General features: G+C 32.1%; 51 protein-coding genes and 1 tRNA gene (1 of these 52 running past the window's edge). 13 read left to right on the top strand and 39 right to left on the bottom strand.

Annotation, left to right across the window (positions count from 1 at the left end):
* The 3 genes in view from sbnC to sbnA are tightly spaced (at most 38 nt apart) and all read right to left on the bottom strand, a layout consistent with a single transcriptional unit that may run on beyond the window.
* Positions 1-116 carry the 5' end (the start) of a staphyloferrin B biosynthesis protein SbnC gene (sbnC, locus tag CD116_RS00955; RefSeq protein WP_047548471.1) on the bottom strand. 1,621 nt of this gene lie to the left of the window's left edge, so only the first 116 of its 1,737 coding nucleotides appear in the window; it begins with the start codon at positions 114-116; the stop codon falls past the left edge of the window.
* Positions 117-154: 38 nt separating this feature from the next.
* On the bottom strand, positions 155-1,165 hold the full coding sequence (gene sbnB / locus CD116_RS00950) for an N-[(2S)-2-amino-2-carboxyethyl]-L-glutamate dehydrogenase SbnB (RefSeq protein WP_047424350.1): 1,011 nt from the start codon (positions 1,163-1,165) through the stop codon (positions 155-157).
* Positions 1,162-2,142 carry a 2,3-diaminopropionate biosynthesis protein SbnA gene (gene sbnA, locus CD116_RS00945; RefSeq protein ID WP_047548388.1) on the bottom strand — a complete coding sequence of 327 codons (981 nt, stop codon included), beginning with the start codon at positions 2,140-2,142 and terminating at the stop codon, positions 1,162-1,164. Before sbnA ends, sbnB begins: the two co-directional genes overlap by 4 nt.
* Before the next feature lie 230 nt (positions 2,143-2,372).
* On the opposite strand from sbnA, the gene sirA reads away from it, so the two are divergent.
* The 5 genes from sirA (at position 2,373) to spa (ending at position 8,432) form a co-directional block, all read left to right on the top strand.
* Positions 2,373-3,365: a staphyloferrin B ABC transporter substrate-binding protein SirA gene (sirA, locus tag CD116_RS00940; RefSeq protein WP_047424353.1), complete on the top strand. Its 993-nt coding sequence runs from the start codon at positions 2,373-2,375 to the stop codon at positions 3,363-3,365.
* 15 nt (positions 3,366-3,380) lie between these two features.
* Entirely contained in the window at positions 3,381-4,376 is a 996-nt protein-coding gene (gene sirB / locus CD116_RS00935) for a staphyloferrin B ABC transporter permease subunit SirB (RefSeq protein WP_047548385.1), read from the top strand.
* A complete protein-coding gene (gene sirC, locus CD116_RS00930) occupies positions 4,373-5,371 on the top strand; it encodes a staphyloferrin B ABC transporter permease subunit SirC (RefSeq protein ID WP_047424358.1) in 999 nt (332 codons plus the stop codon). The genes sirB and sirC overlap by 4 nt, the downstream gene beginning before the upstream one ends.
* A 365-nt stretch (positions 5,372-5,736) precedes the next feature.
* Entirely contained in the window at positions 5,737-6,489 is a 753-nt protein-coding gene (gene sarS / locus CD116_RS00925; RefSeq protein WP_047530425.1) for an HTH-type transcriptional regulator SarS, read from the top strand.
* 419 nt (positions 6,490-6,908) lie between these two features.
* On the top strand, positions 6,909-8,432 hold the full coding sequence (gene spa, locus CD116_RS00915; protein WP_103325149.1) for a staphylococcal protein A: 1,524 nt from the start codon (positions 6,909-6,911) through the stop codon (positions 8,430-8,432).
* Positions 8,433-8,735: 303 nt separating this feature from the next.
* On the opposite strand, the gene CD116_RS00910 is transcribed toward spa, so the two are convergent.
* A complete protein-coding gene (locus CD116_RS00910) occupies positions 8,736-10,328 on the bottom strand; it encodes an L-lactate permease (RefSeq protein ID WP_047530420.1) in 1,593 nt (530 codons plus the stop codon).
* 261 nt (positions 10,329-10,589) lie between these two features.
* Positions 10,590-11,063, bottom strand: a complete 474-nt coding sequence (locus tag CD116_RS00905) for a DUF1648 domain-containing protein (protein ID WP_047548379.1) — start codon at positions 11,061-11,063, stop codon at positions 10,590-10,592.
* Between the two features lie 360 nt (positions 11,064-11,423).
* On the opposite strand from CD116_RS00905, the gene CD116_RS00900 reads away from it, so the two are divergent.
* Complete coding sequence (locus CD116_RS00900; protein WP_047548376.1) at positions 11,424-13,199, top strand: oleate hydratase; 1,776 nt, start codon at positions 11,424-11,426, stop codon at positions 13,197-13,199.
* Between the two features lie 324 nt (positions 13,200-13,523).
* Positions 13,524-15,185, top strand: a complete 1,662-nt coding sequence (locus tag CD116_RS00895) for a Na/Pi cotransporter family protein (protein ID WP_078101662.1) — start codon at positions 13,524-13,526, stop codon at positions 15,183-15,185.
* Between the two features lie 390 nt (positions 15,186-15,575).
* Here the strand turns inward: CD116_RS00895 and CD116_RS00890 are convergent, their stop codons facing one another.
* Genes CD116_RS00890 through CD116_RS00880 form a run of 3 tightly spaced genes read right to left on the bottom strand, consistent with a single transcriptional unit; the run spans position 15,576 to position 19,207 of the window.
* Entirely contained in the window at positions 15,576-16,769 is a 1,194-nt protein-coding gene (locus CD116_RS00890) for an NAD(P)/FAD-dependent oxidoreductase (protein ID WP_047548373.1), read from the bottom strand.
* A gap of 15 nt (positions 16,770-16,784) precedes the next feature.
* Complete coding sequence (gene cstB / locus CD116_RS00885) at positions 16,785-18,119, bottom strand: persulfide dioxygenase-sulfurtransferase CstB (protein WP_047530402.1); 1,335 nt, start codon at positions 18,117-18,119, stop codon at positions 16,785-16,787.
* Between the two features lie 29 nt (positions 18,120-18,148).
* Positions 18,149-19,207, bottom strand: coding sequence for a DsrE/DsrF/DrsH-like family protein (locus tag CD116_RS00880; protein WP_047530399.1), 1,059 nt, complete (start codon positions 19,205-19,207; stop codon positions 18,149-18,151).
* Between the two features lie 135 nt (positions 19,208-19,342).
* Here CD116_RS00880 and cstR point away from each other — a divergent pair, with 135 nt between their 5' ends.
* Both cstR and CD116_RS00870 read left to right on the top strand, forming a co-directional pair.
* A complete protein-coding gene (gene cstR, locus CD116_RS00875; RefSeq protein WP_047424377.1) occupies positions 19,343-19,603 on the top strand; it encodes a persulfide-sensing transcriptional repressor CstR in 261 nt (86 codons plus the stop codon).
* Entirely contained in the window at positions 19,600-20,358 is a 759-nt protein-coding gene (locus CD116_RS00870) for a sulfite exporter TauE/SafE family protein (protein ID WP_047548369.1), read from the top strand. Before cstR ends, CD116_RS00870 begins: the two co-directional genes overlap by 4 nt.
* A gap of 338 nt (positions 20,359-20,696) precedes the next feature.
* On the opposite strand, the gene CD116_RS00855 is transcribed toward CD116_RS00870, so the two are convergent.
* The 15 genes from CD116_RS00855 to CD116_RS00785 all read right to left on the bottom strand — a co-directional run bounded on the left by CD116_RS00855 (position 20,697) and on the right by CD116_RS00785 (position 36,858).
* Positions 20,697-21,875, bottom strand: coding sequence for a M20 family metallopeptidase (locus tag CD116_RS00855; RefSeq protein ID WP_047548366.1), 1,179 nt, complete (start codon positions 21,873-21,875; stop codon positions 20,697-20,699).
* A gap of 150 nt (positions 21,876-22,025) precedes the next feature.
* The gene (gene aryK, locus CD116_RS00850) at positions 22,026-24,263 is read right to left on the bottom strand and encodes a transcriptional regulator AryK (RefSeq protein WP_047548363.1); all 2,238 of its coding nucleotides are present in this window, start codon (positions 24,261-24,263) and stop codon (positions 22,026-22,028) included.
* A 252-nt stretch (positions 24,264-24,515) separates the two neighbouring features.
* Positions 24,516-24,827, bottom strand: coding sequence for a hypothetical protein (locus tag CD116_RS00845; RefSeq protein WP_047448589.1), 312 nt, complete (start codon positions 24,825-24,827; stop codon positions 24,516-24,518).
* Between the two features lie 3 nt (positions 24,828-24,830).
* A complete protein-coding gene (locus CD116_RS00840; protein ID WP_047548468.1) occupies positions 24,831-25,157 on the bottom strand; it encodes a hypothetical protein in 327 nt (108 codons plus the stop codon).
* Entirely contained in the window at positions 25,157-26,533 is a 1,377-nt protein-coding gene (locus CD116_RS00835; RefSeq protein WP_047548360.1) for a YqiA/YcfP family alpha/beta fold hydrolase, read from the bottom strand. Before CD116_RS00835 ends, CD116_RS00840 begins: the two co-directional genes overlap by 1 nt.
* Positions 26,534-26,535: 2 nt before the next feature.
* Entirely contained in the window at positions 26,536-27,300 is a 765-nt protein-coding gene (locus CD116_RS00830; RefSeq protein WP_047548357.1) for a tandem-type lipoprotein, read from the bottom strand.
* 228 nt (positions 27,301-27,528) lie between these two features.
* Complete coding sequence (locus CD116_RS00825) at positions 27,529-28,299, bottom strand: tandem-type lipoprotein (protein ID WP_047548354.1); 771 nt, start codon at positions 28,297-28,299, stop codon at positions 27,529-27,531.
* 64 nt (positions 28,300-28,363) lie between these two features.
* Entirely contained in the window at positions 28,364-29,134 is a 771-nt protein-coding gene (locus CD116_RS00820; RefSeq protein WP_047548352.1) for a tandem-type lipoprotein, read from the bottom strand.
* 220 nt (positions 29,135-29,354) lie between these two features.
* Positions 29,355-30,341 (bottom strand): phosphatidylinositol-specific phospholipase C, encoded by a 987-nt coding sequence (locus tag CD116_RS00815; protein ID WP_047548349.1) that lies wholly within the window; start codon positions 30,339-30,341, stop codon positions 29,355-29,357.
* A gap of 206 nt (positions 30,342-30,547) precedes the next feature.
* On the bottom strand, positions 30,548-31,030 hold the full coding sequence (locus CD116_RS00810; RefSeq protein ID WP_047548345.1) for a hypothetical protein: 483 nt from the start codon (positions 31,028-31,030) through the stop codon (positions 30,548-30,550).
* A gap of 154 nt (positions 31,031-31,184) precedes the next feature.
* Positions 31,185-31,916, bottom strand: a complete 732-nt coding sequence (locus tag CD116_RS00805; RefSeq protein ID WP_047548342.1) for a methyltransferase domain-containing protein — start codon at positions 31,914-31,916, stop codon at positions 31,185-31,187.
* 33 nt (positions 31,917-31,949) lie between these two features.
* Complete coding sequence (locus CD116_RS00800; RefSeq protein ID WP_047548339.1) at positions 31,950-35,102, bottom strand: DEAD/DEAH box helicase; 3,153 nt, start codon at positions 35,100-35,102, stop codon at positions 31,950-31,952.
* Between the two features lie 267 nt (positions 35,103-35,369).
* Positions 35,370-35,972 (bottom strand): hypothetical protein, encoded by a 603-nt coding sequence (locus tag CD116_RS00795; RefSeq protein WP_047548336.1) that lies wholly within the window; start codon positions 35,970-35,972, stop codon positions 35,370-35,372.
* Between the two features lie 336 nt (positions 35,973-36,308).
* Positions 36,309-36,605, bottom strand: a complete 297-nt coding sequence (locus CD116_RS00790) for a TfoX/Sxy family protein (protein ID WP_047548333.1) — start codon at positions 36,603-36,605, stop codon at positions 36,309-36,311.
* A gap of 49 nt (positions 36,606-36,654) precedes the next feature.
* Positions 36,655-36,858 carry a DUF6007 family protein gene (locus tag CD116_RS00785; RefSeq protein WP_047548330.1) on the bottom strand — a complete coding sequence of 68 codons (204 nt, stop codon included), beginning with the start codon at positions 36,856-36,858 and terminating at the stop codon, positions 36,655-36,657.
* A gap of 313 nt (positions 36,859-37,171) precedes the next feature.
* Between CD116_RS00785 and CD116_RS00780 the strand changes: the two genes are divergently transcribed.
* Positions 37,172-38,158 carry a tRNA dihydrouridine synthase gene (locus CD116_RS00780; protein WP_000662031.1) on the top strand — a complete coding sequence of 329 codons (987 nt, stop codon included), beginning with the start codon at positions 37,172-37,174 and terminating at the stop codon, positions 38,156-38,158.
* 107 nt (positions 38,159-38,265) lie between these two features.
* On the opposite strand, the gene CD116_RS00775 is transcribed toward CD116_RS00780, so the two are convergent.
* Together CD116_RS00775 and CD116_RS00765 are read right to left on the bottom strand one after the other, a co-directional pair.
* Positions 38,266-38,739: a GNAT family N-acetyltransferase gene (locus CD116_RS00775; protein ID WP_047548327.1), complete on the bottom strand. Its 474-nt coding sequence runs from the start codon at positions 38,737-38,739 to the stop codon at positions 38,266-38,268.
* Between the two features lie 61 nt (positions 38,740-38,800).
* The gene (locus CD116_RS00765; RefSeq protein ID WP_000998780.1) at positions 38,801-39,214 is read right to left on the bottom strand and encodes an Lrp/AsnC family transcriptional regulator; all 414 of its coding nucleotides are present in this window, start codon (positions 39,212-39,214) and stop codon (positions 38,801-38,803) included.
* Between the two features lie 100 nt (positions 39,215-39,314).
* Here CD116_RS00765 and CD116_RS00760 point away from each other — a divergent pair, with 100 nt between their 5' ends.
* Positions 39,315-39,722 (top strand): carboxymuconolactone decarboxylase family protein, encoded by a 408-nt coding sequence (locus CD116_RS00760; protein WP_047548324.1) that lies wholly within the window; start codon positions 39,315-39,317, stop codon positions 39,720-39,722.
* A gap of 166 nt (positions 39,723-39,888) precedes the next feature.
* Here CD116_RS00760 and CD116_RS13690 read toward each other — a convergent pair whose 3' ends face one another.
* From CD116_RS13690 to CD116_RS00745, 4 genes are all read right to left on the bottom strand, one after another.
* Positions 39,889-40,047 (bottom strand): hypothetical protein, encoded by a 159-nt coding sequence (locus CD116_RS13690; protein ID WP_000628288.1) that lies wholly within the window; start codon positions 40,045-40,047, stop codon positions 39,889-39,891.
* Positions 40,048-40,478: 431 nt separating this feature from the next.
* The gene (locus CD116_RS00755; RefSeq protein ID WP_000592131.1) at positions 40,479-40,691 is read right to left on the bottom strand and encodes a hypothetical protein; all 213 of its coding nucleotides are present in this window, start codon (positions 40,689-40,691) and stop codon (positions 40,479-40,481) included.
* A gap of 44 nt (positions 40,692-40,735) precedes the next feature.
* Positions 40,736-41,485 carry an adenylate/guanylate cyclase domain-containing protein gene (locus tag CD116_RS00750; RefSeq protein ID WP_047548321.1) on the bottom strand — a complete coding sequence of 250 codons (750 nt, stop codon included), beginning with the start codon at positions 41,483-41,485 and terminating at the stop codon, positions 40,736-40,738.
* Between the two features lie 2 nt (positions 41,486-41,487).
* Positions 41,488-42,054, bottom strand: coding sequence for a Pycsar system effector family protein (locus tag CD116_RS00745; protein ID WP_000429938.1), 567 nt, complete (start codon positions 42,052-42,054; stop codon positions 41,488-41,490).
* A 172-nt stretch (positions 42,055-42,226) separates the two neighbouring features.
* On the opposite strand from CD116_RS00745, the gene CD116_RS14045 reads away from it, so the two are divergent.
* Together CD116_RS14045 and CD116_RS00735 are read left to right on the top strand one after the other, a co-directional pair.
* Positions 42,227-42,349, top strand: coding sequence for a hypothetical protein (locus tag CD116_RS14045; protein ID WP_256123531.1), 123 nt, complete (start codon positions 42,227-42,229; stop codon positions 42,347-42,349).
* A gap of 40 nt (positions 42,350-42,389) precedes the next feature.
* Complete coding sequence (locus CD116_RS00735; RefSeq protein ID WP_000196389.1) at positions 42,390-42,629, top strand: transposase; 240 nt, start codon at positions 42,390-42,392, stop codon at positions 42,627-42,629.
* A gap of 506 nt (positions 42,630-43,135) precedes the next feature.
* Here the strand turns inward: CD116_RS00735 and CD116_RS00725 are convergent.
* The 10 genes from CD116_RS00725 to CD116_RS00680 all read right to left on the bottom strand — a co-directional run bounded on the left by CD116_RS00725 (position 43,136) and on the right by CD116_RS00680 (position 57,607).
* Positions 43,136-45,688, bottom strand: coding sequence for a DEAD/DEAH box helicase family protein (locus CD116_RS00725; protein ID WP_047548316.1), 2,553 nt, complete (start codon positions 45,686-45,688; stop codon positions 43,136-43,138).
* Positions 45,689-45,690: 2 nt separating this feature from the next.
* Positions 45,691-47,550: a DNA methyltransferase gene (locus tag CD116_RS00720; protein ID WP_047548311.1), complete on the bottom strand. Its 1,860-nt coding sequence runs from the start codon at positions 47,548-47,550 to the stop codon at positions 45,691-45,693.
* A gap of 141 nt (positions 47,551-47,691) precedes the next feature.
* A complete protein-coding gene (gene rlmH, locus CD116_RS00715) occupies positions 47,692-48,171 on the bottom strand; it encodes a 23S rRNA (pseudouridine(1915)-N(3))-methyltransferase RlmH (protein WP_000704775.1) in 480 nt (159 codons plus the stop codon).
* A 366-nt stretch (positions 48,172-48,537) separates the two neighbouring features.
* Entirely contained in the window at positions 48,538-50,856 is a 2,319-nt protein-coding gene (adsA, locus tag CD116_RS00710; protein WP_047548308.1) for an LPXTG-anchored adenosine synthase AdsA, read from the bottom strand.
* Between the two features lie 227 nt (positions 50,857-51,083).
* The gene (locus CD116_RS00705; RefSeq protein WP_044033815.1) at positions 51,084-51,884 is read right to left on the bottom strand and encodes an MBL fold metallo-hydrolase; all 801 of its coding nucleotides are present in this window, start codon (positions 51,882-51,884) and stop codon (positions 51,084-51,086) included.
* 386 nt (positions 51,885-52,270) lie between these two features.
* The gene (locus CD116_RS00700) at positions 52,271-53,059 is read right to left on the bottom strand and encodes a two-component system regulatory protein YycI (RefSeq protein ID WP_047530343.1); all 789 of its coding nucleotides are present in this window, start codon (positions 53,057-53,059) and stop codon (positions 52,271-52,273) included.
* Entirely contained in the window at positions 53,060-54,394 is a 1,335-nt protein-coding gene (gene yycH / locus CD116_RS00695) for a two-component system activity regulator YycH (protein WP_047548302.1), read from the bottom strand. It lies immediately after the preceding gene.
* On the bottom strand, positions 54,387-56,213 hold the full coding sequence (walK, locus tag CD116_RS00690) for a cell wall metabolism sensor histidine kinase WalK (protein ID WP_047424425.1): 1,827 nt from the start codon (positions 56,211-56,213) through the stop codon (positions 54,387-54,389). Before walK ends, yycH begins: the two co-directional genes overlap by 8 nt.
* 12 nt (positions 56,214-56,225) lie before the next feature.
* Positions 56,226-56,927: a response regulator YycF gene (gene yycF, locus CD116_RS00685; RefSeq protein WP_000101976.1), complete on the bottom strand. Its 702-nt coding sequence runs from the start codon at positions 56,925-56,927 to the stop codon at positions 56,226-56,228.
* 607 nt (positions 56,928-57,534) lie between these two features.
* A tRNA-Asp gene (locus CD116_RS00680) sits at positions 57,535-57,607 on the bottom strand.
* Positions 57,608-57,671: the final 64 nt, after the last annotated feature.

Genomic DNA, 57,671 nt, shown 5'->3' with positions numbered 1-57,671 from the left:
AATATCCTTTGTCCATGTTCCTTAGTAATCTCACTATTCGATACAATGCCAGCTATATCTTCAAATAATAGTGCATCAACTAAATCTCTTAATATTATCGTTTGTGCTGTATTCATTGCTTTATGAGTATGCAATATTTAGACACCTCGCATTCTTAATATAGGCTTAGTGTTGTACCAATATTTTGTTGCTGTGCTTGTTGATAAATAAAATAAGCACTAGCAATATCTTCAATGGCCATGCCCATTGGATTAAGTAATATGATTTCATCGTCATTTTCACGACCAGGAATTTCACCTGTAACAAGCTGTCCAAGTTCAGCATGTAGTGCTTCTTTGCTAAATTTCCCTTCTAATACGAGTTGATTAATTGTTTTCTTTTCACGATTACATTGTGACCAGTCATCCACCACGACTTTGTCAGCTTTAATAAATACTTCTTTATGCACATCCATAATAGAAATGTTGCTAATAAATGCACCTTTTTGTATCCAATCATATTCAATATATGGTTGATCTGTAACCGTGCATGTAATGACAACTTCACCATTTGACACAGCTTCTTTAGCTGTTTCAGCTGCAATAAATTTAATTTCTGGGCGCTGTTGTTGCCATCTATCAACAAAGCGTGCACATGCTTCAGGAAATTGATCATATACAAAGACGCGTTCAATATGATTAAATTGTTCTAACATACTTTGTAATTGCTTGTCTCCGATTAATCCACAACCAATAATTGTTAGATCTTTAAATCCATTTTTAGCTAAATGTTTAGCTGCAATCACCGAAACTGCTGCAGTACGCATACTACTAATTAAACTCGCTTCCATAACTGCAATTGGATAATTCGTTTCTGGATCATTCAAAATAATGACACCACTTGCACGCTCCATATTTCGTTTCGATGGATTATCGTGCTTACTACCTATCCACTTAATACCTGAAATTGCGTGTTCACCACCGATATGACTTGGCATTGCAATAATTCTATCTGCTATATGTCCATTTTCAGGATCCTGTCTTAAATATGGTTTAAGCGGTTGTACAAAATCATTATGTGCGTGCGCAGTTAATGCTTCTGTCAACGCGTTCACATAAACTTGTGAATGATTACCTCCCGCTTGTTCAATATCTGATCTATTTAAATACAACATCTCTCTATTCATTCTGATTTAACTCCTTGTCTTGATTTCATTTTTTCTAACCATGTATCTGAATACACTAAATCTAAGTAACGATCGCCTCGATCTGGTAAAATCGTGACAATTGTTGCACCTTCTTCAATTGACGTGATCAACTGCTCAATTGCTGCAATAATTGAACCTGTTGAACCGCCGGCAAATATGCCTTCATAAGCAATTAATTTACGGCAACCTAGTGCAGATTGATAATCATCTACATGAATGACTTGATTAATCTCTGATCTATTCAAAATTTCTGGTACGCGACTTGCACCAATACCAGGTAACTCTCGGTTAATAGGTTTGTCACCAAAAATGACTGACCCTTTAGCATCCACAGCAACAATCTGTGCATTTGGATGTACTTCTTTAATTTTTCTACTCATACCCATAATGCTACCTGTCGTGCTTACTGGCGCGACAAAATAGTCTATAGGCTGGTTAATTGTTTCTACTATTTCAGTTCCAGCACCATGATAATGAGCTTGCCAATTCAACTCATTTGCATATTGATTAATCCAATATGCATCTTTAATAGAAGTTAATAGTTCTTGAACCTTAGCAATACGAGTCATTAAATAACCACCATGCTCATCAGGTTCTTCAACCATTTCTACATTGGCTCCGTAACTTTTAATAATTTTCAAATTTGTTGGCGATATTTTAGGATCAACAACACAAGTGAGTTTTAATCCTTTAATTTTAGCTATCATCGCTAAAGCAATACCTAAATTTCCAGAGGTACTTTCAATTAAATGCGTATTCTCAGTTATACGACCAGATTCAATACCATGTTCAATAATGTACTTGGCTGGTCGATCTTTCATACTGCCTCCTGGATTCATATACTCTAACTTTGCAAACACTTGGTGTTTTGGAAATAGTTGATGAAGTTGAACCATGGGTGTCTGCCCTACAGAATCTAATAATGAATCGTGACATGCTTGACTTCGTTCAATCAAAAGCGCTTCCTCCTCAAATTTAAAATTCTATAATATTGTGTGTCACCTAAATGATAATGATTATCACTATCAAGTAATTAGGATTATATTTTTTATGCATTTATATGTCAAATAATTATAAGTTGCATGTAAATCATAAATATTTTATTGACTTAAGAAATGATTTAATTCATACTTATTTGTGATAATGATTCTCATTGTCATACATCACGAAGGAGGCTAATTAATCAATGAATAAAGTAATTAAAATGCTTGTTGTTACACTTGCTTTCCTACTTGTTTTAGCAGGATGTAGTGGGAATTCAAATAAGCAATCATCTGATAGCAAAGATAAGGAAACGACTTCTATCAAACATGCAATGGGGACAACTGAAATTAAAGGGAAACCAAAACGTGTTGTCACTTTATATCAAGGTGCCACTGATGTTGCTGTATCTTTAGGTGTTAAACCTGTAGGTGCTGTGGAATCATGGACACAAAAACCAAAATTTGATTACATAAAAAATGATTTAAAAGATACTAAGATTGTAGGTCAAGAACCTGCACCGAACTTAGAAGAAATTTCTAAATTAAAACCTGATTTAATTGTCGCGTCAAAAGTTAGAAACGAAAAAGTTTACGATCAATTATCTAAAATTGCACCAACTGTTTCTACTGACACAGTATTCAAGTTTAAAGATACGACAAAATTAATGGGGAAAGCTTTAGGGAAAGAAAAAGAAGCTGATGATTTACTAAAAAATTATGATGATAAAGTAGCTGCATTCCAAAAAGATGCAAAAGCAAAATATAAAGATGCATGGCCATTGAAAGCTTCAGTTGTTAACTTCCGTGCTGATCATACAAGAATCTATGCTGGTGGATATGCTGGTGAAATCTTAAATGATTTAGGTTTTAAGCGTAATAAAGATTTACAAAAACAAGTTGATAATGGTAAAGATATTATTCAATTAACATCTAAAGAAAGTATTCCATTGATGAACGCTGATCATATTTTTGTTGTAAAATCTGATCCAAACGCGAAAGATGCTGCATTAGTTAAAAAGACTGAAAGCGAATGGACTTCAAGTAAGGAATGGAAAAATTTAGATGCAGTTAAAAATAACCAAGTATCTGATGATTTAGACGAAATTACTTGGAACTTAGCTGGTGGATATAAATCATCATTAAAACTTATTGACGATTTATACGAAAAGTTAAATATTGAAAAACAATCAAAATAATTAAGGAGTTTTACGATGCTACTTAAACCGAAATATCAAATCGTTATTGCTGGTTTATGTCTTGCAATAGTAGCTATCTTAAGTTTAATGATTGGGAATACGCTTGTGTCACCTATTACGGTGATACAGGCGTTATTCAACTTTGATAGTGAAAGCGATTTACATAATGTTGTCACTGGTGCACGTGCATCGAGAACCATCATCGCCTTATTGACTGGTGCTGCACTTGCCGTATCAGGTTTGTTGATGCAAGCACTCACACGAAATCCAATAGCATCTCCAGGTCTTTTTGGAGTCAATGCAGGTGCTGTATTTTTTGTCATTTTTAGTATTACATTTATTCAAGTTCAGTCATTTAAAATGATTGTAGTTATTGCATTTTTAGGCGCCATTGTTGTTACTGTATTAGTTGTCGCACTTGGTATGTTTAGACAAACACTATTCTCACCTCATCGTGTCATCTTAGCAGGTGCAGCAATTGCGATGCTATTTACAGCCTTTACTCAAGGTATACTCATTATGAACGAAACTGACTTACAAGGACTACTTTTCTGGCTAAGTGGCTCTGTTTCATTGCGCAATATATGGGATATTCAATGGATTATTCCACTTATAATGATACTTATTTTAATTGCATTTAGCATGGCCGCACACATCAATATCTTGATGACAAGTGACGACATTGCAACCGGACTCGGTCAAAACATAAAAGTAATCAAATGGATGATTATTATGCTCATTAGTATGTTAGCCGGTATTTCGGTAGCTGTGGCTGGGTCAATCGTCTTTGTTGGTCTTATCGTACCGAATATTAGCAAACGCTTATTGCCACCAAACTATAAGTATTTAATTCCTTTTACTGCATTAGCTGGTGCAATCCTAATGATCATTTCAGACATTGTTGCTCGTATAATAATTAAGCCACTAGAGTTGCCTATCGGTGTCGTTACCGCTGTCATTGGCGCTATTGTCTTAATCTATATTATGAAGAAAGGACGTCAACGCTTATGACCGAAAAGATTAATAAAAAGGACAACTACCATCTCATCTTCGCGTTAATCTTTTTAGCTCTCATATCTGTAGTAAGTATGATGGTTGGTTCAAGCTTTATACCATTACAACGCGTATTGATGTACTTTATAAATCCAAATGACAGTATAGATCAATTCACTTTAGAAGTATTACGCTTACCTCGCATTACACTTGCGATATTAGCTGGTGCCGCACTAGGGATGAGTGGTTTAATGTTACAAAATGTATTGAAAAATCCAATTGCTTCACCTGATATTATCGGAATAACAGGTGGTGCTAGCTTAAGTGCTGTTGTATTTATTGCATTTTTTAGCCATTTAACGATACATTTACTTCCACTATTTGCAGTATTAGGTGGCGTAGTCGCAATGGTGATACTATTAGCGTTTCAAACGAAAGGTCAAATACGTCCGACAACACTCATAATCATCGGTATTTCGATGCAAACGTTGTTTATTGCGCTTGTCCAAGGATTACTTATTACAACGAAGCAATTATCTGCTGCTAAAGCTTATACATGGCTAGTTGGTAGTCTTTATGGTGCAACATTTAAAGATACTTTTATTTTAGGTATTGTTATTATAGCTATTATTCCATTACTATTTCTTGTCATTCCTAAAATGAAAATATCTATACTTGATGATCCTGTAGCAATTGGATTAGGTTTAAATGTGCAACGCATGAAACTAATTCAATTAATTAGCTCTACAATACTTGTGTCTATCGCAATAAGTTTAGTAGGTAATATTGGTTTTGTAGGCTTAATTGCTCCACACATTGCCAAAACAATCGTTAGAGGAAGTTACGCTAAAAAGTTACTGATGTCAGCAATGATTGGTGCTATTTCAATTGTTATTGCCGACTTAATTGGACGCACCTTATTCTTACCTAAAGAAGTGCCAGCCGGTATATTTATCGCTGCATTCGGTGCACCATTCTTCATTTACTTATTATTAACTGTGAAAAAGTTATAAAGTTATCTATCAAAACAAAATGACCTCACAACATTGTTAGCTTATAAAAGCTGATATATAGTTGCGAGGTTTTTTTATACGTATAGTTGTTGTTATTGTTAACAAGTATCGACTTTCTTGATTACATATTAATACTTTATATACAAATAACACCATTACATATTCTATAATAACAATCAATATTCTTCTATTTTTCAAATATCGATAGCTATTTCTTATTTAAATATAGTGTTTGATAATGTCATTTATTCAAAAACACAAATTTTAATAAAAATATCATATTATTTTTAATTGTAAATTATGGATTATTTTTCTTATTATATTGTGTTATATTAAAATAAAGTGCATATACAAGGAGAAAAACAATGAAATATAATAAACAAGACAAAATTAGAGATTTTATAATCATTGAAGCATACATGTTTCGTTTTAAGAAAAAGGTAAAGCCTGAAGTCGATATGACTATAAAAGAATTTATATTACTGACTTATTTATTTCATCAACAAGAAAAGACACTACCATTTAAAAAAATTGTCTCAGATTTATGTTATAAACAATCTGATTTAGTGCAGCATATAAAAGTACTTGTGAAACATTCATATATTAGTAAAGTTCGAAGTAAAATTGATGAGCGTAATACTTACATTTCAATATCTGAAGAACAACGAGAGAAAATTGCAGAACGTGTTAAATTGTTTGATCAAATCATTAAACAATTTAACCTTGCAGATCAAAGTGAATCACAGATGATACCAAAAGATAGTAAAGAATTTCTAAACTTGATGATGTATACAATGTATTTCAAGAATATTATCAAAAAACATCTAACATTAAGTTTTGTAGAATTCACAATTCTAGCTATTATCACTTCTCAAAATAAAAACATCGTTCTTCTTAAAGATTTAATTGAAACAATCCACCATAAATATCCTCAAACTGTTAGAGCTCTCAATAATTTAAAAAAGCAAGGTTATCTAATAAAAGAACGCTCAACTGAAGATGAAAGAAAAATTTTAATTCATATGGATGACGCGCAGCAAGACCATGCTGAACAATTATTAGCTCAAGTGAATCAATTATTAGCAGATAAAGATCATTTACATCTTGTTTTTGAATAATACCTCTATTACGCAAGTGTGCTGTATTCTAAAGTGCACTTGTGTTTTCTATTTTTTAATAAAACCTCAGCACATTATGAACAACTTTCTATTTTCTATATCTCTTAAAACCATTTCCGAAATTAAACTTCAGCACATTCAAAGCCCCACTTTATTCTTAAAAATATTTTTAACTCATATGTATTAAACCGCTTTCATTATAAAAAATATCTCTATATTTTATCTGTTTTTATTAATCGAAATAGCGTGATTTTGCGGTTTTAAGCCTTTTACTTCCTGAATAAATATTTGCACAAAGTATTTATTTTATAAGTTGTAAAACTTACATTAAAATTTAATTATAAATATATATTTTAGTATTGCAATACATAAATCGTTATATTATGATGGCCTTATAAATACATACAGGGGGTATTAATTTGAAAAAGAAAAATATTTATTCAATTCGTAAACTAGGTGTAGGTATTGCATCTGTAACTTTAGGTACATTACTTATATCTGGTGGCGTAACACCTGCTGCAAATGCTGCGCAACACGATGAAGCTCAACAAAATGCTTTTTATCAAGTCTTAAATATGCCTAACTTAAATGCTGATCAACGCAATGGTTTTATCCAAAGCCTTAAAGATGATCCAAGCCAAAGTGCTAACGTTTTAGGTGAAGCTAAAAAACTTAATGACTCTCAAGCTCCAAAAGCTGAAGCGCAACAAAATAACTTCAACAAAGATCAACAAAGCGCCTTCTATGAAATCTTGAACATGCCTAACTTAAACGAAGCGCAACGTAACGGCTTCATTCAAAGTCTTAAAGACGACCCAAGCCAAAGTACTAACGTTTTAGGTGAAGCTAAAAAATTAAACGAATCTCAAGCACCGAAAGCTGACAACAATTTCAACAAAGATCAACAAAATGCTTTCTATGAAATCTTGAACATGCCTAACTTAAACGAAGAACAACGCAATGGTTTCATCCAAAGCTTAAAAGATGACCCAAGTCAAAGTGCTAACCTTTTAGCAGAAGCTAAAAAGTTAAATGAATCTCAAGCACCGAAAGCTGATAACAAATTCAACAAAGAACAACAAAATGCTTTCTATGAAATCTTACATTTACCTAACTTAAACGAAGAACAACGCAATGGTTTCATCCAAAGCTTAAAAGATGACCCAAGCCAAAGCGCTAACCTTTTAGCAGAAGCTAAAAAGCTAAATGATGCTCAAGCACCAAAAGCTGACAACAAATTCAACAAAGAACAACAAAATGCTTTCTATGAAATTTTACATTTACCTAACTTAAATGAAGAACAACGTAACGGCTTCATTCAAAGCCTTAAAGACGATCCTTCAGTGAGCAAAGAAATTTTAGCAGAAGCTAAAAAGTTAAACGATGCTCAAGCACCAAAAGATGAAGACAACAAGCCTGGTAAAGAAGACGGCAACAAGCCTGGCAAAGAAGACAACAACAAGCCTGGTAAAGAAGATAACAACAAACCTGGTAAAGAAGACGGCAACAAGCCTGGTAAAGAAGACGGCAACAAGCCTGGCAAAGAAGACGGCAACAAGCCTGGCAAAGAAGACAACAACAAGCCTGGTAAAGAAGACAACAACAAGCCTGGTAAAGAAGACAACAACAAACCTGGTAAAGAAGATGATAACGGGGTACATGTCGTTAAACCTGGTGACACAGTAAATGACATTGCAAAAGCAAATGGCACTACTGCTGACAAAATTGCTGCAGACAACAAATTAGCTGACAAAAACATTATCAAACCTGGTCAAGAACTTGTTGTTGATAAGAAGCAACCAGCAAACCATGCAGATGCCAACAAAGCTAAAGCATTACCAGAAACTGGTGAAGAAAATCCATTCATCGGTACAACTGTATTTGGTGGATTATCATTAGCGTTAGGTGCAGCATTATTGGCTGGCCGTCGTCGCGAACTATAAAAAATAAACAACTATAGATATCATTTTATCCAAACCAATTTTAATTTATATACGTTGATTAAAACATTCTTATTTCTACAGATGATAACTATATCAATGCACTAGCAACATCTTTTGTTGCTTAGTGCATTTTTTATTGACCTCATATTTCTGACTGCCATCGAAGAAACAAATAGAGATATCTATAGACATAACAAGTGTTTCCAAACGTAAAAAACCGAACTAGTGAAATACATATAGTATCTCGCACTAGCTCGATTCTTCATTTATTATTTAAATTCAGTCAAAAACTACAACATATATTTAGAATATTAACGTTAGTATAAATGTCCAAACACAGATAAAGGCAACAAATATAATACTGTATTTTAACGTCATTTTTAATAATGCGGACTCTTCACCAACTTTTTTAACAGCTGCAGTCGCAATGGCAATTGATTGTGGTGAAATAAGTTTCGCTGCTACACCACCTGCAGTGTTGGCTGCCACAAGTAATGAACCACTTGTTGAAATTTGTTGTGCCACTGTTGCTTGAATAGGTGCGAATAAAGTATTGTTATTTACAACTGAACCAGTCATAAACACACCAATCCACCCTAATACTGGTGAGAATAATGGGAAAATCGCCCCTGCTTTCGCAATACCTTGTCCAATTGCTACAGTTAAACCACCATATGTCATCACTTTAGCAATTGCTAAGATAGCCGAAATTGTAAGGATTGGTAACCACAATTCTTTAAATGCTTCGACCAATAAAGCACCTGCACTTTTCCATTTTAACTTCGTAATTAAAATTGTAATAATCACCGTTAGTAAAATCGCTGTCCCAGTTGCGCCAATTAAATCGAGACGCAACGCAATACCTTTTGGCGATAAATCACTCACAGTATTTGGAATTGGCAATTTTATTACTAAACTTTCAAGTGCACCTCCAGGTTGGAATAATTTTTTGAAGAATGGTGCACTCCATACTAATACAAAAGCAGTTAAAATGACGAACGGACTCCAAGCAAAGACAATTTCTTTAGGCGTTCGTTTTTGAATTTTATGTTCAGACGCTTCCAATCTGAAAATATTTTTTGGTTTAAATTTACGACAAACAAATGCTAACACTACCATTGTTGCTAGTGATGGAATAATGTCTGCTAGTTCTGGACCATGGAATATTGTTAATAATAATTGTAATCCAGTATATGTACCACTCACTGTTAAGATGACAGGTAAAATTTCTTTAATACCTTTCATGCCGTCTACAACGAATACTAAAACAAAAGGAATAATAAAGTTTAAAATTGGAAGTGTTAATGCTGAGTATCTCGCAACATCTAATGTTGTAACGCCTCCACTTAAGTTGAATGTATCAATAATACTAACTGGTAAACCAATCGCACCAAAAGCACCCGCCGCACCATTAGCAATTAAACATAACATCGCAGCTTTTAATGGTTCAAAGCCAAGTTGAATTAATAGCACTGCACAAATTGCGATCGGCACACCGAATCCAGCTGCACCTTCTAAAAATGCGTTGAAACAAAATCCAATTAATAATAGTTGGATACGTTGGTCCTCTGAAATACTTGCAATACTATCTTGAATAATAGAAAACTGCCCTGTTTTAATAGAAACTTTATACAACCAAACTGCCATTAAAACGATATATCCTATTGGGAAAATACCGGCAACAACGCCTTCTGTAATTGCACCTGCTGATACACGTGCTGGTAATTCAAATACAAATAAAGCTACAATCAATGTAACAACCAAAGTTGTCAATGCTGCATAAATGCCTTTCATTTTAAAAACGGTTAAGCATAATAAAAATAAAATAATAGGTACTGCTGCAACTAAAGCTGATAATCCAACATTATCGAATGGATTTACAGTAAGTAGTGTCATAATGACTCCCTCTCTTTATATAAAATATTTATCATCCTAGTTAATCTACAACCTATTTCAACTTATATTTTGCGATGATCACATATTTAAAATGTAACACTCCTATATGTGACAGGCAATCGAATTTTTACAAAAAGTTCACAAAATATACACAATATTTAACTATAATAAATAATATATCATTTTAATTATAAATACTAGATATTATTTATAATAATCTCAGGAATCCGCTTCAAAACTGCATTATGACAGTTTAAATTTTTATTGAGAATCTCTCATTTTATGAATTGTAGGAAGTAAACAAAATATGACAAGTGTCAAACCAATGATAATGATAAATACCATATTAAACCATAATAAATTTAATTGATGATGATGTTGTATTTGCCAAATTTCTAATACTGTGAAGATAGAAATATAGCTCATAATCTCTAAATTTAACGTACTTAAAAATAATTTAATCGCTCGAATTTCACGTGATGTGTGATTATAATGTGACCATTTGGCAAATCGTTCATAGTATCTACCTGCGACGAAAAATATAAACCATATCATTATAAACGCGCCATTAATTAATAGTAGTACCCATTTATCAGCAAAGTTATCTGCGTCTCCTGCTAAATTATAGTGAATAGGTACTTTGGTTGGTAATTTTGAATAATTCACTACTGTATAACACATCATAGCTAAGTAAATAAGTAAACTTAATACTGTGAAAAACTTAATTTTAGACATTCTATCGCCTCTTTCTTTACATTTTATGTATAGCTTTCTGCCTGTTTTGCTTTTTAATTACATTACCCCAAACGATTAAACAATATGTAGGTTTAGTAAATGATACTTTAGTTGCGTCATGAGTATCCGCTTTTTAAATGTGCATAGATTATATTTAGCTATGTAGCATGCCAAATAATGATTCGAATTATTCCAAGTCCCGCACCTCAAAAACCAAAAACATTCGAGTGACAAAATTTTAAAAATCAAAAATATAAAAATGATCTAATTTCGTCATATTTACCAATATAAATACTAATATTTGCAATTCACAAAGGGGTATAGTCTGAGTGTATTCTAATACGAAAGGACTTGGTGAATATGTATTACAGTTATGGAAATTATGAAGCATTTGCGCGCCCTAAAAAACCTGAAAATGTAGAAAACAAATCTGCTTACTTAATCGGGTCTGGGTTAGCTTCACTTGCGGCAGCTTGTTTCTTAATTAGGGATGGTCAAATGGAAGGTTCGAAGATTCATATTTTAGAAGAGTTACCTAAAGCAGGTGGTAGTCTTGATGGAGAAAATATTCCTTTAAAAGGCTATGTTGTCCGCGGTGGTCGTGAAATGGAGAACCACTTTGAGTGTTTGTGGGACTTATTCAGATCTATCCCTTCATTAGAAATCGATAACGCGTCTGTATTAGATGAGTTCTATTGGCTAAACAAAGAGGACCCTAACTATTCTCGCTGTCGCGTTATTGAAAAACAGGGTCAACGTTTAGTTACCGATGGAGACTTCACTTTGACCAAAAAAGCAATTAAAGAAATTTTAGATTTATGCTTAACGAATGAAGAAGATTTAGATGATGTCAAAATCACGGATGTATTTTCCGACGACTTCTTTAATTCAAACTTTTGGATTTACTGGAAAACGATGTTTGCATTTGAACCGTGGCATTCTGCAATGGAAATGCGTCGCTATCTAATGCGATTCGTTCATCATATTGGTGGTCTCGCAGACTTTTCAGCTTTAAAATTCACTAAATATAATCAATATGAATCTTTAGTATTACCTATGGTTGAATATTTAAAATCGCATGGGGTTCAATTTGAATACGATGTAAAAGTAGAAGATATTAAAGTAGATGTTACGACAAGTCAAAAAATTGCCCGAGAAATATTAGTTCACCGTAATGGTAAAGCAGAATCAATTAAACTTACTGTAAATGATCTTGTCTTCGTGACAAACGGTAGTATTACCGAAAGTACTACGTATGGTGATAATAATACACCAGCACCACCAACTGACGAATTAGGTGGTAGTTGGACACTATGGAAAAATTTAGCACGACAAAGTCCTGAATTTGGTAATCCTGATAAGTTTTGCCAAAATATTCCTCAAAAAAGTTGGTTTGTTTCAGCAACATCGACAACAAACAATAAAGATATTATCGATACAATAGAAAGCATTTGTAAGCGTGATCCACTTGCAGGCAAAACGGTTACTGGTGGCATTATTACAATCAATGATTCTACATGGCAAATCAGTTTTACAATCAATCGTCAGCAACAGTTTAAAGACCAACCTAAAGACGAAATATCAACTTGGATTTATGCCTTATATTCAGATGTAAATGGTGATTTTATTAAAAAGCCAATTACAGAATGTAGTGGTAATGAAATATGCCAAGAATGGCTGTATCACTTAGGTGTACCAACTGACAAAATTGAAGACTTAGCAAAACATGCATCTAATACGATTCCTGTTTATATGCCATATATTACCTCTTATTTCATGACGCGTGCTATCGGCGACAGACCTTTAGTCGTCCCGCATCAATCACAAAATCTAGCATTTATTGGTAACTTTGCAGAAACAGAGCGAGATACTGTATTTACAACAGAATATTCGGTTCGTACTGCCATGGAAGCTGTTTATCAATTACTAAATATAGATCGTGGTGTTCCAGAGGTCATCAATAGTACATTTGATCTTCGCGTCTTAATGGATGCCGTATACGAACTGAATGACCATCAAGATTTGCGCGAGATTACTAAAGATTCGAAAATGCAAAAACTCGCATTAGCAGGATTCCTTAAAAAGGTAAAAGGTACGTATATTGAGACATTATTAAAAGAACACAAATTGTTATAACGAGGCACATTAAAAAAGTCTATATGATGATTTCGAATCATGCAGTGGGACAGAAATGATATTTAAAAAAATTTATTTCGTTGTCTCACTCGCATGATTTTTTATTGATAAAACATGATTGCATGATTTATTGCATCATTTTATTAAACAAGTGATTACAAACCTGCCATTTCACACTGAAAATTTACATAATAAGTGGCGATATTTTACAAGTCATATACAAATAACATATATTGTTAAATAATTTTACCTAATCTTAACATTAAATTTACAATTATAAGCGATAATCTAAATATAAAGCTTATTTGAGGTGAAATAATGGAAATGTCGGTTACAGAAGTCATTTTCTCCTTTTTAGGTGGTTTAGGTATTTTCCTATACGGCTTAAAAATCATGGGAGACGGACTTCAAGCATCAGCAGGAGACAGGCTACGAGATATTTTAAACAAATTTACATCAAATCCAGTATTAGGTGTTATTGCTGGTATAGTTGTTACTATTTTAATACAAAGTAGTTCAGGTACGACAGTTATTACAATTGGACTGGTAACAGCTGGATTTATGACATTGAAACAAGCCATTGGAGTAATAATGGGCGCCAATATCGGAACAACGGTAACTGCATTTATTATCGGTATAGATTTAGGCGAATATGCAATGCCAATTTTAGCATTAGGTGCATTTTTAATCTTTTTCTTTAAACGCTCTAAAATCAATAACATTGGCCGCATACTATTCGGTTTCGGTTCCCTATTCTTCGGTCTAGAATTTATGGGCGATGCCGTTAAACCATTAGCATCATTAGATGGATTTAAGCAATTAATGCTTGATATGTCATCAAATCCAATACTTGCTGTCATTGTCGGCGCAGGGCTAACAGCACTAGTTCAAAGTTCAAGTGCGACGATTGGTATTTTACAAGAATTTTATCAACAAGATTTAATTAGCTTAAACGCAGCAATTCCTGTTTTACTAGGCGATAACATTGGTACAACGATTACAGCTATCTTAGCTAGTTTAGCCGGATCAATCGCTGCAAAACGTGCGGCACTTGTACACGTCATCTTTAACTTAATCGGAGTAATTATCTTTACCATTTTCTTGCCAGTTGTGATTCATTTGATTAGTTTGTTACAAGATGTATGGCACTTAAAACCAGCGATGACGATTGCAGTATCACATGGTATCTTCAACATAACAAATACTTTGATTCAATTACCATTTGTAGCAGGGTTAGCATGGATAGTTACAAAGCTTGTCCCAGGTAAAGATATTGCTGATGATTATAAACCTCAGCACTTAAACAAAGATCTTGTTTATCACGCACCTGGCGTTGCATTACAAGAGACTCAAAAAGAATTACAAAATGTTGGTCAGATTGTCCTATCAATGTTTGAAGACATTCGCGAAATTACAAAAGACGATAAAAAATTGATTAAGAAGCTTGAACAAAAGCATCAAGCAGTTGAAACAATCAATGATAGTATTCGTAATTATTTAGTTAGAATTTCTACAAAAGCCATTACGAAGGCAGACGTTGAGCGTTTAGCAGTTATGTTCGATGTCAACCGCTCTATTTTAAAAGTAGCAGAGCTAACAGAAGAGTATGTCGCGCAATTAAAGCGACAACATGATGAAGATATTCGAATTACAGAGGATGCACAACGCGGTATGGATAAATTATTCAACCATGTTGCTGAATCATTTGATAAAGCCATCGATATGTTAGATGTTTATGACAAAACGAAAAAAGATGAAATTGTAGAACGTAGTAAAGAATCATTTAATATTGAACATAAATTACGTAAAGGTCATATTAAACGCCTTAATCGTGGTGAATGTACAACAAAAGGTGGATTATTATATATCGATATGATTGGTGTACTTGAACGTATCGGTTATCATTCACGAAATGTTTCTGAAGCACTTGTTGGTCTTAACAATGATGTTCCAACAGATGAAGAAATTGCAACAACTGAAATTTAATTTTTACTGTCTTATTTATAGTTATATTTTTATAAAGTTAGAGATTCAGATGCATATAAAAGGCCAATCCAAAGATATTGGATTGGCCTTTTCCATTAAACAAATGCTGTTATATTCAAATAGGTATAGCACTGATATAACAGTATTTCGTTAGTATGCGGTTAGCATGACGGACACTGTTCTCGGAGCCTGACCCCTATGAATTTAAAATACAATTATTATAGCTCTCATTGAAACATATTTCCTTAATCTTCATATCCATAATTAGTTCTTTTAATTAGATTTAGAACTAAAGTTAACGTTTAATTTAAACATATCTTAAACACTATCATTCTAAGACTTATCGCTTAGTCTAACGTAATTAACACATAATTCGATATTGTATTATTTTCACATAAGCCCTTTCAACATACCATACCAATACATTCTCGGAAGGATTTCCTTTTTAAATAGATACATACTTCTACGTTCTTTAGCTTGATTAAAGGGCATTGATTCTCTTGGTTTTTTATTATAATCAAATTCAGCTAACATCATTGTGTTATAGCTTGTCACAATAGGACACGATGTATAACCATCGTAATGATGGGTTAACATGTCATCATTCATGGCTTGTAATAAATTGTTAACTACAACTGGTGCTTGCTTTCTAATAGCAGCTCCCGTTTTGGAAGTAGGTGCATTACAAGCATCTCCTAATGAAAATATATTGTCATATTTTTGGTGTTGCATTGTAGTATGATTAACATCTACCCATCCCAAACTATCTGACAACGAACTGTTTTTAATCACATTTAAAGGCCCCATTGGAGGCGTCACATGTAACATCGTATAATCTAATGTTTTTGTTTCGCCTGATTGTAGATTTTCAAAGGTTGCTTGTTTATTTTCACCATCAATTTCAATTAGATGATGTTGATAATCAACTTTAATATTTCTTTCTTCAATAATTTGTTCCAATGGTTTTCTATATTTATCAACATCAAATATAGCCGGTTTTGCTGTTTCAAATATAACATTCGTCTTAGTACGGACATGATTCTTTCTAAAATAATCTTCAGCTAAGTACATTATTTTCATTGGTGCGCCACCACATTTAATCGGTGTGTCCGGATTAGTAAAAATAGCATTTCCACCTTTGAAGTTAGCAATTTGTTTCCATGTTTCATTCACGTATTTCGGGGAGTAATTAGAGCAAACACCGTTTTTACCTATATTTTCTTTTAACCCTTTAACATCAGACCAGTTAATTTGTAATCCTGGACAAATAACTAAATAATCATACTTAAGCTTTTCTTTATTAGCTAATTGTATATGATTACTCTCCGGAAAGAACTGTTGTACAGGTTGTTGGAGCCACGATGCGTATCGTGGAATGACATCTTTCATTTTTTTTCGTGTAGAGTCAAGCTTCGATACACCCGCACCTACTAATGTCCATAGAGGTTGATAATAATGATAATCAGCTGGATCAATGATTGCTATATCGCCTTTTAATTTATTATTTTTCCTTAAAAGTTGTGCTGCCACTGTGATACCAGCAGTACCTCCGCCTACAATTACAATTTTATAGTGTTGAGTCATCCTTAACACTTCCCTTTATTTTAGACTTGATGGAAAACCATTGTGTCCTTCACTAACATTAATAATATTTGAATAACCTTTACTTTCTAATATACCTATCGCTATTGAACTTCTTACACCAGATTGACAATGAACATAAATCGGATTCTCCTCTTTAAAAGGTATATTGGTTTCTAATAATTTACCATGCGGTATGTGCACAGCTTGATCTAAATGACCATTATTCCATTCGCTATCATTACGCACATCTAAAACATACAACTCATGACCAGTGATATCCTTACTGTGAATTGATTGTGTTTGAACTTCTGATTTCGGTAATAAATATCCAGAGACACTATCAAATCCGATTAATTGCAGTGTATGAGTCGCTTGTTCAACTGTAGTTTTGTCCCCTATTAAATTAATTTCTTCATTATAATCTAAATACCAACCTATTTGATTGATGAAACTTTTATTATAAGGAACATTAATTGTTCCTCTTATATGTCCACCATGGTAGGCTTCTTTACTGCGAAGGTCAAAAGTGAGTTTTTGTGTATTCGCAGTTGGATACACTTGATAAGGTTGATATAATTCCATACCAAATTGATTGATCTTTTTCATTTGTGCAAAATGATGTGGCGGTGCAGGTTGATTAGAAGTTAGTTTTTTTACAAATGCTAATTCATCTGTTTCATTAAAGGCCCAATTATTTTCCCTTTCATAGCCTAATGTAGAAGTTGGAACAGCACCCAAAGATTTACCACAAGGACTTCCTGCACCATGTCCAGGCCAAATTTGAATAAAGTCTGGCAATTTCTCAATGCTTTTTATAGATTGGAACATTTCTTTTGCACCTACTTCTGTTGATCCATGAATTTGAACTGCTTTTTCTAATAGATCAGGTCTACCTATATCACCTACAAATATAAAATCACCACTAAAAAGGCCCATTGGTACATTTGAACCTCCGCCTTCATCTGTAAGCAAGTAACTAACACTTTCCGGAGTATGTCCAGGTGTATGCAACACTTTCAATTTAATATTGCCAATACTTATATCATCATTATGTCTAACAAAATATGTTGATTCAGGCATATTTTTATAACCTAACGTTACTTCTCCTTCTCCAGATACATAAATATTAGCGTTTAATTTTTTAGCTACATCTCTAATACCTGATGCATAATCTGCATGAATATGCGTTTCTGCAGCATGTGTAATAGTAAGTCCTTCTGCATCTGCTATCTTTATATATTTAGTTAAATCTCTCACAGGATCAATAATTATAGCTTCACCTGTTCGTTGACACCCAATTAAATAAGATGCCTGAGATAAATGATTATCATAAAATTGTTTGAAAAACATGGAAATCCTCCTTTAAATATTAATATTTTCTAAATGAATAAATTATGATTGGATTGTTCAGTATCTCCTATATAGGTGCCGACACCACCGTATTCAACTGAATCAATTAAATCTTCTTTTGTAATTCCCATAACATCCATACTCATGGTACAGGCTATTAATTTAATATTTTGATCAACAGCTTGTTCAATAAGTGAAGATAATGAATCAACATTTTTTTGCTTCATAACACGCTTCATCATTAAGCTACCTAATCCAAACATGTTCATTTTCGATATTGGCATGCGTGTTGGTGTACTAGGTAATATAAGATTAAACAATTTAGCTATACCTTTCTTTTTAACTTTGGCAGTTTTTGCATTTTTCAAAGCGTTTAAACCCCAAAATGTAAAGAAAATGGTTACATCTTTACCAGCCGCTCTGGCTCCGTTCGCAATAATTAACGCAGCCATCGCTTTATCAAGTTCACCACTAAACAAAACGATAGTTGTACCATTCATCGAGCGATTAACTTGTTTATCTTTAGGGTTTTCTTTTTGAATAATAGCTTGAATATAATCATTGTATTCATCTAATTTTACAAGCGTGTGTCCTGTTTGCTTTGCCCAGCTTTTGATATCACTAAGAAACCCAAAATCAGTGACAGTTACTTCTATTTGTTCACCCACATTAATGCGTTTAATTTCTTTACTGATATTCACGATTGGACCTGGACATTGTAGCTGACTATAGTTAAATATCTTTCGATTATCTTTTACACCAGTGTCTAATGATTGAGTCGAATCTATATTAAGTTCTCGAAAAGCTGTATAACCTCCATCTAAATTAACAACTTCATATCCATGTTGCGTCAAATATTCACTTGCTTGAACGCTTCTATTACCACTCTTGCAATATACATAATATGTTTTATTTTTTTGGTGATTAAATGTAGTTATATTCTCTACTGGATGTAAAATTGCATTGTTAATATGACCTAATTCATATTCTTCTAAATGCCTTACATCAATTAACTGTTCATTAGCAGCTAATTTTTCAAGTTGTTCTTTAGAAAATTCACTAATATGCTTTGTTTTATAATGTGTCATAAATACCTCCCAAAATACCTATAGGGGTATATTATAACGATTAAACTCCTTTGTCAAATACCCCCACACGTATTTGACAAAGGTAGGTTCATTCTTTAATATAAAATTAAAATAAATAAAACGGAGGCTGGACATATGGCTTATAACAAACAAATGGTTAATCGAATTAAAAGAGTACAAGGACAATTAAATGGCGTTATAAAAATGATGGAGGAGGAAAAAAATTGTAAAGATGTGATTGGTCAACTAAGTGCTTCTAAAAGCTCTATTCAACGCTTAATGGGGATTATCATTAGTGAAAATTTGGTTGAATGTGTTAAACAGGCTGAAGCAAATAATGAAGATTCCCAAACTTTAATAAATGAAGCCGTAAATCTTCTAGTGAAAAGCAAATGATAGATGTAACAACTATTTTTGTAATGTTGACAATAGGTATGGTAGGAGGATTTATTTCTGGCTTAGTTGGTATAGGGGGCGCAATAATAATATATCCAGCTATATTATTACTCCCTTCACTGTTTGGCACTCATGAATATACCCCATACTTGGCTTCAGGGTTAACATCAAGTCAAGTATTTTTCAGTACGATGAGTGGTTCATTAAAAGCTTATAAAAAAGATGGATTTTCTAAAAAACTTGTTCTAAATATGGGTAGTGGTATGATTTTCGGAAGTATCTTGGGTGCGATTTTAGCTAACTTCTTCAATAGTGCATTTATAAACTTTGTATATATATTTATAGCGTTATTATCTTTAGTATTCATGTCTATTAATATTAAACCAACTTCAGAGCATGACAAATTCAACTCAACTCTAATAGTTATTGTAGGTATTGTCATTGGGATACTTTCTGGCATTGTTGGGGCTGGTGGTGCATTCATAATTATACCTGTGTTACTTGTGTTGTTTAAATTACCAATGGACACAGTTGTCGTGAATAGTATTGTGATAGCTTTTATGTCTTCAATAGGAACTTTTACTATTAAATTATTCCAAGGCTACATTCCTATAGAAAGTGCTATTTTTTTAATTATAAGTGGTGCAATTTTCGCACCACTTGGCTTGAAAGTAGGTAACAAAATTCCTGATGTTATACAAAAATGGATTGTCAGTACCTTAATCATTCTAGCAATTATACAACTTCTTTTTTAAACTTTAAAACGTACTTTTGATTCACCTAGTATATTTAAAAAAATTCATAATTAGCACGATAAACACCACAGGAGTGGGACGGAAATGATATTTTCGCAAAATTTATTTCGTCGTCCCACCCCAACTTGCACATTATTGTAAACTGACTTTTCGTCAGCTTCTATGTTGGGGCCCCGCCAACTTGCACATTATTGTAAGCTGACTTTTCGCCAGCTTCTATGTTGGGGCCCCGCCAACTTGCATTGCCTGTAAAATTTCTTTTCGAAATTCTCTGTGTTGAGGTCCCGCCCCGGCAATGTTGACTAAAAAACTTTGTTATTAGCGCAGTTTCATTCATGTTAGTTATCCCCTTTAAGGTAATCTAAAACAACTGTCCCTACAGCTTCTGCCGAAATAAGTAATGATTTTTCTGAAATGTTAAACTTAGGATGATGATGTGGGTAAATTTCACCATTTTCCACCGCTGCACCTGTATAAATAAAGGCACTTGGTCGTTCCTTAGCATAGTATGCAAAGTCTTCTGAAGGTGGTTGTGGTTCACACATTTCGACACCAAATTCAAGGTCTGATTCTTTTAACGTCTTAGCCACGTACTCAGTAAACTCTGGGTCATTATATAATGCAGGATAATCATCGTGATATTCTAATGTGCAAGTTACACCATACAATGCTTCTAATCCTTTTGATAAACGTTTAATTTCTTTTTCAATTGTTGCTTTTGTAGCATCTGTTAATCCACGTACATCACCTTCAATTTCAACAACATCTTTAATGACATTGAATTGACCTTTACCGTCAAATGAACCGATTGTGACAACACCGGTTTCAAATGGACTTAGTCGTCTAGATACAACTGTTTGTAACGCTGTGACGAAGTAGCTACCTGCAACAATGGCATCATTTGCCATATGTGGTGATGAACCATGGCCACCTTTACCTTGAACTTTCAATTTGAAAAATGCGCGTCCTGTTTGAACATAACCCGGTCTGTAATACACATTACCTGTTTCCATCGTGCTCATGACGTGCACACCTAATACATGATCAACACCGTCTAATACACCATTCTCAATCATTGCTTTAGCACCACCTGGTGGTACTTCTTCAGCTGGTTGATGTATCACAACGACTTTTCCTGTAAAAATATCTTTCATTTCAGCAAGCGTCTCTGCTAATACAAGCATGTAAGCTGTATGTGCATCGTGACCACAAGCATGCATAACACCTTTATTTTGTGATGCAAAAGTTAATCCTGTATCTTCAGTAATTGGTAATGCATCAAAGTCTGCACGGATTGCTAATGTTTTACCAGGTTTCCCTGAATCAATCGTTACTTTAATCCCACGTGGTCCGACATTCGTTTCTACTTCCACATCTTTACCTTTGTAAAATTCAGTGATGTATTTCGCCGTTTCATCCTCATGAAAAGATAATTCTGGATGCTGATGTAAATAGCGTCTGATCTCAATCATTTTGTCTTCTTTTGATTTTAAAGCTTCAATTAATTGTTGATTCATATCCTTCATCTCCTTAGTTACATCATAAATGATTTATCATTATTTATATTGCCAACAACAGAGATGTTAACCATTAATTTTTTGCACTTTTAACTTTGAATGTGAAAAATCACAAATTATGTAGAACATAATTTGTGATTTGTGATCATTTTATGAACTTGGGTAACGTTTTACTTCAATTAAGTGAATCCCATTTGTAATCATTTTAATATTTAATGCCAGCGTGTCCGTCACATCTATATCGTACACTTCTAATTTTGGAAAACTCATTCGATTAACGTAATCTATAGAGTCCTTGTCCATACCATGTATCGTATGATGTTTTCGCCAAAGATTAAATAATGCACCATTTTCTTTATCTAAGGTAAAATGTTTAATCTTATACATACCTTCTTCCAGGGCATTAATGTTCAAATGAATCATTTCCGTCGCACGCATATTCATTTGATTGTCCAACGCTAAGTACGGATTAAAATGCTTTGCATCATATAACAATATTTGAAAATTTGAATCAGTTCCCGTGACAACACAAGTATCATCAGAATACAAAATATTGCTTGTTAATTTATTAAATAGCAATGCCGTGAAATAGACCGGACGTTTTCCATTATATTGATGAAACAGTTCAATAGAATTCATATAATCCCGTTCATTTCTACAATGACTGACGTGCAAATCATAATTCAACCAATATCCTATACCTTCTACCTTTGAGCTTAACTTTAATAATTGCTCAATGATGATACCACCTCTAAAATATTCGCCGTTTGTAATAAATGTATCACCCGTCAATGTATTCCAATTGAGTAAAATGAGTGGCCGCTTTAGGTTATGACGATGTACTAAGTCGATAAGGTAATTCGTTTTATTAATAATCATTTGACTTGCGGTTTTAAATTCATCATCATTCATTTTATTAAAATCAACAGCATCATTTGAATTGGCATCAAATACAAAATGGTCGATGTGTGGCTCAAGTCGTTTCAACAATGGTAGACGTCTTTCCGTAGCTTGATCTAAGTGAATGTACAAGCCACCATTAGGAAATAATGCTTTAAAATAATCAATCATTTCAATCAAAGAAGTGTGCAATGTCGTCACATACAAGTTGAACTTCAAATCTTTTCTATGACTGACATGCAGGGCAACGTGATGGATAAATACTTTGAATGCATCGATATAATCACTTGAGTCATACTGATCCAAATGCATTGTCAAACTAAAGTTATAATCTAATAAAAAGTCTAAACACAAATCGATATCATAAAATATATTCGAAATTTCTGCATCATACGTGAATGGCGCATTTAGCTTTTTCATGATATATGGCATCACATCATATACTATTACTTCATTGACATGAAAATCATGATGACATGTAAGCAACTGTGATTGATACTGTGTATTGAGTAAATTCCTCAAATAGCCCACTTGAATAATATGATTAAATTGATTTAGTTGTTGATTAGTTGGTTGAAAGGTAATCTCTTTATAGTTCACCTTTTCAATATCTTCAATGAAATGATTCATTTCTTCAATGTAGTCATTTAAAAGCAATATCAATTCACGGTCGTGATAATCATGTTGTGCCGATTGCTGGTTTTCAGTGATTGCTGGACGATCACCTCGATATTGTTTAGGTGTTTGATGCGTAAAGTGTTTAAATGTTCTCGCAAAGCTCGCTGCACTTGAAAAGCCATTTTGCAATGCAATATCAGTAATCGTTTCATCTGTGTATGTCAAATCGAGTTTCGCATGCTCAATTCGCGTCGTATTTAAGAAATGCTGGAATCCTACACCTAGCGATTCTGCAAACTTTTTAGACAGATGGCTCTCTGACCACCCAACATATTCGCTTAATTCCGAAAGGCTTAAGTCTTCATGAAAATGTAACTCGATATAGTCGCATACTTGATTCACTTTATCATCATTTAAGATACTTTGGTTCGAATGATATGTACGCGGAACATAATGAATCATATGCATAAGCAACTGAATCACAAGTTGTTGCTCAGTCAATTTAGACAACTCATTATGTCGAATATGTGTTAAAACCAGTCTTGCCATTATATTTCTCAGTTGATGTATATTTTTTGTTGTGGTCGCATCTGTTAAGTGAAAATATAGACAATGCACATCATCAAACTTGTCTGCTAAATATTTCATTTGGAATTGGATATAACATATGATGCCATCTTGTTGAAGTTGAAATCGATACAAGTCGCGGTGGTTAATGATGAAAATGTCGCCACTGTTGCATTGCGTCATATTATTTTCATCATAAATATGTGCCTCACCTTTAATAACAAAACCAATCATTAAACCATTGAGCCTTTTGAAATCTGACATACTCTCAGTTTCTACTCGAATTAAATAATCACGTTGCATACTATCCCTCAATTCAGTAATATGAATACGTTTATTTTACATTATTTTGCGGGAACATATTTGAAATTCGTGTTGAATCGTGTGGGAGGCAATGAGGTTATTTATCCTCACTCGGTTCAAGATATAGACTATCGTTAATTTTGTTTGCTATTAAAAATAACCATCCTTTACGAATGGTTATGACTTCTTTTAATCATCTTTATATAGATTGTTTAGTTCGTTGTTGGTTTGAAAAAGTATATGACAATTCAACTAATTCATCATTTTTTTAAGCTCATTGCCTAATTTATCTAAGTCTTGCATAGCTTTATTAACCCAATCACCCTTAGCCACATTTTTAAAGTCATTCCGAAATGTATGACCATGATTAATCAACTGATTGATCAATTGCTTTTCAGATTTTTTCATTTTACTTTTATTTTCACGATGCTTTTCATCATGTTCAGGTGCGATGACTGTTGTGATTAGTCTTTTTTCCTGTCTTTTTTTCAAATCACCTACCATCCAACTATCTCCTAGTAAAGGATTAGACATACGAATAGATAACGGATCAGGGATTCCCATAAGCTACTTCGCCTCCCTTATTTTTTCAGATTGCTGTATATATTCTCTTCTTATTTCTTCTTTATAATCTTCTAACTTTAACTCTTTTTGTCTAATATAACTATTTGCTTCATAATCAAATTCTTCAACTAGTCGTCTCACCTTAGCATTGGACTCTTCACTATAGTTCATTTTATTCTTTAAATACAAAAATGCATCGTAACTTTGCTCATTTTCTCTTCTAAGGTGATATTTTAATTCATTAAGATTTTGCATTTCCCTATCAATGCGTTTCAACTCTATTTCATATGCATTTTCGAGGTCATCCATTTTTTTGTAGTCTTCAAATATCATATTAAATCACCTATTTGCCCTGCCAACTGTTGATCCTTAGCAACTATTTCATTAATACTTTTTTCTATTTTCTTTAAATACGAATTGTATTTCTTGGATAAGTCCGTAATTTTATTTAGTTTGTCTTTTATTTCATTATGTGGTTCACTAGCAAGTTTACTTTCATTAACCCCACCGTCATCTAATGCACTTACCTTTTCTGAATATGAAAGATGTTTACCCACAATATCACTAGCTTCTTGTGCATCTTTCCAATTTGCTTCAAATTTCTCATCCATCAGGTTAAACATATTTTTTAACTGCTGAAGTTCTTGGTCAACCATTTTACTTAGTCCTTCAGCTACCGAAAATGCCACCAAAGTTTCAAGCAATTTTTGTTGAGAAGACGAGAGGGCACCACCGTTCGTTTGCAGTAACTTCGATTTGATTTCATCTATTTTACCGAGTTTTTTCTCAGTATTTTTTTTCAAAGCCTTAAATGCTTTGTCATTTGCATCGCGATATCCTTTTACTAACATTAGTTCTTCGATTATTTCACGTTGTTCTTTTTCTCCTAAAAAATTCTCCATCGCATGGCCCTGACCATTGTTTATACGTAACACATCACCATAAGTTAAATGATCTGTATGCTTCACTAAATAGTCTAATCCATCCTTTTGAGTTATAACCTTAGTAATATCTCCATCATAATTATCCATTAACTCTTTTAAATATTTTTCATCTGGAAATGTCGTATTTCTAAACAATTGACCACCAAGTTTATTACGCAGGCTTTTTACTTCTAACGGAGCAGGATTGTATGCCACAACATTTTTTATGTTAAAACGAAGCCCAAGAAAGATAGCATCTCTCCCTCCTAAAGAATGACCAGTAACGGTATCTATTTCGTACTTTTTTTGTAAATTCTCAATAAACTGTTGTGTATTTGCAAAATGTTTTCCTTTATAATTGACCATTCCTACTCCAATGGCTAGATCCGCTACACCATCCTTCATAGTGCCTAGTACATCTTTCACATCTTGATTAGAGGGTGGGAATAATAACGGAGACATCGAACTAAGTGCTACTCTTTTAAGTTGATCGCCGTGAAAGTTTGTACCAGCCATTCCAACAGTAACTTTACCTGTATCTTTATTTAAAAATGCCGTTGCCGTGGTCCCCGTACTGGGGTCTGTATAACTATCTATATAGTCTAAGTTTTTAGGGAAATCCCCATCATTTTTCAAACTATTAATCTGCCCATTAATTTTTTCTTTTTCTAAACCATTATCATTTGCATTTTCAATTTCATAACTAATATTAGCTATTGCGCTAGTTGCTTCTGTATTACTAGTTATTTTTCCAGGATCGATTTTATACTCATTTTTAGTCACGATTATTCATCCTCACTCGGTTTAAAATGTAGGTTAGAAGTAAAGTATGTGTTTTCCCCTTTTTTCTCTACAAAAGTAAATTCAATTTTTTTGTATCCAACTGATGAACCTTTTAAGTTACCTGAACCTTTCAACAATAACTTTGGCGCTTTATTCGTTGGTATATTGTATCTTTTACGTAATTGTTTTACATTATAATCATCATTCGTTAATTGATATTTAGCTGAATAAATCGGCGCTTCTGGATTATATGAAATATCTCCATCTTTGTACTTCGACAAATCTTTAAAGTTACCATATTGAACAAAAAACTTAAAGTTTTCGATTTCTTTTTTTATGTTTTCATCTTTAATTTCTTTTGTTGGAATGATTTTATTATCGACCATTTTAACAGGATATTCTATTTGATTATCCTGAGGTCTTCCATCTTCATCCTTCTTTATCGCATTAACATAATAAAATCCTTTTGCACTCCTTGTATTTCTATTTAACTTCAAAACCATACCTTTTATATTTAATGCTTCTCCCTTTTTCTGAATTGCCATTTCAGAACTAATAGTCCACGTTCCTTTATCATTTTTATCAAATTCGTCATCACGATAACCTTCTTTATCGTACAAATCTTCTAGATTTTTAATCGGATACATACTCAATGTCTTCTCAAAACTTTTCTTAATTTCCTCTTCTTTACCCATACCACAACCCCCAATAAAAATTGTTAAAAATAGTGAACTAATACATAAAACTATTTTTTTAAAGTGCTTCACCGTATCACAACTTTCTTTTTTATATAATTTGTTTTTGTGAATTACATATATCCAACATTTTATAACACTTTTCACTTTAATATTATCAAAAATTATACAAGCAATCTATTAAATATAAAATATTGTTATTCATTTATGTTATTACTTATTTTGAAATAACACGAGTAGTAGATTAATTATAATTTGACTATTCTCAAATTATTTTTCCTAGATCAATTTTAGTCATGATTATTTATCCTCACTTGGTTCAAGATGTAAACTATCAGTAAAAAAAGTATTTTCCCCTTTTTTCTCCACAAAAGTAAATTCAACGTCTTTATATCCAACTGATGAACCTTTTAAGTCTCCCGAACCTTTCAACAACAGCTTTGGCGCTTTATTTGTTGGTATATCATATCTTTTACGTAATTGTTTTACATTATAATCATCATTGGTTAATTGATATTTTGCTGAATAACTTGGCACCTCTGGATTAAATGATATATCTCCATCTTTATATTTTTTTAAATCTTTGAAGTTGCCATATTGCGCGAAGAACTTAAAGTTTTCAATTTCATTTTTTATTTTTTCGTCTTTGATATCTTTAGTTGGAATGATTTTATTGTCTACCATTTTAACCGGATATTCTATTTTATTATCCTGAGGTCTACCATCTTCATCTTTCTTTACTGCATTAACATAGTAAAATCCTTTTGCACTTCTTGTATTTCTATTCATATATAAGACCATACCTTTAACTTTCAGAGCTTCACCCTTATTTTGAGTTGCCATTTCAGAACCAATAATCCATGTACCTTTATCATTTTTATCAAATTCGTCATCACGATAACCTTCTTTATCGTATAAATCTTCTAGATTTTTAATCGGATACATACTCAATGTCTTCTCAAAACTTTTCTTAATTTCCGCTTCTTTACCCATGCCACAACCAGCAACGATACTGATGATTAATATCAAAAAACTAATGTACAATACCAATTTGTTTAATCGTTTCATCATTTCACAATCCTATTTCTTTTTATTGTTTTTCTTGGATCGATTTCATAATTTGATCGAATCATGATTATTTATCCTCACTTGGATTAAAATGTAGCCCATCACTAAAATATATATTTTCCCCCTTTTTCTCTACGAAAGTAAATTCAATTTTTTTGTATCCAATTGATGAACCTTCTAAATTTCCTGTACCTTTCAACAACAGCTTCGGTGCTTTATTCGTCGGTATATCATATCTTTTACGTAATTGCTTTACATTATAATCATCATTAGTTAATTGATATTTAGCTGAGTAATTCGGTACCTCTGGATTATTTGAAATATCGCCATCTTTGTACTTAGACAAATCTTTAAAATTGCCATATTGCGCGAAGAACTTAAAATTTTCGATTTCTTTTTTTATGTTTTTATCTTTAATTTCTTTTGTTGGCATGATTTTATTATCGACCATTTTAACCGGATATCTTTTTTCGTTATCACGATGTATACTTTTATCCTCTCTTTCTATAACATCAACATAGTAATAACCATTTGTTGTTCTTGTATTTCTATTCATATATATAACCATGCCTTTTACATTCATATCTTTTCCCTTAGGTTGAATCGACATTGACGAACGAACAACCCATGTACCTTTATCATTTTTATCAAATTCGTCATCATGATAACCTTCTTTATCGTATAAATCTTCTAGATTTTTAATCGGATACATACTCAATGTCTTCTCAAAACTTTTCTTAATTTCCGCTTCTTTACCTATGCCACAACCAGCAGTGATACTAATGACTAAGAACAGAAAAATAATGCCTAACACTAATTTGTTTAATCGTTTCATCATCTTACAACTCTCTTCTTTTTAAAATGATTTACTTTTGAAAATTACATATTAATATCAATTTATAACACTTTTTCACTTTAATATTATCAAAAATTTCACAAACAATCTGTTCAATTTATAATATTGTTGAATTATTACTTATTTTCAAAATAAAAACGAGTATTGAAAATAATCAGAATCTAACTATTTTCATACTCGTCTTAATGTCATTATTTAATCCTTATTTATTACTATCTATAATTTCGCTTACGATATCATCATATCCAGTCCACGGATATCCTGCATAGTCAACAATCAGCCAACCCGTTCTAGCTTTCCCATTTGCTTTAATCGTTTTTGCAATTTCAGGATTTATATGCGACGCATAGTTATAAGTACTATTAAATGCGCTACCTCCAGACGCCACACTCAAGAAATTCACATATACATTGTCTTTGTTACTATCAGTTTTAGCTTTAGCCAATAAATTTTTAACAGCTTCAACTTTCTTATCGTAATAATCATTATACTCATCTTGTACCTGTAAATTTAAGTTACCATTATTAATTTTCGTTTCAAATGTCGCGTTGTCTGCCCATTGAATGCCTGACGTGTCAGCACCATAACCACTTTTTATGTATGTACCACCCATTCTATTGAATAGGACAATTTTACCTTTTGTCTCTTTTAAAGTAGGATTCGCGTTATTTCCTGTGTAAAAAAGATTCTGATACTGCGGGTTATTATAATAATATTCTCTAAAAACCTCTTCAAATGTCTTCGTAACTTTAGGGTCACTATCGTAGTCCTTTTTCATAGACATCACAATTGTTTCGTTTGGATAAGCACTCAAGTAATATTTAGCATCATCTAAAAATTTCCCTAGTTCATGATGCAGATAAACCATGCCGTGATGAACTGAAATCATATTATCAGCACTTGCTCTACCTCTAATATCAAAAAACCTGACTCCTGACTTCATTTGCGTAAGGTAATCTTTATCTTGAGTCTTTGCCCAAACCGATTTTACTGGATCCTTTAAAGTGAATGAGCCACTATCATGTGAGCCTGGCATATTAATCTCAGTTAAATGTTTGCTTTCATCAAGTTTACTCATCCAATTTTCCGGACTTTTACTCAACGAATCTGACGCATGTGCTGAATGATATAAACCACTCATCACTACTAAAATGATACTTAAAAACAAAGTCTTAATACACTTTTTCATAACATCAACTTCTTTCTATATTTAATGCATTAATTATACATCTTTTTTAAATAAAAATATGTGTAAAATTTTAAAACTTATTTAAACAATATTTAAGCGTATTAATTATAGAAATTAATGACGTATGATTCAAAACCATGTAATTTAACTTTATAGTTGTACGTAAAATTTAAGGAGCTAGCTTTATAATCGCCAGCTCCTTATCATTATTTTTTGTCTTCCATTGTGTAACATACGAGGCCAAATATAATGCCGCCTATACTCCAAACGATTAAATCACTTCTAGTATTTCCTAAGTCATCGACACCGTATATATCAGCTACAGTGCCTGCTGTCAGCGCCAATGATGTAAATAAAATTGCTACTAAAATTGATTTTAGTTTAACGAAATCCTTACTATTTTTCTTATTTTCTTTATCTTTGCCACGCCTAACATCATACACTTTCAAGAAACGTAGTCCAATTAGTGATTCAATTAAAATCAAAACGATGATGATTTGAGTGGTGATTGATAGTTTAGGCTCCAAAATGTGAATGAATATGTTAGAAATTACTAACGCAAGCAAAACGAGCATTGAATATGCATATAAAATGATAAATTTTGCCCCTTTTAATTCTTCAGTTGTTCCATTCTTGTCTTTTTGAGATCCACTTATTGCATTTAATATCCAGTTGTTAAATTTCTTCATTATTCAATTTTACTCCTTTTAAAATGTATAAATTGCTCGGTAATTAAGTATCACTTGATTAGCCTATAGAAATGCTGTCATTTCAAATTCCATTAATAACTTCACAAATTAAAACACTGTCGATAATAGTATGCTGCTTTCAGCATTTTTTAGACTACGCTTTTCCAATAATACCAAAAGCCATGTCACGTATAAATGCACACTGATTATTTATTGCTTCGTGTTCAAGATTTGATTTAAACTCATCTAGTGAAAAATCATCATTAATAACACCATGCGCTTTCATTCTTGGTAGCATCACATCTACAAGCCATGCTAAATCATTGTCCATTGACGTTTGAATCACTGCCTCTGCAAAATAATCTACAACATTCATTCCATTATTATGAAGCAAATTATATAAATTTTGACCGATATGAATATTGCCACCTTCTTGCTTCACTGTTTCCCAAATCCATTGAATTGCTGATTGGTGTAAAGATAGTGCATCTGCACCAACACCTGTATTAATAGCATCACTTTCTTGAAAACATAATATACCCTCAGGTTTTAAAATTGATTTCAAAATTTGTAAACACTTTTCAGCATCTGGTAAGTACATCAATACTCTTCTACCAACAATCGCATCAAAATGCCCCATAGTTTCTGGCAATTGGTATATATCAGAATATCGATATGATACATTGTTATATTGATTGTTTTCATTTGCAATTTTAAGTAATGATTCATTCACATCAACACCGACGACTTCACCATTCGCCCCCACACGTTTTGCAATTAATTGAGTGACCTCACCAGTCGCACAACCTATATCCAGTACACGCATACCTTCTTTAATTTGAGCTCTGTCTAATAGCTTTTCTATAAAATCATTTCTATTTTGCATGAAAATAACTCCCTCAAGAAACTTTTTTGTATGTTAATCTACATTTTTTTCTTTAAATATGGTTTCATAAAATGGTTTTGTCTGTATTCTTTGCATGTCACCAATTACATAAAATTCTTTTTTAGCTCTTGTCACTGCAACGTTTAACAAGTTTGGTTTTTCGCATGACCAGTTCACAGCACCATCTTGGGTATGATCAGTACCTATTACAAAATACACCTTCTGAGCCTCTTTACCTTGAAAAGTATGAACAGTACCAATGGATTTATCGACCCATTGATTAATTTTTGTACGTTCAATATCAATTCTAGTCGATAGTTGTTGCTTTAACATACGTTTAATCTGTTGCTGTACTGCTGAAAAAGGCGATATTACAAATGAGCTCGGTTCATTTTTACCTTCCTTAATTGCTTCAATCCAATCATCAGCTAGTAATTCCAATACTTTTTCGCCATGCTCTTTCACAAATTGTTTTTGTACTGAGTTTCCTTTAACGTCATACCAACCGGTCTTACCTACGTTTGTAATATTACTAGGTAGCACCATTTTATTATTATAAGCAATTTGATTAGCTATCGTGAACATAGGTTTTAAACATCGTCTGTGCACCCATAAAGGTATGCCTATCCATGTTTTTTGATTACTGTCAGTAGCATCAGATTTCCAAAAGCCATATTGATTAGCGTTGTCAGCAACAGACTGCACAGAAGCTTCTTTAGAAACTAGATACTCCGGAACATGATAATTTTTACGAATGTTATCAATTAAATGACTTTCTAAAGTAACAACAGGTTCAATTTGAATCGGATCACCTACGGCTACAACTTTTTTCGATCGAAATAATGCTCCCACCGCTGCTTGAGGTATTGCTTGTCCTGCTTCATCGATAAATAAGTAGTCTATAAAATCCTTTGGTATGCCCCCATACATAGATTTAAAGCTTGCAAACGTCGTACTTACAACTGGAAATATTAAATGCATAACATTCCATGCATTATATACTTTATCTGGATTTGCATCAATTAATTTTCTTCTATCTTTAAAATCATTAATCGCATAATAAATAGTCGTATTATTAGCAATCAATAATAATTTATGTAATATCATTGCTCTCAAAAAGAGCATGGCACGTCTGTACTGAAGCTCATCACTCGTCCATAAATTAGTTACTTGTCGATCATCATAATTGTTCTCACTCCAAAAATCTTTTTCTGGAATTTTAATTTTTGACTCAGCGCGATATGCTTCTAACTCTTGTAACTGAATGTTTAACTCGTCTAATTGCGACTGTAATTTAGCTAATTGTTTAATTACTATGTCTTTTTCTTTTAGTTTGCTAACAAGGTGTTCATGTTTAATTTTTTTACATTTTTCTAACTTTAACTGTTGTCCTAATAATTGTTGCTTCTCTGTATTATGTTTTTTATAACTTTCATCTTCTTCTGAATTAAAAATCGTCTTCAGTTTGTTAACAAACCCTTTGTTACTATCTCTGATGGATTTAATCAACTCATTTAAAGTTTCAAGTTGCTTAGTATTATAATTAATCCGATCATCCAAATCTTCAATTTCTTTATTGTCACAAGATATTTGAATTTCTAAATGATTTAATTTTTCCTTAACATTCATTTTTTCGCTATTTAGTTCATGTTCAAGCTTAGAGTATGACTCACAATTTTTATAAATATTATAAGCTTTAATAGATTCCTCTTTTAACATTTCTACATTCTTTAACTCATCTAAAAATGCACGTTGATGTAATTGCCATTCAGTCATTAACTCGTGATAACTCATACGATTATTCTCATTTTGCAATAATTTAGCAAAGCCAATATCATTCACATCCTGTTTTAACATATGATTCAATACTTTGTTAATATTAGTACTATTACCAAACACCCCAGAAAATAAGCCCCATGCACTTTCACCAATTAAATTTTCAGCAATTTGAGCAAAGTCTTTTAATTCATGTACTAGATTTGCATAATCTGTTTCATATTCCGGAAACTTACATTTTTCAGGTTTTCTTACGATTTCTTCAATTTTCGGTAAATCTTTAGATATATTTTCAACAGCACCATTATTACTAGACGCAACTACCATCTTATATTTGGCAATGGATTCCTTTAGTATATATACGTATTTATCATCCGTTTCATGAATTTTTGTTTTGACAAATGCATCTTTAGGATTATTTAGTTTGGCTAACTCTTTACCTCTTTCAACTACTAGATGAGCAAATATATCTTTTAATAAAGTAGTCTTACCTGTGCCTGGCGGACCATTAACTGAACTTATTCTTTCATTACCACTCGTAATTTGGTTTACAGCAAGTTGTTGCATTAAAGACAATCTAAACTCAGTCTGTGATGGCCAGCGTCCATCAGGCAAACGTGAAGGATGTAAAAATTTGTCGAACATTTCTTTATTTTCATCTACTTCTATGCGTTGACTTTCTTCTACACCCTCAATGTAATCAATTAAAGTTTGATTGGGAGATTTTCTTGCTTTCTCAATATCACTTATGAAGAAGCTATTAAATTCTGGCTGTGGTAAATCACTATCTTTCACATATTCTATTGCTACATAATGCGCAAACAATCCATCTTTCTTTGAATTTAATACAGAAAAATACTTATCATAAGCTTTGTCTATCTTCTTCAATTTAAATTCATTAATTGGTTCATCTGCTAAAATTTCTTTTACTTTTTGAACAAACTTTTCAACAGAATCATTAAATTTTTCTTCTATATTGGCATTTTTGTTCTTTTCAATTTCTTTTAATGCACTCATAATCATCGGAATATGTATAGAATCAACTATCACTTTACCGTGTTTATCTGTGTTAAATGTGTACCCATAACAATGTGTCCCATTTGGGTTATGAATATCTGAATAATCATCAAAAATATCCTGAATTTTCAAATTAATTTCGTTATATCGGAAGCAATGTCTGTAAAATTTAAATATAATTTCTCCCGCCTCTGATTTTTCTTCTGATACAATAAAACGTTCATCGTTCCATATTTCAAAATATTCATCAAAACTTTGAAGCTGTGCTTGCTTTGTACCATTTTTAAAATGTTCAGCTGAGAGTATATCTTCCGCTGTAAAATTCACTTCTCCTGGACTTAAAGATTCAATCAACAACCAAGCCGATAACGTATCATTTACCAATTGACTCATGAAATCCCACCTTGTTCCCTGTTTGTTTTTTACTTAATGCTATTTTAACAAATAATTTAATCATATTAGTGTTTTTTCAAAAATATTCATATATTATCAATACCTTATTTATTCAACAAATGTTTTTAAAATTCTTACTAATAAAATTAATCGATATGAACCATAATTCATTATCCAATAAATGACTATAAAAATTTCTTCTATTCCTTCATTACCAACTAAATTTGAACATCAAAAAAGAGCACTCCTGAATGAGCACTCCCTTAATTATCTTTCCGTTATATTTGTATTGTCGACGGTTTCGATTTCTTTATTTTTATTTGTAGCTTTTTTCGCAACAATTAGCAATGTTGAAAGTACTGCTAAAGCTAAATAAGCATAACCGCCCGCTTGTTTCATTACAAAACTACCGTAATAGTATCTTACGCCACCTTCGTCCATATAAATTTTCGTAGTGTGAACCAAAACTAGAGATAAGCCTAGACAAATTGACAAACCAATCGTAGTGTAAGCCATGTATTTTTTAAATGTCTGTTTTTTCTTTTTTTGCTTATAAAACGGTAGAAAACATAATCCATATGGCATTAAAAAAATGATACCTGCAATACCAAAGGTAAGTATGACAAGCCAAAAAAGAAACGCTGATACTATATAATATAGATAAAATTGAGAAATACCCGCGGTAACCAAGATTAGAAATAAAAAAGTAGTAGCGAATTTATATGTCTCACTTACTTTATTAACTTTGTTAAAAAAGTTATCAATTACTTTATTCTTTTTTGAAATATGTACTATACCTTCTATAATTGCCCAAATAATACCACCAATAACTAACAAAGCAAAAACTGGGATTACGAGACTAATTAACATATCGTTCACCTGCTTACCTCTATTTTCAAACAAATATGATTAATTCCAACAAATATGATTAATTCAAACAAAAATGATTAAATTGAATCATTCTAATTTTTGTAAAGTTACTTTTCAATTTATTATATATATTAACTCTATGATAACAAAATACTGTTTGTGTATAACAATAAATCGATAATATAAACTTGATACTTTTCAAAATAGTTGAGTATAGCAATTTATAATGCGTGTTGAGATGGCGTTATCATCAATATTTAGCAGTTGTTGTTACGCTTAAAGGATGGGAAAAACGAAGAAGTCATCCACTTTTTTAATTCTCTCTCCATGCCCACTTCACTTTTGCAAATCATTTTTTATGAGCTCAAATAAATAATTTAGATTTGTTACTTCGGCAAAGTGTGGAATTAAAACCATTTCCTTGGCACCCGGATATGGCGATACTAATGTATTGTCTTGAAGTTGATGACGTGCACTTTTAGTCGCCTTGATCAATAATCTATTATCATACAAACCACCTATAACCACACCATCATAATAAATAATATATTCTCCCATCATCTTTCTCGTTTTAACGGCATTTGAATTCACATGATTTAAAAATAATTCATTTACATCTTTCTCAGTCGCCATTGTAATCGCTCCTTCAGTAATTATGTTTAATCATATTCTTATTAATGAATCATTTAGAGTTTTTCTTAATTTTATCTATAATTATATGCATAGTTAAAATCAAACCTATGGAAAAGAAAGTAATGATAACAATGTTCAAAAATATCGTTATAAAATTATAATTTGGTAAGTACGCGAATAGTAGAAACATAGGTACTGCAAAAAATAAATCCCACCAACCTAAACCTTTTAAAGATTGTTTTAAATTTTCCATACTAAATATCACCTTTATAAATTTGTCTTTATTATAAGATAACGTAAAAATCACGGTATTGTAATATGTAGCTAAAGAAAATTCTGAATCATATTCATAAGTAGTGTATCATTAATAATGAACAATCTAATACGATAATCCTTGATTTGTATACTGATCAACTTACCACAACATTCATTTTAGACTACTCGTAGACTTCCCTTTCGGATGGTTGTACCAACTAAAATTCCTTTTGTATAAGTTCGTCTTTTGTGGTAATATCATCATGCATAAAAAATCGAGATACTAATTATAAAGAGGGTATAAATATATTATGAAGGAAAATTTTTGGAGTGAATTACCACGTCCATTTTTTATTTTGGCGCCAATGGAAGACGTTACAGATATCGTCTTTCGACACGTTGTAAGTGAAGCAGCTAGACCGGATGTGTTTTTCACTGAATTTACAAATACTGAGAGCTTTTGCCACCCTGAAGGCATACATAGTGTGCGCGGACGCTTAACTTTTAGTGAAGATGAACAGCCGATGGTTGCGCATATATGGGGAGATAAGCCAGAACAGTTCCGTGAAACGAGTATTCAATTAGCTAAAATGGGCTTTAAAGGCATTGACTTAAATATGGGATGTCCTGTAGCAAATGTTGCTAAAAAGGGTAAGGGTTCCGGCTTAATCTTAAGACCTGACGTCGCTGCCGAAATTATTCAAGCAACTAAAGCAGGCGGGCTTCCGGTAAGTGTTAAAACACGCCTTGGCTACTATGAAATCGATGAATGGAAAGATTGGTTGAAGCACGTCTTCGAACAAGATATTGCCAATTTATCTATTCATCTTCGTACACGTAAAGAAATGAGTAAAGTAGATGCACATTGGGAATTAATCGAAGCTATTAAAAATTTACGTGACGAAATTGCACCAAACACATTGTTAACAATTAACGGTGATATTCCCGATAGAAAAACAGGACTTGAACTTGCAGAAAAATATGGCATTGATGGCGTCATGATTGGTAGAGGCATTTTCCATAATCCATTCGCTTTTGAAAAAGAACCACGCGAACACACAAGCAAAGAACTATTAGATCTGTTAAGATTGCATTTATCATTGTTTAACAAATATGAAAAAGATGAAATACGACAATTCAAGAGCTTGCGTAGATTCTTTAAAATCTATGTGCGTGGCATAAGAGGCGCTAGCGAACTTCGCCATCAATTGATGAACACACAATCAATTGCAGAAGCACGAGCACTTCTAGATGAATTTGAAGCCCAAATGGACGAAGACGTTAAAATTGAATTATAGTATGAGTAATAAAGGTTGAGGAGGAATTTAATGTTCCTCCTTTTTTGTTTGTGTTAAAGACTTTTTGGTATAAACTAGGGTGATTTAAAGCTGAATATATTTATATATTACAAATATTTTGTCAAAACAATTTCATCTCTAATTACAATGCCATTTTCACCCATTTCAGGAATCGACGGTTTTATTTTCCTAGCTTCTGTTACAGCATCAAAAATAACGTCTGTAATTCTATATTTATTTTTTTGATAGAAATAGAGTGCCTTAATATTTTCATTTGTAGTAATAACACGGATACTTCTTTTACTCAAATCTGAGGCAATTATTTCAGCATAATTAAGTAAATGACTACCAATACCCTTGTTCTCTACAAAACTATCTAAAGAAATGATTTCAATGTACTCATCATAAACTTTATACGTTAGTAGCCCCATGATATCATTATTTTTATAGGCAACAATACATGGCAACTCAGACAAAATGTAACTACCTGTTGAGACTACCATTTTATTATCGAAATTTTTTTCACTCAACAAGATAGATAAAATAGTATTACTCATTTTGTTGTAAGATTTATATTCCAAAATAAGTCACTTCTCTCTGTTAATAATCTTTCCTATGCTTATTAAACTTTTTCCATGTAGTTTAGACAACTGATGAAAAGATAAACTGACATTTTGTCTGCCCATATGGCTGTATGGTATCAACAAATGTTTCTACTTCATCCATATTTTCCAACCGAACCTTAAATACAAAACATGCCTCTCCTGATACACGATAACAAAACTCAACATTATCTTGTTTTGAAATAAATTCTTTAAAATCTTTGTATCTATTATTCTTTATAGTTAACTCAATTAATATTTCTACATCGTAACCTAATTCCTTATAATCTATGTTAATTGTATAACCTTTTATAATACCTTGATCTTCAAGTTTATTTACCCTTTCTCTTACAGCTGGAGCAGATAAGTTCACTTGTTTACTTAATTCATTAATAGTAATTCTACTATTATTTAACAAAACGTTGATTATTTTTTCATTTATTAAGTCATTCAAAGAAAATCCTCTCTTTTCAAAGTATTTAATGATATAAACTTTCAAAATCTTATTTCCATACAATTTTATCATGTATATCATTAAGATAGGAGATGAGGATATGACATTATTAGAATACAGTAATTTTGGAAACACACCATTTGAAAAACTATTAGGACATAATAAAAACTTATTAAAATACTGGAATAATTTATCTGATTTTTTAAGTAGCGATGGGGTAATAAGTAAAGAATTAAAAGAGGAATTAAGAAGGTTACTGGCCCAGCAAAACGGATGTCAATATTGCAAAGCAAAAGGTAGTCCTACAAATAAATTTCTAAACGAAAAATCTCTACTTTGTATTGGTTTTGTTGAAGTTTATTTAAAATCTAAACAAAGCATACCCGAATCAAGTATAAGTTTATTAAAAGAAACGATGACAGATGAAGAAATCATTGAGTTAATTACATTCGTATTATTTACTACTGCACAGCAACATTTAGGAGCAATATTAAGGCTATCTGAATAAAAAATGGATTTTTGGGTAATCACACTTTTTAATTACTTTGAAATATTTTAGTTACGAATATTTTTTGGTAAGAGCATTTATATGTTTTTTTATTTGAGCAATTATTATTTAATAAGCAACTTTTCAAGATACTTTAATGCTTCTTGAAAAGTTGCTCTATATTTCATTATTTAAAAGCGATTTTACGAATAAGTTCATTCGTAATTTCTTTCTTATTATTAATTGCATGAAGAATTTGTATTTGCTGTTCTCGTGTAACATACATACCTTCAAGTGAAAGGTTTTTAGCGATTTGTTTATTAATCTTTGAATCAATAGTTATCATGTTATCGTCTCCTATATATCACTATTATATCGTTTATCACTTAACAGGGCTATTTATGTCTTACCTAATAATCTTATTTAAAAATTGGTCATACAACTTTAAAATTAACTTTCACAAATTGCAATTACTGTTATACGACTAATCACTTTTAAGACTTACGTATCTATTTCGCTAATAAACTTTTGAAAATGATGATTTAACAATGCACACTTTTGATTGTTTAAACATGTCTATTTTAAAATTATTTTTAGATATAAATGCGAATTTTGAAGTTGCTACTCTTTAAGGTTTACTAAAATAAAAGTTGATATAAAGAAACTTGAACATGAGAACAAATAAAACTAAATTTATGACAATCTTAAACCTCTAAAAAACAACATTTTGAAACCACTAATCATAATTAATATCTTTATAATTTTAAATCTTTAATATTATTTTAGTAAAAATATATCATTAACTATCCCATTCAACTGTTTTTTAATAATAGTAAAATCACAGTTCAAATCTAATGTCTTAATAATGATTTGACTACCACTCATATACTCACGTTTTATAAAATCATGAGCTTCCAAATTAGAATTTAACCATATATTGGAAATTTTTTCTATTGATTCATAATCTAAATTGTCTAATTTCTTTATCACTATATTCAACTCTTATTTAAACCATTTCAAAACATTATTAAACCTTAATCAATCATACCTGACTTAATCCATTCATCAAATTCTGTAAATACAATATTTCCATGGTAATATGTACCGTTTTGGTAATCATGATTTTTTTCCCACCAATTTTTTGAATTTTCATTCTCTTCAACATCAATATAATTAGTGTAAAAAGTTCCTGACATTACAATGGGACAAATGCCCTCTTTATTACCAAGATCTGCTAAATTTGACGCTGTTGTTACTGCTTTTCCAATCCATACAAAATCATTTATACCTGAACTCTTTCTACCTGCCTTCACTGCCAAATTTTTATCTGCAGCCAAACCAATACCTGCTTTGATATTTGGAAGATTTCTTTTATCTAATAATTTATTCAACATTTTTAAATAGGTATTAATGTAAACTGCACGTTGGTAGACATCATATATTTCTTCTTTGCTAGCAGTTGAATATACAGCAAATACGCAATCTCCCCTAATACCAATTTCTTTCAATTCATTATCTTGAGTATCCTTTTGTAAAATCTCTATAACTTCAGACGTAAAGCCTCTAATCACCTTGGCAACATCTACTTCACTATTTTCTGTGAATAATTTAGTAGAATTTCTTAAATCTATAAAAATTGCACTAAGCCAAGCTTTATAACCATTCTCATATGTAAAATTATCATTATTAGGGAATCTTTTCACTTCATTTATAAAATTAGTATTCTCTAAGATTTCTTCAACTTTTTTCTTTCTTGACTTGTAATCATAGCCTCTTATTTTCATATTTAAAAACCTCCCGCTTTAACTAAAATAATACCGATAGAATGCAAAGTTAAAATTCCTAAAATCCCCCAAAGTACCAATGCTAATCCTTTCTTATAAAAATGATATTTTTTTGTAGATATTTTTGAATTTATATAAATCTGTGATAAAATATCATGGATTTCTTCTTCTGATGTTCTATTAATTCTTTGCTTTTTATACTCAGAATAAGTCTTGCTTGAAATGCTTTCAAAATAATATAAGGAGTCATTTTCTATTCCGTTATATGCCTTAACAGATTTTCTTAACTGGGGAAAAAGCACCCTAATTATATTAAATACTCCATCAAAAAATAAAAAATAGACCGCTCCTTCAAATATTAAATAAATTAAATTCGAAAAATTTATATTGTTCAATGCGTTTAATACTATTTCTTTTTGACTATCTAAGAATAATTTAGAAGAAATAGTAACAATAAAAACTCCTAACATTGCTAAAACAATTGAAGCTTTTGTATCACAACTCTTTATCCACTCTAAATGCCTATCTAACTCGTTTAAAAGCTCATTTTTTAAATTGTTGTTTTCCATCAGATTAATCATCCTTTTGAATTATAAAAAATTAAAAACTAATATTTTCATAATTTAAATTTCTATTTTACAATCTACTTTATTATGAAAACTCTTATTACAAATAATTATAACAAATCAAGAACTTACGTTCTCTATATATTCATAATTCTTAAGATATAAATATTTAAAAATGAGAAATGGATTATTTGATGAACAGCAATTGGAGACGTGGTTGCAAGCAATAATTGGAAATATGGATACGAAAGATGTAAAAGATGTGAATCGTCTACACTTAATTGGACAAATTCTATGAGAATAGATATTGTTAATTTAAGAAAGTAGGCGGTTTTATTATGACAAGAGAAATAAGATCATTTAGTTCAGAGTTTAAGTTACAAATGGGTAGATTATATAAAAATGGTAAACCTAGGAAATCGATAAAGCAACATCAAAACACTGGTTTATTCAATCATCAAGATAACCTATCAGATGAAGAAAAAGAGCTGATTAAATTACGCAAAGAAGTCCAACATTTAAGGATAGAGAACGATATTTTAAAGCAAGAAGCGCTGATCATGGGACGAAAAAAGTAGTCATTCTACTAATGAAACACCTAATAATGAAAATCAATCGAATCAAATTCAAAATAATAGTCAAGATCAATCTAAAACAGAAGAAGATACAAATGATGAACAAAAAGTAAGTAGAGATAATGTTTTTGATTACGCTATTGACATGAAGTAGGAGATGCTGATTTATTAAAGTTCATAAAACCGGAATACAATGGTTCAAAATGGACAATTAATGTAAATAATAAATCAGGTATTGAGGCTAATACCATCGTAGTTAAAGATGATGAAACAGTTCAAATATGGAATGGATTTAAAACATCTATGAATCATGAAACTAAAATTGAATTGTAGAAAGAATTAATGAGACATCAAGTATACTAACTAATAATACATGCGGTCTATATAAATATATAATAAGAATCAAAGAATTAATACTATAAACAGCGCATTTCCTACTTTTTGGAGTAGGAAATGCTCTTAAAATTATATTTTTTTGATTGTTATTTACATTTTTTAATGCTAAATACTTAATTTAATAGTTGATTGTTAAACTGATCCTTAAATTCTTTTCTTTTTGTTAAATCATCAGAATAAAAGCATAATCCTACTAATCTAACATCATTATTTTCAGCAAGTACTTCAATATCATGTCTTTTATTCAATGATAACATAAATTGCTCTTTCCATTTATCATTTAATAATAAATGTTGACCTTTAGGTTCTACAAATACTTGATATGTGTATTCATTATCTTTTAAGTACAACAAGAAGTCAGGCATAAAACCTCTCACACCATCTATTTCTCTAAACTTAATTTTACGTTCGTTACGTATTAAATAAACTTCTTCGTATTTATTTTGTAGATCTTCCATCATGTTATTGATTAAGTCAATCAAATCACTCTCAAGACCATTTACAATAGCTTTATCATAAATGTACCAATCATGTTGTCCCATATTTTTAGGTCTCTTCTGATCATCTAAGTCTGTTACATCTCTATTGACATTATTCACTTCGACAACATAATCATCGATTAATTCTGAAAGTTTCATACCTTCAAAAATAGTTGTACCTTTGACTTTCAGATAATTATTTTTAATTTTTGTTTCTAAATTACTTAAATAATCATTCAATACAGACAACTTTAGTTTAGATGTGATATCACTAATATCCATCTCTTTTGGTATAGTTACACTGATATCTAAATCTCCTAAAAAATCTTTTGACTTTATAAATGTCTGCATACTTGTGATACTAGGTACATACTCTTTTAAATTAGAATATCTAAAGAATGGATTACTTCTTAAAGCTTTTTGTAATAATGGTTTATTAATATTTAATCTTATTTCTTTACGATCTTCAGCTATAGCTTTAATACCTTGAGTTAAATTTGACTCACTAACCTTGAATAGCTCCTTTTGATATTCCCTAGATGCGTTATAATTTTCTAATTTCTTGTAGTCCTCAGCAGTTGTTGGCACTGTTTTGTTAACATATATTTTTCCAAATTTGAAAAGGTCAGTTTTTTTAAATTTATTTTTCACTTTTCCTTCGTGTATCTCGCTTATATCAGCATTTGTTTGAACTTTTGCTTCTGTTAAAGATTGGTGTAAATTTTTAATATAAGAAGAGTCATTAATCGTATGATAATGTAACGTTTCGATTGATTTTAAATCACTAAATTCATTATCAAATCTACGCTTATACGATTTTTCTTCTTCATAAATAAATGGATAATATCTAGCTCCTCGACCGATGAGCTGCGCTTCTGCATTCGTCGCGTTTTTGTTGACCTTTTTCTTCTCATCTATTTTGACAATATCGAAAAGATTTAAGACGTCCCAACCTTCATTAAGTTTGTACACTGCAAAGATAGCTCTTATAGGGTTATCTGGATCTTCTAGATTATTCAGTAATTGAGCATTTTTCTCTTTTTCTTTATCATTATTTACATTTAATGTCGTTTGTTCATTAAAATCCCATTTCAAGTCATCTAACACTTTTACTATATTTGCTTGCTTATAAAAACTGAAGACCTTACTCCAAATACTATTTTGGCCACTGTAAAATTTAAAACCATTATCAATTATCGTTTCTAATTGCTCATAAGTTAATTGTTCTAAACGGTCAAGCATCATTTGATGTATTTCTTGTGAGCCTTTAATAGAAGTCGATTGAAACATGATAACTGGCTTAAGCGTTATATGGTTTTTATCAGCTATATAATTTTTGTATTCACTCATTAATAAAGCATGTAATATTTTATGTTCATTTTCTTCACTCGCATGCAAAAGTGTCACGTTTTTTGAATAACCTTGTTGCATAAATTCCTTTAAATCATAGCGATAAAGAATTCTATCTTTATATTTTTCAAAAATATCATCTTCTAACTGTACCGTAGCTGTAAATTCTAACAATTTATTCTTTTTGTTTTGCTTCATAATCCTATCAACAGTTACTTCCCAGTTAGTTTCTTCAATTTGCTGAGTAGTTTTTTTGCCTTTTTTCTTTGTGCTGACATTTAGATGATGAGCTTCATCAGCTAATAACACAATAGGAAATTGAGCTAAATCTTCATAAGTAATTTCATTTTCTCTTGGATAATTTAATTTATCATGCAATGCATTAATCGTTGTTAATTTAAGGTAAATCGTATTTTCATCAGGTAAAACGGGATAATTATCTACTACTTGAATATTTATCAATTTACCATCAATGACAATGCCTTCTGGATTAAACAAATACTTACTAGATGACGTGTTGGTTAAATTGTCATACGTTTTATTGACAATCGCAGTACTATTAACAAAAAACAAGAAATTTTGATAACCTTTTTCTTTAAATAAATATAATACTGATGCAGCTAAAACAAGTGTTTTACCAGAACCAGTTGCCATATTAAACATCAATTTGTTGTATAAATTACCTTCATCTTGCTCTTCAAGATACATTAATCTTTGCACAGCTTCTTCTTGATATGGTCTTAAATGATGATTTAAATTATCAATAATATAATTAGGTATATCTGGATACTGTAAAAACAGTTGATTTTCTATACGATCATGTAGCATTTCTGACATAATTACTCACCTCCGTAGAAGCTATGGTTAAATGCTATTTCATCTTCTGTGAAATTATATGCTGAATCTTCAATGTCAGAGTAATTAACATATAATTGATTACTATCTAACAATCTAATTAGCACTTCTTTTTGGTCTTCAAGTTCTAATTCATGAAATTCTTTTTTAGTACTTGTAAACTTATCAAAATCTACTTCATAATTAAGAACTCCATCATTTAATAATTTATCGATTTGTTGACTTAGTTCTTCTTTTGTCCCACAATTTATAAGACTTTCAACGATTTCTTGATTTTCTTTTGCCAATTCAACATATACAAAAGAACCACCACCTTGCCAATCTAAATCAGTTGAAACACCACCTTGCTCACCCTCAATAACTTTTTGTAACCTTGGGATAGATACAGTATTAATGTAGTCCATTTGTTCAACACCAATATATTGACGATTCATTTTATGTGCTACCGCTTGAGTAGTGGCAGAACCCATAAAGAAATCTAATACAATATCATTTTGTGAAGAAGTAATATCTACTAAACTTTTAATTAGTTTTTCAGGCTTAGCAAAATTAAATACTCTCTTATTAAAAAGTTTATTTATTTCATTAGCTCCTCTTTGATTAGTTCCAAATTCTATACCCCAAAAATCATTCGGTATCTGTCCTTTAGTATCATCTAGATATATTTTTACATAAGGTTGGCCATCACCTCTTGTTGTCCAATATATTTTGCCTTCATTATCTAATTTCTCTATTTCTTCCTTTGTTTTCATCCACGGTCCATTTAAAGTGGTACCCATTTTAGTTTTTAGTTCATAATAATATCTTCCTCGAGTTTTATGTAGCAGTATTCCTCTTCTAAACTTACCATTATTGTCTTCATAACTATATTCATTTTTAGCTTTTTCAGATAAAGGAATTCTATTTAAGGTAGCATTTGAAGTTTTTCTATATAAAAGGATATAATCAATTACGTTTGAAAAAGTTCCAATATTCGATTGGTTATCACTCTTTCTCCATGTAATTGTGCCTATATAATTATTTTTAGTATCAGAACAGAAAATTTCATCAGCTAATACCTTTAAATACTCATATGCATCTATACCTATCATAATTGCAATGATTCCATCTTCTCTTAATAAATCTCTTGCAGTTTGCAATCTGTTTTTCATAAAAATTAACCAGGTAGAAAAATTAAAATTTGAGTTATAGTCAAAACTATCAGCAGCTTTTGTTTTATTAAAATAGTATGGTGGATCAATTATTATACTTTTTACTTTCTTTTTATATGCCTTTTTGAGACTAAATAAAGAGAATAAATTATTTCCTTTTATAATTAGATTATCTGTACTTTCAATACTTTTAATATCATGTTGCCCATTTTTATCGTACTTCTTAACTTTGGTGAAAGCTTTAGGTGATAATAAAGTATCAATTTCTTCTTTAGCAATTACTTCATTGTAAAATTTTTCATTATTTTTTAAAATACTATCTTCTTTAGTCATTCCACCTTCAAATACACAGTCCTTAAATGGAAAATCTAATACCACATCAGAATTATAATTCAAATATTTACCTTCCGCCGTTAAACCAATTTTATTAGCATACTTAGTATAGCTATCTTGCCAGTAATTTTTATAACGTAACAATGAAATTAATGATTCTTTGTCGAATATTTTATACCCATCTATGTCTTGAACATATGTTTCATTAATAGATTTATTAGCTAAAAGCTTAGAAATCAATTTAGTATCGTTATTACGTAAATCTTCTATTATTATTTGTTTTGCTAGTTTTTCATTTATCCAATATTTTTCTACTCCACTTAGTATTTCACTGATTTCATCTAATATGTTGGCACTCATATAATCTCTCCATACATCGAAATTTAGTATATATCTTTATGATAATAGACTTTGTAATAAAAATACACAGGGAATGTCCAATTCATTATACCTTTTCTAATGAAACTTCAACTAAATGTTATTGGAATACCAAAAACTGCATCACTTATGATACGCTTCTCCACGCATAATCTTAAACGCTCTATACACTTGCTCAATTAACACAACCCGCATCATTTGATGTGGAAATGTCATTTTGCTGAATGATAGTGCGTAGTTACTGCGTTGTAAGACGTCCTTGTGCAGGCCGTTTGATCCGCCAATGACGAATACAAAGTCACTTTGCCCTTGGGTCATGCGTTGGTTCAACTCTTGGGCCAATCCTTCGGAAGATAGCATTTTTCCTTGTATTTCTAATGTAATTACTGTGGATTGTGGTTTGATTTTGGCTAGTATTCGTTGGCCTTCTTTTTCTTTTACTTGCTCAATTTCTTTGTCGCTCATATTTTCTGGTGCTTTTTCGTCTGGAACTTCTATGATGTCTATCTTGGTGTATGGGCCTAAACGTTTTTCATATTCTGCTATGGCTTGCTTCCAATATTTCTCTTTTAGTTTCCCTACAGCTAAAATGGTGATTTTCATGTCGTTTGGTCCTCCAAATTGTTATCAACTTTCCAGTTATCCACAAGTTATTAACTTGTTCACACTGTTCCCTCTTATTATACCAATATTTTTTGCAGTTTTTGATATTTTTCTGACATTTATGCCCAATTTTTAGTGTATAACTTGTGTATTTGTGGATAACTCTGTGGGCATTGTGGGTATTTCTCTTTAAATTGTACACAATTCTGGATAACTATCCCCATTTCTGTGGATAAATACCTTGATGTCTTATTACTTATCCCCGTTTTTATATCCATATTTATCAACGGTTATAGCTTTTTTCCATAAAAAAACACTACCGTACCTCTTATTTAAGAAATACAGTAGTATTGTTTTCAATATATTTTAGCTAGCTTTTCTACGTCGTACTGTCGCGATTAAACCTATACCTGCTACTAATACAAACATCGCTGCTGGGCTTGAACTTTGATCAGCTCCAGTTTTTGGTAACTGTTTCTCATGGACGCTATCTTTAGGCGCTGACATTCGAGTCAATTGTTTCCCACTCTTACTTGATACAGCACTTCCTTCCAATGCGCGATCAGAACCTTCTGTACCGCTACTAACAGTTCCTCTATGCGTTGGTAACAACACAACTTTACTTGGCGCTGATTGCTTCACTGAATCCATCACTTTGTCTTTACCAATTGGTTGTTTATCTTTACCAGACTTACTACCTTTGCTACCTTGTTGTCCTTTAGCTGGTTGTTCACTTGCTGCTGGTTTACCTAATAACATACGTTGTGGTTCTGTCGTATCATACTTAGCTAAGTTAGCTGTTTTTAAATAACTTGCTAGTACTTGATCTAATGAAATACCTTCTTCTCTAGGTCCGCCGAACATACTATATCCGTCTCCACCTGATGCTGTGAAGTCATTCATCGTTACATGATATACACGTTTTAAATCAATATTTTCAAACTTACCTGTCTCTTTATTTAAAATTTGAATAGCATTAATTCGTTTACCAGACGGTTTATTCATATCATAGTAAACACGAATTGAATCAGAGATATGTAGTAAACCACCATTCGCTGTTAATACTGTCTTACCGTCTTTTTGTGTTATTGGTGCGCCTAAGCTATGTTCGAAAGCCGTCCAGACGTCTGAACCTTTTACATCAATTTGCGCAATCGTATTTCCAAATGGTAATACTGAGATTAAATCATAGCGTGTCACCTTACCTTTTGCGATAGAGGCACGAATACCTCCACCATTTGTCACGGCAAAGTCAGTCTTTTTAGAGAAATTCTTAACGCCATATGCTTCCATAGCATCTGCAATCGCGTTTCCTAAATTTGTTTCACGCGTTCTAACGTCATCTCTTTCTCCTTTGAAATCAATCGTATTATTTGGAATAATAACCTCTGCTGTTTGTGCTCTAAATGTTTGATCAGCTTGATTAATTTGTTCAGCTAATGCTTTGTTCGGTGTCACATTTTCAACGTCTTTAACATTAATCAATGATGGCTTAATATTCGATACTTCTCCATTGCGGTAATTAAATGTAATCTTACCGATATTCGCAAGTGCTGTACCTGTTTGTGCTAATGCATCATTGTTATATATTTGACCATTTTGAAGTACGGTATGTGAATGACCATCAATGACTGTAATACGTTTCTTCAATTGTGGATTTTGACTTAATTGTTTCACTAAGTAATCACCACGCCATGTTTCTTGTGTTGAAGGATCAATCCCTAAATGTGATATAACAACAAATGTATCTACGTCTTTATAAATACGCATCATTTCTGCTGTCACACTTTGTAATGGATCTCTAAATTCAACACCTTTAATGCCTTCAGGTCTTGTTTTCGTCTTTGTTTCTGGTGTCGTTACGCCAATAATTCCATAACGAATACCATTTTTCGTTACAATCGTTGATGGTTTAAATGCGCGTTTTCCATCTTTATAAACGTTAGTGCTTAGCATCGGGAAGTCTAACATACCCTCTAACTTTTTCAACTGATTGTATCCAAAGTCAAATTCGTGGTTACCGACTGCCATAGCATCATAACCTACTGCATTCATTGCTTTAGCCATTTCTTCACCTTTAGACTGGTTTGAAAGTGGTAAACCTTGGAAGGCGTCTCCTGCGTCTAACATTAAATCAGGCTTTTCTTGTTCTTTTACTGTTTTTAATTTAGCCATACCGATGACACGCCCTTTTTCTTCGGCTAGTCGGCCATGGATATCATTTGTATGTAATATTTTATGTGTTGTTGTTTGTGGTGCATTAGCAGCAAACATTCGTGGTGAAAGTGATGCTGTTTTAGCATTTGATAATTTGAACGTTGCTGTGTGAGTTAGTTTTTGTGTTGAGGCTTGTTGTGTATCTATATCGCGCGTTTCGTTTACTGTTGTTGAAACTGCTGTAGATGGTTTGTTAGAAAATGCGTTGGATGTTACTTTATTGTTTATTTCATCAGCTGTTCCCTGTGCTGATGCTGATACGTTGGTTGCCGCTTCTTCACCAGATTGATGAGCCGCTTCCTTTGTTGGCGGTACTTGTTGCTTATCTGTTGTTGCTTTGTCTATCGTTGTTACTGCATGTGCTTTCATTGGTGTATGCTGCTCAGCCGCGTTCGAGACATGCCATAATCCCATCACACTAAAAAGCAAAACGAGCCATACACTTGTTTTAAGTAATAAAGCTTTCATTTCGTTCCCTCCATTAACTGTCATACACCAATATATTATCATAATCCTTATATTAAAATGATTGATTTTATGTAAATTATTTATAAATTACATTTAATATCGAATTATTTTTTACATTTCAACTAGAACCTTAATTTCAACAACAGCCATTTCCCACCAACAACATAAAAAAAGCACCCGATAAAGTCGTCTCACAGCAGTGCGGAACTTTATAGGGTGACTCTCATTTAAATTGTATATATTGGCGTTGGAATAGCTTTATCCGTATCACATAGCAATACTTCTTTTTCCGTATCAATATCATGTTCGTTCAATATTTGGCCAACACTCATACGCGCCAAATCTTTCATGTTATTATCTTGTGATAAATGCGATAAGTAAATACGTTTCGTGTTACCTGTAATCACGTCTGTCATCGCATGACCCGCATCCTCATTAGATACGTGCCCCATATCGCCTAAAATACGTTGTTTCGTCTTCCATGGATAACGACACATTCTCAACATATCGACGTCATGATTACTCTCAAAAATAAACGCATCACTGCCACGTATCATACCTTTCATACGATCAGACACGTAACCTGTATCTGTTAAAATCGTAAACTTCTTATAGTTATTATGGAAAATATAAAATTGCGGATCTATTGCATCATGTGACACGTTAAACGATTCAACATCGAAACCTGCAATAGATTTCGTTTCATAAGGATTAAAAATGAACTTCTGATCCATAGGGATGCGACTATCTTTCTTTTCAATTGCCTGCCAAGTCTTTTCATTCGCATAAATTGGCAATTGATATTTACGCGCCAAGACACCTAACCCTTTAATATGATCAATGTGTTCATGAGTTACTAAAATACCATTTAAATCTTGAATATTGCGGTCGATTTGACTAAATAATTCTTCCATTTTCTTGCCAGTCAAACCAACATCAACTAATAGACTACCTTTTTCATTTTCTACAAAAGTGGCGTTACCTGTACTACCACTTGCTAATACACTCATGCGTATCAAGCGGCTCATCCTTTCTCTTTAAGCAGTCACTCTTTCTATATGACTGCAATATACATCAGTGCAAATATACGATTTTCCCTACAGAAACTATCAGTATATGCGCTGTTTTGTATACCTTTCCTATTATGTAACTTTAGTTCATCGACCGGTCTCTTATAATTAAATTTTGATAATCACGTGCAATGAATGTCCTAGTTATTATAACAATGATTAGACAAATACTAAAGTTTTTAAAATAGCAGTTACGCTAATTTTACAATGCGGTACTACTTATTATATGAATAAATGCACATATTAGTACGCAAAAACGTCATCCATAAAAAACGCACACTAAAAAAGCTAGCACCGCTCCTCACATATTATGAGCTTGCAATGCTAGCTTATTACGATTCATATTAATGATTAATAATTTTAGGGTTATTATTTGTCGCTTCAACATAGTAAGTATTCGTTTTATCCTTACCGTCATGCTTCACTTTAATTTCCCAGTTTGGCTGTAACAATTGAACATTCGTTTCATTCACGACTGAATAATAACCGAGTCTTGCATTAATGACTTCATCACCTTTTTTCAAGTAACGATTATAATATAATGCCTCGATTGCTTTTCTCACACCAATTACTTGACGTTTCTTATCTGCACCATCTGTTGGCTTAATGTCATCCATCATTGATTGTTTGTAACTGGCCGCTTTGTTATCTTCTATATTAAAGTTCAACATCGCTTTACTATTGTTCAAAATCGGGAAATTATCATATGTTTGTTCGTATTTTACAGAACCAGAACTAATATCGCTTAATTGATATTCTGAACCTTTGAACACACGTTTGTTAACATAATCTTTTAAATCTTTTAAGTTGTTATCACTAACTTTTACCGATTGACTAATGTTCGCATTTAATAATTTTCCACCATCTGAGGTGGATAAATCAGAATCACCCTTAGCTTTAGAACTAAAGTCTTTTGAACGACCCGTAATTTGTTCTAATTGTATACCTTTAACAGATTTATTCAATATACTGGCCGGTACTTTAATTTCTTCTTGTTGAAAATTCACTTCATTGTTACTTTCAACTTCATTAATATGTGAACGATTAACTTTATTAACATAAATCGATACTAACACGATGTTGACAAGAATAAACACGAAAATGAAAAGTGTCTTCGTAAGCTTCCAGTTCATTTATTCAAGCCTCCCATCGTTATAAACATACCATTTACCATCATACTCTACATACCAACGTGGTACGAGCTCGCTATTAATCTGCACTTCGATGTGATTATGGTCTGGATTGTCTTGCATTTCGTAACCGATAGCAATGTTCGTTACTTTTTCAAAATTGATGTCACTATTGTTCGCTAAACTTGAACGTACAGACTCTAATTTCGGTAATTTTTTATTATCCTCACTGTTTAAAACAACATCCGTGCGCAATAACGAACGACGATAATCAAAGACGCCTTTTTCACCCCAAGTGACTTGAATTTGATTAGAGCCTTCTTTATTAAACGTTGGATAACCATTAAGGAAACGTTGATATGTTAGCTCGCCTGACTGATTATTCGTACTAAACAATCTGAAGTCTTCATTTAAGAAACCACCATGATTATTAATAAAATCAAATGTTCCTGGTATCGTTTCTTCCATTTTGCTGGAACTTGCTTCATCTTCAGACAAGTTTTTGTAATGATATTTTTCATTTTTATCATTATAGTTTGCGACACCTGTATTATTGTTATAAGTAGTGACACCACTCTTCGAACTACGCACAATGGTTGAATCATCAAATAATATAGCATTCATTTTTTCAACACTAATTGTATTAAATACCATGCGATATGTTTTTAACTTTTCAGGTTTACTTGGTGCAAAGACATGTGTCGTACGATCAATTGTATCTTTATTTGTAATGATATCTGTGTATGGTTGCATATCTTTTTTAACTGTAGATAAGGCATCCATAAAGTGGTCATTTTTCGTTGTAGTTGTCAATTTCACGTAATCGTGACGATTTTTACTAATAGCATAAAGTACGATATGTCCTTGGGTGTCATGATCAATCACTAAACGATTGAAATTGAAATGATTTGGTACTTTCGCATTCATGTTCAGTACTTGACCAAGATACGTTGATAAAGGTAAATCATACGTAAAATCAAATATCGTAAAATCACTGCTCAAATCAGGAATCATCAAGTTATGATCACGGCGAACATGTTCCACGGACTTCACCGCTTTATTTTTCAAAGGTTTCGTCAGTTTATTCACATTAGATACCGTCGCAATCGTACCTTCAGGATGATCATTTTTCGAATGAATAATCTGAAATGGCGTAATGGTTGTATCCATTTTGGCTGTCATAGGTGTCGTTAAAGGTTTCGTTTCACTCTTCTTACTATCTGTATTGTCGACATTTGCAATATCAGGAGAAAAGTTCCATACCATATATGTCAATACGACACTCATCAAGACGAGTAGCGCTAAAATGACAGATTTAATATGTTCCTTATTATTCATCCCAATCACCGTCTTCGATAGCTTCACACGGAAGTGTAATAAAGATAGATGTGCCTTGACCTTCAACACTGTTTGCCCAAATACGACCATTGTGTGCTTCCACAATCTCTTTCGAAATGGCTAATCCTAGTCCAGTACCACCCATTTTACGCGTACGTGCTTTATCTACACGATAGAATCTGTCGAATATTTTATCTACTTTATTAATAGGAATACCAATACCATTATCTTTAATACGGATAGTCATTCGATTATAAAGTGGATTTTGTTTCACGTGGAACTCGACACGTTTATCGCCTCTAGAATACTTCATCGCATTTGTAATGACATTATCAAATACTTGCGTCATTTTATCAGGATCAAATTCTGTGAAAATCGTCTTCTTCGGAATATCTCGAATAAATGTCGTATCTTTAGCAGACATTTCATGTCGGTTAATAATTTTATTAATAAACATGTTAAAATCGATAATTTCTTTGTTGATTTGATCTGATTCATTATCCATTTTAGATAACTGTAGCAAGTCATTGACCAGTCGAATCATTCGTTCTGTTTCTTCACGGGTAACAGATAAAAATTGTGGCGCAAGTTCCTCATCTTTCCATGCACCTTCTTCAAGTGCTTCAATGTAACTATTCATAGAAGTTAAAGGTGTACGTAACTCATGTGATACATTGGCAACAAATTCACGACGCTCACGTTCAACTTGTTGTTGTTCAGTAACGTCATGTAACACAGCGATATAACCAGTTACAAATCCTGTTTCCTGCACAATCGTACTAAAGTTAACACGTGCGATTAGACCTTCTTCTTCATTTAAATCTAATAAGAAACTATCATTATTCTCTTGAATTTCTTCCAGTTTAAATTCATCTTCAAGACTTAATACACTTAACATGTAATATCCGATGATGTCTTCTTTCGCCATACCAAGCATCTTAAGTGCCATATCATTGACGATACGAATACGTCCACGACGGTCTGTTGCGATAATACCATCACTCATATGTGTAATAACTGAGTCCAGTCTACGTTTCTCACTTTCAGTATTAGCCTGAGCTTCTTGCACACGTTTGGACAAGTTATTGAAAGCTAGGGCTAATTCGCCAATTTCATCATTACCATAAATCTTCACACGTTGTGTGTAGTTACCTCTGGACATTTCGACCGTCTGGTTACGCATATCGGTAATAGGTTTGGTAATTGTTCGCGCTATAAAGAATCCTAGGATGACTGTGATTAATAATGAAATAGCTGTACCAACAATGAATATTTGGTTTATATTATTTAATTGGTTATAAACGTCATTAATTTTTGATTCGATATAGATATTACCTATTACTTTTTTATCGACTTTCACTGGAATGTTATATACCCACACACGGTCTTTTCCGTTACCATAATCTTTTAAAATTAAATGATCATTTGATTGTCCTAACGATAACGCTTTTTGGACAGAACTATCATTCGCTTTTTGATTGATTAGACTACGGTTAGACTGCTTCGTCGTTGCAATAATAATTTGGTCTTTATCTATAAAACGAATTTCTCCAATTTCTTGACGGTTGGCATACTCACTTAATAAATTTTGAATATCTTTTTGTGCATTTACGGAGCCCTTTTCGTCATATACTTTTTCAATACTAATTTCTAATTGTTTAGCGTACTGCGTAATATTCTTCTTAAAATTATCAAGTAGCTCTTTTTCAAGGTTATTTGTAAAATATAACCCGATAATTTGCATACCAATGATAATCAGTAATACATAAACAATTACAAGTTTAGTATGAAGGGATTGTAGTTGTTTTAGCCACTTCATTCGTTTCGACCTCTACTCATGTTGTTGGAGGAAATATCCAACGCCTCTACGCGTCACAATATATTCAGGATGTGACGGATCATCTTCAATCTTTTCACGTAAACGACGAATCGTTACGTCGACCGTACGTACATCGCCAAAGTAATCATAGCCCCATACTGTTTGTAATAAATGTTCACGTGTCATTACTTGTCCCATATGTTTTGATAAATAATGGAACAATTCAAATTCACGATGTGTTAATTCAATATCTTCGCCACGTTTTTTAATAGAATATGCGTCTGGATAAATCACAATATCTTTAATTGTGATTTCATTCGTTACATTTCCAGTGTCTTGTGCTGGTTGTGAATAATGACGACGTAAGTTCGCTTTCACACGTGCGATTAATTCACGCGTGCTAAACGGTTTCGTTACATAGTCATCTGCACCTAGTTCTAAACCAAGCACTTTATCAATTTCTGAGTCTTTAGCAGTTAGCATAATAATTGGCATTTCGTACTTTTTGCGCACTTCACGACATACTTCCATACCATCACGACCAGGCAACATAATATCTAATAATACGATGTCTGGTTCTTCTTCATAAATTAAGTCTACTGCATCATTACCATCATATGCACAGTACACATCATATCCTTCTTTTTTTAAGTTAAATTCTAAAATATCAGCAATCGGTTTTTCATCATCAACTACAACAACTTTTCTAGCCATTTGCATAAACCTCTTTTCTTAAATCATTAATATTATTTTATCATTTTTTGTTCTTTATCGTTTATGTTTGTATAAAAAATCACAGGATGTCGCTTACTATTTTTGTTATTGTGCGCATTTTCCGTCTTATAACGTATAGTAACCTATTATATAATTTACCATTTATAAGCTATTAATTCTATTTTCCAATATAAACTTATATATTAATATTTTTCATTAGTTTCTCACGGTGTATTGTAGTAATAATTAGTCTTTCCCTATAACATGACCATGAAATCATTTTTATGCTATTAAAGATGCGAAAAAATTGTAATTCCTATTAGTGCGGATGTGAGGAAAATAAATACTATTATATTTATGATAAATGGGCTCTTTTAGCATATCACTAGGAAGAAGCATATTAACAAAGGTACATGGTAATCTAATTAAAAATTTTGTTTTATACATTTATCTTTAAATACATTGCAACTGAATTACCAGAAATTCGTACATTATAAAGAAAATGGACGAACAGATAAATCATTTTGTTTATCATTCGTCCATTTTTCTTTAATTAATATAATTTTAAGCGTAAAAAAATGCCTATCCTCTTGGATAGGCATTTATACGGTCTCGACGGGAATCGAACCCGCGATCTCCTGCGTGACAGGCAGGCGTGTTAACCGCTACACTACGAGACCTAAAAGATGGTGACTCCTACGGGACTCGAACCCGTGTTACCGCCGTGAAAGGGCGGTGTCTTAA

The sequence above is a fragment of the Staphylococcus schweitzeri genome (genome assembly GCF_002902405.1).
In the GTDB taxonomy this organism is placed as follows: domain Bacteria; phylum Bacillota; class Bacilli; order Staphylococcales; family Staphylococcaceae; genus Staphylococcus; species Staphylococcus schweitzeri.
The sequence above is the reverse complement of the archived record's forward strand: the minus strand, read 5'-3'. Positions and strand labels throughout refer to the sequence as shown.

Excerpts from the sequence above, each read along its gene's own strand:
- CD116_RS00845 (WP_047448589.1), bottom strand. The coding sequence starts at position 24,827 with ATGGGAATCCCTGATCCGTTATCTATTCGTATGTCTAATCCTTTACTA.
- CD116_RS00890 (WP_047548373.1), bottom strand. The coding sequence starts at position 16,769 with ATGACTCAACACTATAAAATTGTAATTGTAGGCGGAGGTACTGCTGGT.
- sarS (WP_047530425.1), top strand. The coding sequence starts at position 5,737 with ATGAAATATAATAAACAAGACAAAATTAGAGATTTTATAATCATTGAA.
- CD116_RS00855 (WP_047548366.1), bottom strand. The coding sequence starts at position 21,875 with ATGAATCAACAATTAATTGAAGCTTTAAAATCAAAAGAAGACAAAATG.
- CD116_RS00750 (WP_047548321.1), bottom strand. The coding sequence starts at position 41,485 with ATGAAAATAAGAGGCTATGATTACAAGTCAAGAAAGAAAAAAGTTGAA.
- yycH (WP_047548302.1), bottom strand. The coding sequence starts at position 54,394 with ATGAATAATAAGGAACATATTAAATCTGTCATTTTAGCGCTACTCGTC.
- CD116_RS00815 (WP_047548349.1), bottom strand. The coding sequence starts at position 30,341 with ATGAAAAAGTGTATTAAGACTTTGTTTTTAAGTATCATTTTAGTAGTG.
- CD116_RS13690 (WP_000628288.1), bottom strand. The coding sequence starts at position 40,047 with ATGATAACTATTGATTCAAAGATTAATAAACAAATCGCTAAAAACCTT.
- cstR (WP_047424377.1), top strand. The coding sequence starts at position 19,343 with ATGGCTTATAACAAACAAATGGTTAATCGAATTAAAAGAGTACAAGGA.
- CD116_RS00900 (WP_047548376.1), top strand. The coding sequence starts at position 11,424 with ATGTATTACAGTTATGGAAATTATGAAGCATTTGCGCGCCCTAAAAAA.
- walK (WP_047424425.1), bottom strand. The coding sequence starts at position 56,213 with ATGAAGTGGCTAAAACAACTACAATCCCTTCATACTAAACTTGTAATT.
- CD116_RS00705 (WP_044033815.1), bottom strand. The coding sequence starts at position 51,884 with ATGAGCCGCTTGATACGCATGAGTGTATTAGCAAGTGGTAGTACAGGT.
- CD116_RS00880 (WP_047530399.1), bottom strand. The coding sequence starts at position 19,207 with ATGACACATTATAAAACAAAGCATATTAGTGAATTTTCTAAAGAACAA.
- CD116_RS00910 (WP_047530420.1), bottom strand. The coding sequence starts at position 10,328 with ATGACACTACTTACTGTAAATCCATTCGATAATGTTGGATTATCAGCT.
- adsA (WP_047548308.1), bottom strand. The coding sequence starts at position 50,856 with ATGAAAGCTTTATTACTTAAAACAAGTGTATGGCTCGTTTTGCTTTTT.
- CD116_RS00810 (WP_047548345.1), bottom strand. The coding sequence starts at position 31,030 with ATGAAGAAATTTAACAACTGGATATTAAATGCAATAAGTGGATCTCAA.
- CD116_RS00870 (WP_047548369.1), top strand. The coding sequence starts at position 19,600 with ATGATAGATGTAACAACTATTTTTGTAATGTTGACAATAGGTATGGTA.
- CD116_RS00790 (WP_047548333.1), bottom strand. The coding sequence starts at position 36,605 with ATGGCGACTGAGAAAGATGTAAATGAATTATTTTTAAATCATGTGAAT.
- CD116_RS00800 (WP_047548339.1), bottom strand. The coding sequence starts at position 35,102 with ATGAGTCAATTGGTAAATGATACGTTATCGGCTTGGTTGTTGATTGAA.
- CD116_RS00700 (WP_047530343.1), bottom strand. The coding sequence starts at position 53,059 with ATGAACTGGAAGCTTACGAAGACACTTTTCATTTTCGTGTTTATTCTT.
- aryK (WP_047548363.1), bottom strand. The coding sequence starts at position 24,263 with ATGCAACGTGATTATTTAATTCGAGTAGAAACTGAGAGTATGTCAGAT.
- CD116_RS14045 (WP_256123531.1), top strand. The coding sequence starts at position 42,227 with ATGAGAAATGGATTATTTGATGAACAGCAATTGGAGACGTGGTTGCAA.
- CD116_RS00735 (WP_000196389.1), top strand. The coding sequence starts at position 42,390 with ATGACAAGAGAAATAAGATCATTTAGTTCAGAGTTTAAGTTACAAATG.
- sbnB (WP_047424350.1), bottom strand. The coding sequence starts at position 1,165 with ATGAATAGAGAGATGTTGTATTTAAATAGATCAGATATTGAACAAGCG.
- sirC (WP_047424358.1), top strand. The coding sequence starts at position 4,373 with ATGACCGAAAAGATTAATAAAAAGGACAACTACCATCTCATCTTCGCG.
- CD116_RS00825 (WP_047548354.1), bottom strand. The coding sequence starts at position 28,299 with ATGATGAAACGATTAAACAAATTGGTATTGTACATTAGTTTTTTGATA.
- CD116_RS00795 (WP_047548336.1), bottom strand. The coding sequence starts at position 35,972 with ATGTTAATTAGTCTCGTAATCCCAGTTTTTGCTTTGTTAGTTATTGGT.
- CD116_RS00805 (WP_047548342.1), bottom strand. The coding sequence starts at position 31,916 with ATGCAAAATAGAAATGATTTTATAGAAAAGCTATTAGACAGAGCTCAA.
- CD116_RS00720 (WP_047548311.1), bottom strand. The coding sequence starts at position 47,550 with ATGAGTGCCAACATATTAGATGAAATCAGTGAAATACTAAGTGGAGTA.
- yycF (WP_000101976.1), bottom strand. The coding sequence starts at position 56,927 with ATGGCTAGAAAAGTTGTTGTAGTTGATGATGAAAAACCGATTGCTGAT.
- CD116_RS00725 (WP_047548316.1), bottom strand. The coding sequence starts at position 45,688 with ATGTCAGAAATGCTACATGATCGTATAGAAAATCAACTGTTTTTACAG.
- sirB (WP_047548385.1), top strand. The coding sequence starts at position 3,381 with ATGCTACTTAAACCGAAATATCAAATCGTTATTGCTGGTTTATGTCTT.
- CD116_RS00905 (WP_047548379.1), bottom strand. The coding sequence starts at position 11,063 with ATGTCTAAAATTAAGTTTTTCACAGTATTAAGTTTACTTATTTACTTA.
- CD116_RS00785 (WP_047548330.1), bottom strand. The coding sequence starts at position 36,858 with ATGGAAAATTTAAAACAATCTTTAAAAGGTTTAGGTTGGTGGGATTTA.
- CD116_RS00820 (WP_047548352.1), bottom strand. The coding sequence starts at position 29,134 with ATGATGAAACGATTAAACAAATTAGTGTTAGGCATTATTTTTCTGTTC.
- CD116_RS00760 (WP_047548324.1), top strand. The coding sequence starts at position 39,315 with ATGACATTATTAGAATACAGTAATTTTGGAAACACACCATTTGAAAAA.
- CD116_RS00780 (WP_000662031.1), top strand. The coding sequence starts at position 37,172 with ATGAAGGAAAATTTTTGGAGTGAATTACCACGTCCATTTTTTATTTTG.
- CD116_RS00895 (WP_078101662.1), top strand. The coding sequence starts at position 13,524 with ATGTCGGTTACAGAAGTCATTTTCTCCTTTTTAGGTGGTTTAGGTATT.
- CD116_RS00745 (WP_000429938.1), bottom strand. The coding sequence starts at position 42,054 with ATGGAAAACAACAATTTAAAAAATGAGCTTTTAAACGAGTTAGATAGG.
- rlmH (WP_000704775.1), bottom strand. The coding sequence starts at position 48,171 with ATGAAAATCACCATTTTAGCTGTAGGGAAACTAAAAGAGAAATATTGG.
- cstB (WP_047530402.1), bottom strand. The coding sequence starts at position 18,119 with ATGTTTTTCAAACAATTTTATGATAATCATTTATCTCAGGCATCTTAT.
- sirA (WP_047424353.1), top strand. The coding sequence starts at position 2,373 with ATGAATAAAGTAATTAAAATGCTTGTTGTTACACTTGCTTTCCTACTT.